General features: G+C 71.9%; 55 protein-coding genes (1 of these 55 only partly in view). 22 read left to right on the top strand and 33 right to left on the bottom strand.

All coding sequences use genetic code 11. The features are described from left to right. The 4 genes from JOD95_RS12955 to JOD95_RS12940 form a co-directional block, all read right to left on the bottom strand. Positions 1 to 431: the 5' end (the start) of an ABC transporter ATP-binding protein gene (locus JOD95_RS12955; RefSeq protein ID WP_209685340.1), read on the bottom strand. 1,393 nt of this gene lie to the left of the window's left edge; only the first 431 of its 1,824 coding nucleotides appear in the window; its start codon is at positions 429 to 431; its stop codon lies off the left edge, out of view. A 599-nt stretch (positions 432 to 1,030) separates the two neighbouring features. Further along, positions 1,031 to 2,689 (bottom strand): bifunctional phosphoribosylaminoimidazolecarboxamide formyltransferase/IMP cyclohydrolase, encoded by a 1,659-nt coding sequence (purH, locus tag JOD95_RS12950; RefSeq protein ID WP_209685338.1) that lies wholly within the window; start codon positions 2,687 to 2,689, stop codon positions 1,031 to 1,033. Continuing rightward, complete coding sequence (gene purN, locus JOD95_RS12945; RefSeq protein WP_209685336.1) at positions 2,686 to 3,279, bottom strand: phosphoribosylglycinamide formyltransferase; 594 nt, start codon at positions 3,277 to 3,279, stop codon at positions 2,686 to 2,688. The genes purH and purN overlap by 4 nt, the downstream gene beginning before the upstream one ends. 10 nt (positions 3,280 to 3,289) lie before the next feature. Beyond that, positions 3,290 to 4,126, bottom strand: a complete 837-nt coding sequence (locus JOD95_RS12940; protein WP_066656850.1) for a helix-turn-helix transcriptional regulator — start codon at positions 4,124 to 4,126, stop codon at positions 3,290 to 3,292. 100 nt (positions 4,127 to 4,226) lie between these two features. On the opposite strand from JOD95_RS12940, the gene JOD95_RS12935 reads away from it, so the two are divergent. Beyond that, complete coding sequence (locus JOD95_RS12935; protein ID WP_209685335.1) at positions 4,227 to 5,195, top strand: SDR family NAD(P)-dependent oxidoreductase; 969 nt, start codon at positions 4,227 to 4,229, stop codon at positions 5,193 to 5,195. Between the two features lie 29 nt (positions 5,196 to 5,224). Here JOD95_RS12935 and JOD95_RS12930 read toward each other — a convergent pair whose 3' ends face one another. The 3 genes from JOD95_RS12930 to sucC form a co-directional block, all read right to left on the bottom strand. Continuing rightward, on the bottom strand, positions 5,225 to 7,249 hold the full coding sequence (locus tag JOD95_RS12930) for a DUF6350 family protein (protein WP_209685333.1): 2,025 nt from the start codon (positions 7,247 to 7,249) through the stop codon (positions 5,225 to 5,227). A 140-nt stretch (positions 7,250 to 7,389) separates the two neighbouring features. Further along, positions 7,390 to 8,283, bottom strand: coding sequence for a succinate--CoA ligase subunit alpha (gene sucD, locus JOD95_RS12925; protein WP_066656854.1), 894 nt, complete (start codon positions 8,281 to 8,283; stop codon positions 7,390 to 7,392). 14 nt (positions 8,284 to 8,297) lie between these two features. After that, complete coding sequence (gene sucC, locus JOD95_RS12920) at positions 8,298 to 9,467, bottom strand: ADP-forming succinate--CoA ligase subunit beta (RefSeq protein ID WP_066656857.1); 1,170 nt, start codon at positions 9,465 to 9,467, stop codon at positions 8,298 to 8,300. Between the two features lie 296 nt (positions 9,468 to 9,763). Here sucC and JOD95_RS16980 point away from each other — a divergent pair, with 296 nt between their 5' ends. The 10 genes from JOD95_RS16980 to JOD95_RS12870 all read left to right on the top strand — a co-directional run bounded on the left by JOD95_RS16980 (position 9,764) and on the right by JOD95_RS12870 (position 18,061). After that, positions 9,764 to 11,395, top strand: coding sequence for an ATP-dependent DNA helicase RecQ (locus JOD95_RS16980; RefSeq protein WP_066656860.1), 1,632 nt, complete (start codon positions 9,764 to 9,766; stop codon positions 11,393 to 11,395). Positions 11,396 to 11,665: 270 nt separating this feature from the next. After that, complete coding sequence (locus JOD95_RS12910; RefSeq protein WP_066656863.1) at positions 11,666 to 11,959, top strand: hypothetical protein; 294 nt, start codon at positions 11,666 to 11,668, stop codon at positions 11,957 to 11,959. A 50-nt stretch (positions 11,960 to 12,009) separates the two neighbouring features. Beyond that, the gene (locus JOD95_RS12905; protein WP_209685331.1) at positions 12,010 to 12,372 is read left to right on the top strand and encodes a hypothetical protein; all 363 of its coding nucleotides are present in this window, start codon (positions 12,010 to 12,012) and stop codon (positions 12,370 to 12,372) included. Further along, positions 12,369 to 13,250 carry an oxygenase MpaB family protein gene (locus JOD95_RS12900; RefSeq protein ID WP_209685330.1) on the top strand — a complete coding sequence of 294 codons (882 nt, stop codon included), beginning with the start codon at positions 12,369 to 12,371 and terminating at the stop codon, positions 13,248 to 13,250. Before JOD95_RS12905 ends, JOD95_RS12900 begins: the two co-directional genes overlap by 4 nt. A gap of 49 nt (positions 13,251 to 13,299) precedes the next feature. Beyond that, a complete protein-coding gene (locus tag JOD95_RS12895; protein ID WP_066656877.1) occupies positions 13,300 to 14,130 on the top strand; it encodes a hypothetical protein in 831 nt (276 codons plus the stop codon). After that, the gene (locus tag JOD95_RS12890) at positions 14,127 to 15,680 is read left to right on the top strand and encodes a nicotinate phosphoribosyltransferase (RefSeq protein ID WP_066656882.1); all 1,554 of its coding nucleotides are present in this window, start codon (positions 14,127 to 14,129) and stop codon (positions 15,678 to 15,680) included. The genes JOD95_RS12895 and JOD95_RS12890 overlap by 4 nt, the downstream gene beginning before the upstream one ends. Continuing rightward, positions 15,677 to 16,330 carry an NUDIX hydrolase gene (locus JOD95_RS12885; RefSeq protein WP_209685328.1) on the top strand — a complete coding sequence of 218 codons (654 nt, stop codon included), beginning with the start codon at positions 15,677 to 15,679 and terminating at the stop codon, positions 16,328 to 16,330. The genes JOD95_RS12890 and JOD95_RS12885 overlap by 4 nt, the downstream gene beginning before the upstream one ends. An 18-nt stretch (positions 16,331 to 16,348) precedes the next feature. Next, on the top strand, positions 16,349 to 16,984 hold the full coding sequence (locus JOD95_RS12880; protein ID WP_209685326.1) for a pyridoxal 5'-phosphate synthase: 636 nt from the start codon (positions 16,349 to 16,351) through the stop codon (positions 16,982 to 16,984). 188 nt (positions 16,985 to 17,172) lie between these two features. Further along, positions 17,173 to 17,625 carry a GNAT family N-acetyltransferase gene (locus JOD95_RS12875; RefSeq protein ID WP_307810443.1) on the top strand — a complete coding sequence of 151 codons (453 nt, stop codon included), beginning with the start codon at positions 17,173 to 17,175 and terminating at the stop codon, positions 17,623 to 17,625. Positions 17,626 to 17,788: 163 nt separating this feature from the next. After that, the gene (locus JOD95_RS12870) at positions 17,789 to 18,061 is read left to right on the top strand and encodes a hypothetical protein (RefSeq protein ID WP_209685324.1); all 273 of its coding nucleotides are present in this window, start codon (positions 17,789 to 17,791) and stop codon (positions 18,059 to 18,061) included. Between the two features lie 58 nt (positions 18,062 to 18,119). On the opposite strand, the gene JOD95_RS12865 is transcribed toward JOD95_RS12870, so the two are convergent. Then, on the bottom strand, positions 18,120 to 20,585 hold the full coding sequence (locus tag JOD95_RS12865; protein ID WP_209685322.1) for an ATP-dependent helicase: 2,466 nt from the start codon (positions 20,583 to 20,585) through the stop codon (positions 18,120 to 18,122). 119 nt (positions 20,586 to 20,704) lie between these two features. Between JOD95_RS12865 and JOD95_RS12860 the strand changes: the two genes are divergently transcribed. Beyond that, positions 20,705 to 21,238 (top strand): hypothetical protein, encoded by a 534-nt coding sequence (locus JOD95_RS12860; protein WP_209685320.1) that lies wholly within the window; start codon positions 20,705 to 20,707, stop codon positions 21,236 to 21,238. Here JOD95_RS12860 and JOD95_RS12855 read toward each other — a convergent pair. Next, the gene (locus JOD95_RS12855; RefSeq protein ID WP_209685318.1) at positions 21,212 to 22,225 is read right to left on the bottom strand and encodes a glycerophosphodiester phosphodiesterase family protein; all 1,014 of its coding nucleotides are present in this window, start codon (positions 22,223 to 22,225) and stop codon (positions 21,212 to 21,214) included. The genes JOD95_RS12860 and JOD95_RS12855 overlap by 27 nt on opposite strands. Before the next feature lie 113 nt (positions 22,226 to 22,338). Here JOD95_RS12855 and JOD95_RS12850 point away from each other — a divergent pair, with 113 nt between their 5' ends. Then, positions 22,339 to 23,325, top strand: a complete 987-nt coding sequence (locus tag JOD95_RS12850; protein WP_209685317.1) for a DUF817 domain-containing protein — start codon at positions 22,339 to 22,341, stop codon at positions 23,323 to 23,325. Between the two features lie 113 nt (positions 23,326 to 23,438). Then, positions 23,439 to 24,308 carry a Bax inhibitor-1/YccA family protein gene (locus JOD95_RS12845; RefSeq protein WP_209685315.1) on the top strand — a complete coding sequence of 290 codons (870 nt, stop codon included), beginning with the start codon at positions 23,439 to 23,441 and terminating at the stop codon, positions 24,306 to 24,308. A 275-nt stretch (positions 24,309 to 24,583) separates the two neighbouring features. Here JOD95_RS12845 and guaA read toward each other — a convergent pair whose 3' ends face one another. Genes guaA through JOD95_RS12820 form a run of 5 tightly spaced genes read right to left on the bottom strand, consistent with a single transcriptional unit; the run spans position 24,584 to position 29,489 of the window. Then, entirely contained in the window at positions 24,584 to 26,164 is a 1,581-nt protein-coding gene (gene guaA, locus JOD95_RS12840) for a glutamine-hydrolyzing GMP synthase (RefSeq protein ID WP_209685313.1), read from the bottom strand. After that, entirely contained in the window at positions 26,161 to 26,607 is a 447-nt protein-coding gene (locus tag JOD95_RS12835; RefSeq protein ID WP_066656914.1) for a DUF3817 domain-containing protein, read from the bottom strand. Before JOD95_RS12835 ends, guaA begins: the two co-directional genes overlap by 4 nt. Positions 26,608 to 26,616: 9 nt before the next feature. Then, positions 26,617 to 27,426, bottom strand: a complete 810-nt coding sequence (locus JOD95_RS12830) for an SURF1 family cytochrome oxidase biogenesis protein (RefSeq protein ID WP_066656915.1) — start codon at positions 27,424 to 27,426, stop codon at positions 26,617 to 26,619. A gap of 5 nt (positions 27,427 to 27,431) precedes the next feature. Continuing rightward, positions 27,432 to 28,955, bottom strand: coding sequence for a cation:proton antiporter (locus tag JOD95_RS12825; RefSeq protein ID WP_209685311.1), 1,524 nt, complete (start codon positions 28,953 to 28,955; stop codon positions 27,432 to 27,434). Between the two features lie 3 nt (positions 28,956 to 28,958). Then, the gene (locus tag JOD95_RS12820; RefSeq protein WP_058728934.1) at positions 28,959 to 29,489 is read right to left on the bottom strand and encodes a cation:proton antiporter regulatory subunit; all 531 of its coding nucleotides are present in this window, start codon (positions 29,487 to 29,489) and stop codon (positions 28,959 to 28,961) included. A 112-nt stretch (positions 29,490 to 29,601) separates the two neighbouring features. Between JOD95_RS12820 and JOD95_RS12815 the strand changes: the two genes are divergently transcribed. Further along, positions 29,602 to 30,123 (top strand): hypothetical protein, encoded by a 522-nt coding sequence (locus tag JOD95_RS12815; protein ID WP_209685309.1) that lies wholly within the window; start codon positions 29,602 to 29,604, stop codon positions 30,121 to 30,123. 102 nt (positions 30,124 to 30,225) lie between these two features. Here the strand turns inward: JOD95_RS12815 and JOD95_RS12810 are convergent, their stop codons facing one another. The 7 genes from JOD95_RS12810 to JOD95_RS12780 all read right to left on the bottom strand — a co-directional run bounded on the left by JOD95_RS12810 (position 30,226) and on the right by JOD95_RS12780 (position 38,268). After that, positions 30,226 to 31,986: a glycerol-3-phosphate dehydrogenase/oxidase gene (locus JOD95_RS12810; RefSeq protein WP_245172357.1), complete on the bottom strand. Its 1,761-nt coding sequence runs from the start codon at positions 31,984 to 31,986 to the stop codon at positions 30,226 to 30,228. 258 nt (positions 31,987 to 32,244) lie between these two features. After that, on the bottom strand, positions 32,245 to 33,366 hold the full coding sequence (locus JOD95_RS12805) for a GuaB3 family IMP dehydrogenase-related protein (protein WP_066656924.1): 1,122 nt from the start codon (positions 33,364 to 33,366) through the stop codon (positions 32,245 to 32,247). Positions 33,367 to 33,475: 109 nt separating this feature from the next. After that, entirely contained in the window at positions 33,476 to 33,661 is a 186-nt protein-coding gene (locus JOD95_RS12800; RefSeq protein WP_144411388.1) for a hypothetical protein, read from the bottom strand. Between the two features lie 425 nt (positions 33,662 to 34,086). After that, positions 34,087 to 34,920, bottom strand: a complete 834-nt coding sequence (locus JOD95_RS12795; RefSeq protein ID WP_245172344.1) for an ABC transporter ATP-binding protein — start codon at positions 34,918 to 34,920, stop codon at positions 34,087 to 34,089. After that, a complete protein-coding gene (locus JOD95_RS12790) occupies positions 34,917 to 35,846 on the bottom strand; it encodes an ABC transporter ATP-binding protein (protein WP_066656931.1) in 930 nt (309 codons plus the stop codon). Before JOD95_RS12790 ends, JOD95_RS12795 begins: the two co-directional genes overlap by 4 nt. Further along, entirely contained in the window at positions 35,839 to 36,825 is a 987-nt protein-coding gene (locus JOD95_RS12785; protein WP_066656933.1) for a branched-chain amino acid ABC transporter permease, read from the bottom strand. Before JOD95_RS12785 ends, JOD95_RS12790 begins: the two co-directional genes overlap by 8 nt. Positions 36,826 to 36,837: 12 nt before the next feature. Next, the gene (locus JOD95_RS12780) at positions 36,838 to 38,268 is read right to left on the bottom strand and encodes a branched-chain amino acid ABC transporter permease (protein WP_251155212.1); all 1,431 of its coding nucleotides are present in this window, start codon (positions 38,266 to 38,268) and stop codon (positions 36,838 to 36,840) included. 318 nt (positions 38,269 to 38,586) lie between these two features. Between JOD95_RS12780 and guaB the strand changes: the two genes are divergently transcribed. Together guaB and JOD95_RS12770 are read left to right on the top strand one after the other, a co-directional pair. Further along, the gene (gene guaB / locus JOD95_RS12775; protein ID WP_209685306.1) at positions 38,587 to 40,089 is read left to right on the top strand and encodes an IMP dehydrogenase; all 1,503 of its coding nucleotides are present in this window, start codon (positions 38,587 to 38,589) and stop codon (positions 40,087 to 40,089) included. 144 nt (positions 40,090 to 40,233) lie between these two features. Beyond that, positions 40,234 to 41,103, top strand: coding sequence for a hypothetical protein (locus JOD95_RS12770; protein ID WP_209685304.1), 870 nt, complete (start codon positions 40,234 to 40,236; stop codon positions 41,101 to 41,103). A 104-nt stretch (positions 41,104 to 41,207) separates the two neighbouring features. Here the strand turns inward: JOD95_RS12770 and JOD95_RS12765 are convergent, their stop codons facing one another. Further along, positions 41,208 to 42,026 carry an SDR family oxidoreductase gene (locus JOD95_RS12765; protein WP_209685302.1) on the bottom strand — a complete coding sequence of 273 codons (819 nt, stop codon included), beginning with the start codon at positions 42,024 to 42,026 and terminating at the stop codon, positions 41,208 to 41,210. A gap of 334 nt (positions 42,027 to 42,360) precedes the next feature. Here JOD95_RS12765 and JOD95_RS12760 point away from each other — a divergent pair, with 334 nt between their 5' ends. Further along, positions 42,361 to 43,695, top strand: a complete 1,335-nt coding sequence (locus tag JOD95_RS12760; protein ID WP_066656937.1) for an ABC transporter substrate-binding protein — start codon at positions 42,361 to 42,363, stop codon at positions 43,693 to 43,695. 186 nt (positions 43,696 to 43,881) lie between these two features. Here the strand turns inward: JOD95_RS12760 and rarD are convergent, their stop codons facing one another. Both rarD and groES read right to left on the bottom strand, forming a co-directional pair. Further along, entirely contained in the window at positions 43,882 to 44,844 is a 963-nt protein-coding gene (rarD, locus tag JOD95_RS12755) for an EamA family transporter RarD (protein ID WP_066656944.1), read from the bottom strand. A gap of 161 nt (positions 44,845 to 45,005) precedes the next feature. Beyond that, positions 45,006 to 45,302 carry a co-chaperone GroES gene (gene groES, locus JOD95_RS12750; protein ID WP_056121496.1) on the bottom strand — a complete coding sequence of 99 codons (297 nt, stop codon included), beginning with the start codon at positions 45,300 to 45,302 and terminating at the stop codon, positions 45,006 to 45,008. A 160-nt stretch (positions 45,303 to 45,462) separates the two neighbouring features. On the opposite strand from groES, the gene JOD95_RS12745 reads away from it, so the two are divergent. Further along, entirely contained in the window at positions 45,463 to 46,680 is a 1,218-nt protein-coding gene (locus tag JOD95_RS12745) for an SAM-dependent methyltransferase (RefSeq protein ID WP_209685300.1), read from the top strand. A 168-nt stretch (positions 46,681 to 46,848) separates the two neighbouring features. Here the strand turns inward: JOD95_RS12745 and JOD95_RS12740 are convergent, their stop codons facing one another. From JOD95_RS12740 to tsaB, 4 genes are all read right to left on the bottom strand, one after another. Further along, positions 46,849 to 47,625: a DUF4190 domain-containing protein gene (locus JOD95_RS12740; protein WP_209685298.1), complete on the bottom strand. Its 777-nt coding sequence runs from the start codon at positions 47,623 to 47,625 to the stop codon at positions 46,849 to 46,851. 104 nt (positions 47,626 to 47,729) lie between these two features. Next, positions 47,730 to 48,785, bottom strand: a complete 1,056-nt coding sequence (gene tsaD / locus JOD95_RS12735) for a tRNA (adenosine(37)-N6)-threonylcarbamoyltransferase complex transferase subunit TsaD (RefSeq protein ID WP_200884118.1) — start codon at positions 48,783 to 48,785, stop codon at positions 47,730 to 47,732. Further along, positions 48,772 to 49,314, bottom strand: a complete 543-nt coding sequence (gene rimI / locus JOD95_RS12730) for a ribosomal protein S18-alanine N-acetyltransferase (protein ID WP_235426394.1) — start codon at positions 49,312 to 49,314, stop codon at positions 48,772 to 48,774. The genes tsaD and rimI overlap by 14 nt, the downstream gene beginning before the upstream one ends. Continuing rightward, a complete protein-coding gene (gene tsaB / locus JOD95_RS12725) occupies positions 49,311 to 49,934 on the bottom strand; it encodes a tRNA (adenosine(37)-N6)-threonylcarbamoyltransferase complex dimerization subunit type 1 TsaB (RefSeq protein WP_209685296.1) in 624 nt (207 codons plus the stop codon). Before tsaB ends, rimI begins: the two co-directional genes overlap by 4 nt. Before the next feature lie 81 nt (positions 49,935 to 50,015). Here tsaB and JOD95_RS12720 point away from each other — a divergent pair, with 81 nt between their 5' ends. Next, positions 50,016 to 50,195 carry a hypothetical protein gene (locus JOD95_RS12720; protein WP_066656960.1) on the top strand — a complete coding sequence of 60 codons (180 nt, stop codon included), beginning with the start codon at positions 50,016 to 50,018 and terminating at the stop codon, positions 50,193 to 50,195. 12 nt (positions 50,196 to 50,207) lie between these two features. Here JOD95_RS12720 and tsaE read toward each other — a convergent pair whose 3' ends face one another. Genes tsaE through glmS form a run of 5 tightly spaced genes read right to left on the bottom strand, consistent with a single transcriptional unit; the run spans position 50,208 to position 55,205 of the window. Next, positions 50,208 to 50,720 (bottom strand): tRNA (adenosine(37)-N6)-threonylcarbamoyltransferase complex ATPase subunit type 1 TsaE, encoded by a 513-nt coding sequence (tsaE, locus tag JOD95_RS12715; protein WP_251160912.1) that lies wholly within the window; start codon positions 50,718 to 50,720, stop codon positions 50,208 to 50,210. After that, a complete protein-coding gene (alr, locus tag JOD95_RS12710; protein ID WP_209685294.1) occupies positions 50,717 to 51,877 on the bottom strand; it encodes an alanine racemase in 1,161 nt (386 codons plus the stop codon). The genes tsaE and alr (JOD95_RS12710) overlap by 4 nt, the downstream gene beginning before the upstream one ends. Next, positions 51,874 to 52,977 (bottom strand): alanine racemase, encoded by a 1,104-nt coding sequence (alr, locus tag JOD95_RS12705; RefSeq protein WP_209685292.1) that lies wholly within the window; start codon positions 52,975 to 52,977, stop codon positions 51,874 to 51,876. Before alr (JOD95_RS12705) ends, alr (JOD95_RS12710) begins: the two co-directional genes overlap by 4 nt. Next, positions 52,974 to 53,348, bottom strand: coding sequence for a holo-ACP synthase (locus JOD95_RS12700; RefSeq protein ID WP_209685290.1), 375 nt, complete (start codon positions 53,346 to 53,348; stop codon positions 52,974 to 52,976). The genes alr (JOD95_RS12705) and JOD95_RS12700 overlap by 4 nt, the downstream gene beginning before the upstream one ends. 9 nt (positions 53,349 to 53,357) lie before the next feature. Then, positions 53,358 to 55,205 carry a glutamine--fructose-6-phosphate transaminase (isomerizing) gene (glmS, locus tag JOD95_RS12695; RefSeq protein ID WP_209685288.1) on the bottom strand — a complete coding sequence of 616 codons (1,848 nt, stop codon included), beginning with the start codon at positions 55,203 to 55,205 and terminating at the stop codon, positions 53,358 to 53,360. Between the two features lie 70 nt (positions 55,206 to 55,275). Here glmS and JOD95_RS12690 point away from each other — a divergent pair, with 70 nt between their 5' ends. Beyond that, a complete protein-coding gene (locus JOD95_RS12690) occupies positions 55,276 to 55,761 on the top strand; it encodes a glutathione peroxidase (RefSeq protein WP_209685286.1) in 486 nt (161 codons plus the stop codon). A gap of 123 nt (positions 55,762 to 55,884) precedes the next feature. Next, positions 55,885 to 56,829, top strand: coding sequence for a type I pantothenate kinase (coaA, locus tag JOD95_RS12685; protein ID WP_066656980.1), 945 nt, complete (start codon positions 55,885 to 55,887; stop codon positions 56,827 to 56,829). Positions 56,830 to 57,069: the final 240 nt, after the last annotated feature.

The raw sequence follows: 57,069 nt of genomic DNA, 5'->3' as shown, positions 1-57,069 counted from the left end.
CGGATGAGCGACAGGTCGGACACCGAACGGGACAGCAGCTGCCCGGACTCCCAGCGGTCGTGGAAGGCCACCGGCAGGTCCTGGAGCTTGGCGTAGAGCGCGTTGCGCATGCTCGTCTCGATGCGCGTCGACGGGCGCATCACGAGCCGTCGGCGGGTTGCGATGAAGAAGGCCTCGAGGGCGCCGAGTGCGAGCACGCCGAGTCCGGCGGGCCAGATGAGCGCGGCGTCGCGCGAGGACAGCGGTCCGTCGACGAGCCACTGGAGCACGTACGGGATCACCAGGGCGACGAGCGAGGCGCCCATCGCCGCGGCCATGCCGCCGAACAGTCGCCAGCGGTACGGCCTGACGTAGGGCCAGATGCGCCCGATGGCGCGCAGGGTCGAGGGGCGGTCGGTGGAGGGGGTCGCCTGGTCGGGCGTTGTGGACATGCGGTTGCGTCCTCGTGCGTCGTGCGGCGTCCGCTCGGTCGGGTCGTCCGGCCCGCCGACGGGTCGCGTCGGTGGGTGGCGGTCCGGCCGGGAGGCGCGGCGTGGCAGTGCGGTGGTCGTCGGCCGGGCGCGTGGTCGCGCGCCGTCGCCGCCACTCGCGTGACGTCGACCGGGCCGGAGGGCACCGGGGACACGGGTCCCCGGGTTCTCAGCAGGTGGTCCGCGCTCGCCGACGGTGTCGTCGGGCGCGAGGCCGTGGGAGGGGCCTGGCTAGACGGCGGCCGCGCCCGGGTACCGGAGCGGCGGTGCCGTCCGGGTCCGGGGTCGCGGGGCGGGAGTGGTCCCCACGAGGGACACGAGACCCGTCCGGGCAGCCGTCGCCACTGTTCCGGTCGTCGCGTCCATCGTCACTCCAGTCGTCGTCTTCGTCACCGTTGTGTCCGCGGGCACGGCCGATCCGGTTGCGATCGTCCGATGCGGTGCGGAGCCTTACAGACTATTCACAGTCGCACGTGTTGCGCAATGGTCTCGGCGTTGTTGGACGCCGTCGATCCGAGCGCGTGTCGGTGTCCGGTGACCGGTGTTCGGTGTTCGGTGACTCAGTGGAAGAAGTGACGCTCGCCGGTGAAGTACATGGTCACGCCGGCCGCCTGCGCCGCCGCGATGACCTCGTCGTCACGGACGCTGCCGCCCGGCTGCGCGACGGCACGGACGCCGGCGTCGAGCAGGACCTGCAGGCCGTCGGCGAACGGGAAGAACGCGTCCGACGCCGCGACGCTGCCACGGGCACGCTCCCCGGCGCGGTCCACCGCGAGGTGGCAGGAGTCCACCCGGTTGACCTGGCCCATGCCGACGCCGACGCTCGCGCCCTGGTCGGCGAGCAGGATCGCGTTCGACTTCACGGCGCGGCTGGCCTTCCACGCGAACGCGAGGTCGGCGAGGGTCGCGTCGTCGGCCGGCTCCCCGGACACCAGGGTCCAGGTCGACTGGTCGAAGGCGGTGAAGCGGTCGGCGTCCTGCACGAGGAAGCCGCCGGAGACCTGCTTGACCTCACGGGGCGCGAGCGCGAAGTCCGCCGGCAGGGTGAGGAGCCGGATGTTCTTCTTCTGCGAGAGGATCTCGAGCGCCTCGGGGTCGAAGGCCGGGGCCACGACGACCTCGGTGAAGATGTCGCGCACGGTCTCGGCCATCTGCTTCGTGACCGGGCGGTTCGCGGCGATGACCCCGCCGAACGCCGACAGCGGGTCGCAGGCGTGCGCGGCGGCGTGCGCCGAGGCGATCGGGTCGACCGCGTCGGCCGGGGCGGTGGCGATGCCGCACGGGTTGGCGTGCTTGATGATCGCGACGGCGGGGGTGTCGAAGTCGTACGCGGCCCGGACGGCGGCGTCGGCGTCGACGTAGTTGTTGTACGACATCTCCTTGCCGTGCAGCTGCGTCGCCTGGGCGATGCCCGCTCCGCCGGAGGTCGTGTAGAGCGCGGCGGCCTGGTGCGCGTTCTCGCCGTAGCGGAGCGTCGCGGTCAGCCCGGCCTCGAGCCGGAGCGTCTCGTCGAACGAGCCCGGCGTCTCGAGGTCGCCCGCCACCGTGGGCGCGGCGGCCTGGGCGGCGACGTGTGCCGCGTCCTGCCCGACGACGTCGGTCGCGAAGTACGACGCGACGGCGGCGTCGTAGGACGCCGTGTGGGCGAAGGCCTGGGCGGCGAGGCGCTTCCGGAGTTCGAGCGTGGTGCCCCCGGCGCGGACGGCCTCGACGACCTCGGCGTAGGACGACGGCGACACGACGATCGCGACGTTCGGGTGGTTCTTCGCCGAGGCGCGGACCATCGCCGGTCCGCCGATGTCGACGTTCTCCACCACGGTCGCGGCCTCGGCACCCGAGGCGACGGTCTCGACGAACGGGTACAGGTTGACGACCACGAGCTCGAACGGCGCGATGCCGAGCTCGGCGAGCTGCTGCTCGTGCGACTCGAGGCGCAGGTCGGCGAGGAGCCCCGCGTGCACGGCAGGGTGCAGGGTCTTGACGCGGCCGTCGAGCGACTCCGGGAACCCGGTCACGCTCGACACGTCGGTGACGGCGTACCCGGCGTCGCGGATCGTCTGCGCCGTGCTGCCCGTCGAGACGAGCTCCACACCCGCGTCGGCCAGGGCGCCGGCGAGTTCGAGCAGGCCGGACTTGTCGCTCACCGAGATGAGCGCGCGCCGCACGGGGACGACGTCGCGGTGGCGGTAGAGGCTGGGGTCGGCGGCGTGCACGCTCATGCGCTCGGGGGGCCCTTCAGGTCGGTGGTGCCGTTGGCGATGTCGAGGATGGTCTGGATGAGCAGGCGGCGCTCGACCGGCTTGATGCGGTCGTGCAGCGTCGATTCGGAGTCGTCCGGCAGCACCGGGATCCGCTCCTGCGCCAGGATCGGGCCGGTGTCCACGCCGTCGTCGACCTGGATCACGCTGGCGCCGGTCTGCTCGACGCCGGCGGCCAGGGCGTCACGGACCCCGTGTGCGCCGGGGAACTCGGGCAGGTACGCGGGGTGGGTGTTGATGATCGCGGGGGCGAACTCGGACACGACGGCGTGCGGGAGCAGGCGCATCAGGCCGGAGAGCACGAGGAGGTCCGGCGACCACGGCCGGATCTGGGCGGCGAGCTCGGCGCCCCACTCGTCGCGCGAGGCGAAGCGGGAGAACGGCACCGAGAAGGTCGGGACCCCGAACTCCTCGCCCAGCGCCAGGCCCTCGGCATCGCGGTCGGCCCCGATCGCGACCACGCGGGCGGGGTACTCGGCGTCGGTCGTCGCCTCGAGCAGGGCTCGGAGGTTCGAGCCGGTACCGGAGATCAGGACGACCAGTTCGAGCACGGTGACCAGCCTAGCGGCGGACGACCGCCCCGCCGATCGCCAGCAGCGGGAGCGCCTGCGCTGTCGCGGACCCCGGGGCGCAGCCGTAGACGACCAGCTGCAGCCCCGGCGACCCCTGCACGGCGAAGGTGTGCGCGTCGAACTCCAGCCCACCGACCTCCCCGTGCACGAACCGCTTGGTCGTCACGGCCTTCCGCTGCACCCGCTGCGCACTCCAGCGTTCCTCGAACTCGTCGCTGCGTCCGCGCACCTCCGCCACGACCGCCAGGAGGCCGGGGTCGGCTCCGTGCTCGGCGGTCGCGGCGCGCAGACTGGCGACGGTCGAGTCCGCGGTCCTCGACCAGTCCACGTGGAAGTCGCGAGCAACCGGATCGGTGAAGGTCATCCGGACGAGGTTGTCGAACCGGGCGAACGGTGCGTGGACGCCGCGGGCGAGGGCATTCGCTGCGAGGACGTCGTGGGCCGGGTCGATCACGAACGCCGGGTGCGCGGACCACGAGTCGAGGAGCTGACCGAGAGCCGGTGAGACCGAGCCGGGTGCGCGGGACCGCCGCGGCGGCGGGACGAGCCCGGCGAGGGTGAAGAGGTGGTCGCGCTCGTCGCCCTCCAGCTCGAGCCCGTCGGCGATGCCGTCGAGCACCGCCGACCCGGGGCTGATCTCGCGCCCCTGTTCGAGGCGCGTGTAGTAGTCGACGCTGAGGCCTCCCAGCACCGCCACCTCCTCTCGCCGGAGGCCGGCCACGCGGCGGAGCCCGCCGGAGGGCAGGCCGAGCGCCTCCGGGGAGAGACGACCGCGGATCGCCCGCAGGTACGCGCCCAGGGCAAGGTCGGCAGAGGACGACGGCACGCTGACAGGGTAGTTCCGACGGCGACCGCCTCCCTGGTCGTGGCACACCCCGGAACGACCCGGCACGGGAAGCCCTGCACACGAGACGGACGCTGGCTCCGTGAACGACGACACTCCCACCACCCCCCACCCCTACCTCGGCCTCTGGGTCACGGAAGACGGCCGCGTCCGTCACGAGCTCCGCACCGGAGGCCGGTACGTCGAGGCCCGCGGTGACCGCGAGGCCGCGTACACCGGCGGCTACGAGGTCGCCGGAGCCCACGTCGAGTACCGGGACGACACCGGCTTCACCGCGGACGGCGACTTCCGCGACGACGTCCTGCACCACGGCGGCATGGTGCTGCGACGCCGGAAGATCGTGCTCGTCACAGGTGCCTCCAGCGGTATCGGCAGGGCGACCGCGCTCCGGCTCGCCTCGGCCGGTCACCCCGTCGTCCTGGGGGCTCGCCGGGTCGACCGTCTCGAATCCCTCGTGACGGAGATCGAGGGCGCGGGCGGCCAGGCCCTGGCGGTACCGACGGACGTCACCGACCTCGCCTCCACACAAGCGTTCGCCGACGCGGCCACCGCACGGTTCGGGCGCATCGACGTGGTGGTCGCGAACGCCGGCGTGATGCCGCTCTCGCCCCTGTCCTCCGGGCTCGTCGAGCAGTGGGACCAGATGATCGACGTCAACGTGCGCGGGCTCCTGCACAGCATCGCGGCGACCCTCCCGACGATGCTCGCGCAGGGCGCCGGCCACTTCGTGACGATGGCGTCGATCGGTGCCCACAGCGTCACGCCGACAGCGGCCGTCTACTGCGGCACGAAGTACGCGGCACGGGCGATCACCGAGGGCCTCCGCCTGGAGTCGCCCCGAGGAATCCGGGTGACGACGATCTCACCGGGCGTGACCGAGTCGGAGCTGGCCTCTACGATCACCGACGCGACGGCCGCCGCCGCGATGGATGCCTACCGCGCCGACTCCGTCTCCGCCGACGCCATCGCCCGCGCCGTGGAGTACGCCGTGGCCGAGCGCCCCGACGTGGACGTCAACGAGATCGTCGTGCGGCCCGCGGCGCAGCGCTGACCGGTCCGACGGCGCGCGGCCGAGGAGCGCTAGGCGTCGTGCTTCGGACGGCGCCACCAGGGCAGCTCGTCCTCGGCGATCTGGTCGGTCTGGTCCCAGCGGGTGCCACCGGACGCGGGCGCTGCCGGTGCGCTCGTCGCCGGGGTGGGCTCGTCGGCGTCGTCACGGCCGGCGACGAACTCCTCGGTGCTCCACGGGAAGGCGGGCTGCTGCTCGGTGCCGGGCGCGTGCGGGAGCGTCTCGTCAGCCGGTCGCGGTCCGTCGTCCCTCGTGCCGCCCGCGCCGGTCCCGCCCACGCGGCCGCGGAGGACGCCGGCACGGTCGCGCAGGTCGCCGGCACGCGCGCGGACGTCGTCGGCGGCGCCACGGAGCCGGTCCCGCAGTCCGCTGATGCCGCTGCGGGCGGGGGCGGCCGGCGCGGGAGCGACCCGCTCGGCGGCGACCGCGTCGGTCCGCGCCCAGTCCGGCAGCGGCACGTCGTCCGGTTCCGCGACGGGTGTGCGACGGGCGACGACGGGCTCGTGCTCGTGCTCGTGCTCGGGCTCGGGCTTCTGCGACGCGACGGGCTCGCGCCCGCCGTCGTGCGCTGCGTCGGTGTCGGTGTCGGCGATCGGCTCCGTCGGGTGGTCGTCCGATGCGGCCGCGGCAGCACCCGACGACGGCACGGCAGCACGGGTCGACGAGTCGTGGGCCTCCTCGACGGTGAACCGGTGGGACGCGGAGGCGCGCCCGGCACCGGCCTCGTCGAGTGCGGCGACGAGCGAGCCGGCGCGGGCGTCGTCGGCAGCGTCCTCGTCGGCCTCGATCCAGCGCTCGCGGCCTCGGGAGCGCTCGGGCAGCCGCACGAGGTCGCTCCCCACGGCGAGCGCCACCGCCGCCGGCACGCCGACCTCGAGGGCCGCGAACACGCCGACGAGCAGGCCGTCCGGCCCGGCCTGGGTGAGTCGGCCCGGGCCGAGGGACCCCGACGTGAGCGCCGTGGCCACCCCGGTCAGCACGCCCGCCACGACACCGGTGGCCGCTCCGGCAAGCGCTCGGCGGAGCGGGCTGTCCGACGAGCCGAGCGCGCGCACGAGCCCGGGCCGCATCAGTCCGGCCACGACGAACCCGGCGACGACGGGCACGAGCACCCCGAGCAGGCCGAAGGTGTGGCCGGAGGCGGGCAGGGCGCCGAAGACCGGGATCCCGGGGATGGGGCCGAGGACCGTGCCGATCGGCGAGACGTTCGACCCGGTGCCGATGGCGAACCCGGGACCGACGAGCCACGCGACGGCCCACCCGACCAGGTCGGGCAGGAACGCGAGCTGGCCGACGGTGAGCGCGATGCCGCCGATGACCCCGGCATGCGAACGCTCGTACAGGGCGATGACCTCGGCGAACGAGGTGACGAGCAGGAGGGCGACGACCACCCCGGCGGCCGCGACCACGACGGCGGTCACCGCGGTGCCAGCTCGGAGGGCGAAGCCGGCGGTGGTGCGCCACAGCACGGGCACCCGGCCGACCTGGTCGAGCAACCGGGCGGTCAGCGGGTCCGCCGGCAGCCCGCGGCGGATGCGGCACACCTCGGCGGTCACGAGTGCGGGGACGGCGAACCAGAGCGCCGGGAACACGATCGCCTGCCAGACGACCGGGTCGGTCGCGGCGGAGGTGGACGAGAACGCGATGGCCAGTCCGAGCAGGGCCACGCCGGCGGTCCCGACGAGCAGGCCCGTCGTGCGGTGCTCCGTCTCGGCGAACCGCCGACCGGCCCGCCCCCCGAGCCAGGCGGTCACGACCGCGAAGCCGAGGGCCGCGAGCGTCACGTGGATGGGGTCGCCCGCACCCTCGATGCCGGACGCGCCGGCCGTGGCCGTCCCGAGGTGGAACGTGACGTCCACGCCGTGTCCGACGAGCCAGACGCTGCCCGCGGCCTTCCAGAAGACGTCCCAGTCGACCTGCAGCCCGTACTCGAAGCCCCAGAGCAGCGTCAGCGGCACGAGGGCGATCCCGACGCCGACGCCGACCGTCACGATCGCCTCGACGGCGGCCAACAGTGCGGTTCCCAGGCGGTTCATCGTGGTCAGGGTACGTGCCGTCCCGCGGTCACCGAGCGAGCCGCGCGGCACCTGTGGAGACTGGCCGACCGTCCACAGCAGGACGGGAGGCACGGTGCCCACCGGCACCGTGCCTCCCGTCCGTCGGGTCGTGCGGACCGCTACGCCGTCGCGGCGGCGACCACCTCGCGCAGCAGCGCGGCCGTCTCGGACGGCGTCTTGCCGACCTTGACGCCGGCGGCCTCGAGCGCCTGCTTCTTCGCCTCGGCGGTCCCGGCGGAACCGGAGACGATCGCGCCGGCGTGGCCCATGGTCTTGCCCTCGGGCGCGGTGAAGCCCGCGACGTAGCCGACGACCGGCTTCGTGACGTGCGCCTTGATGTAGTCGGCCGCGCGCTCCTCGGCGTCGCCGCCGATCTCGCCGATCATGACGATCGCCGTCGTCTCCGGGTCGGCCTCGAACGCGGCGAGCGCGTCGATGTGCGTCGTGCCGATGACCGGGTCGCCGCCGATGCCGATGGCGGTCGAGAAGCCCAGGTCACGCAGCTCGTACATCATCTGGTAGGTCAGGGTGCCGGACTTCGACACGAGACCGATCGGGCCCTTGCCGGTGATCGTCGCCGGGGTGATGCCGACGAGCGACTCCCCCGGGGTGATGATGCCGGGGCAGTTCGGGCCGATGATCCGGGTCTTCCCGCCCAGCGCCTTCGCGTGCGCCCAGAACTCCGCGGAGTCCTGCACGGGGATGCCCTCGGTGATGACGACGACGAGCGGGACCTCGGCGTCGATGGCCTCCATGACCGCGTCCTTCGCGAACGCCGGCGGGACGAAGACGATCGAGACGTCGGCACCGGTGGTGTCGACGGCTTCACGCACCGAGCCGAACACGGGGAGCTCGACGTCGCCGTGCGTGACGGTGGTGCCGGCCTTGCGGGCGTTCACGCCGCCGACGACCTGCGTGCCGGCCTTGAGCATGAGCGCGGTGTGCTTCGTGCCCTCGCCGCCGGTGATGCCCTGGACGATGACCTTCGAGTCCTTGTTGAGGAAGATCGACATTGCTCTGGTGCTCCTTACGCCGCGGCCGCGGCGAGCTCGGCGGCCTGCTCGGCCGCATCGTCCATGGTCTCGGCGACGGTGACGAGCGGGTGCGCCGCCTCCGCCAGGATCCGGCGACCCTCGTCCACGTTGTTGCCGTCCAGGCGCACGACGAGCGGCTTGGTCGCCGAGTCGCCGAGGATGCCGAGTGCGGCGACGATGCCGTTCGCGACGGCGTCGCAGGCGGTGATGCCGCCGAAGACGTTCACGAACACGCTCTTCACCTGCGGGTCGCCGAGGATGACGTCGAGGCCGTTCGCCATGACCTCGGCCGAGGCGCCACCGCCGATGTCGAGGAAGTTCGCGGGCTTCACGCCACCGTGGCGCTCACCGGCGTACGCGACGACGTCGAGCGTCGACATGACGAGCCCTGCGCCGTTGCCGATGACGCCGACCTCGCCGTCGAGCTTCACGTAGTTCAGGCCGTGCTGCTTCGCCTTGGCCTCGAGCGGGTCCTCGCTCGCGGTGTCCTCGAGCTGCGCGTGACCCTCGTGGCGGAAGTCGGCGTTGTCGTCGAGCGACACCTTGCCGTCGAGGGCGAGGATCTGCCCGTCGCCGGTGCGGACCAGCGGGTTCACCTCGACGAGGGTGGCGTCCTCGCCGGCGAACACGTCGTAGAGCTTCACGAAGACGTCCGCGACCTGGTCCTGGAGCTCGGACGGGAAGTTCGCCTGGCGCGCGATGTCGAGCGCGGCTTCCTTGTTGATGCCCGTGAGCGGGTTCACCTCGACGCGCGCGAGCGCCTCGGGCTTCTCGACCGCGAGCTGCTCGATCTCCATGCCGCCCTCGACGCTGACGAGCGACAGGTACGAGCGGTTCGCCCGGTCGAGCAGCACCGAGAAGTAGAACTCCTCGGCGATGTCCGCACCCTGGGCGACCATCACGCGCTGCACGGTGTGGCCCTTGATGTCGAGGCCGAGGATCGCCTCGGCGTGCTCGTACGCCTCGTCCGGGGTCTTCGCGACCTTGACGCCGCCGGCCTTGCCGCGACCGCCGACCTTCACCTGCGCCTTGACGACGACCACGCCGCCGATCCGCTCGGCGGCCGCCCTCGCCTCTTCCGGGGTGTCGGCGGTGATGCCCTGCAGCACAGGGACGCCGTAGGACTCGAAGAGGTCCCTGGCCTGGTACTCGAAAAGATCCACGCTGTTCTTCTTCCCGCACGGTTCGTGCGATCGGCATCGGTCATCGGGTCGCGCACTCAACGTCGAGGGTCGCTCGATGTCGAGACAACGGCCGCGACCACCCTAGCGCCGCCACATGGACGGAGAGCACGTCCGTCCGGACACCGGTCGCGCCCGCTCGGCCGCGGGATGCGTCGGCACCGCGGAGCGCCGGCCGGGAGGCACGCCCCACCCCCGTCACCTCCCTCGCGCCCCCCGGTGGCCGGGGGACGCAGTCGCCGGATGGTCGGCCAGGCGGCACGGGGCACGGTCGACGGGTGCAGAAGGAACTCCGTACCCGCGCCGCCGACGTCTTCGGCTGGGACCTCCACCCCGAGCAGGAACAGGTCGTCGACGCCGTCCTCGACGGTCGCGACGCCCTGGCGCTCATGCCCACCGGCTCGGGGAAGTCCGCGATCTACCAGGTCGCCGCGCTCGCCCTGGACGGCCCGGTCGTCGTCGTCTCGCCGCTCGTGGCCCTGCAGGAGGACCAGGTCGTCGGCATCGAGGACCACCCGGACGCCCCGCGCGCGGTGACCATCAACGCCACCAGGGGCAGCCGGCAGCTCGAGGACGCGTGGGACGCCGTGGCGTCCGGCGAGGCCCGCTACGTGTTCCTGGCCCCCGAGCAACTGGCGAAGGACGAGGTCGTCGAGCGGCTGCGCGACGCCGGCGTCGCGCTCGTCACCGTCGACGAGGCGCACTGCGTGTCGAGCTGGGGGCACGACTTCCGCCCGGACTACCTGGTGCTCGGCGAGGTCGTGGAGCGCCTCGGGCGCCCGCCGGTGCTCGCGATGACCGCGACCGGGTCGACGCCCGTCCGCGCCGAGATCGTCGAGCGGCTCGGCATGCGGGACCCGTTGGTCGTCGCCACCGGCTTCGACCGGCCGAACCTGCGCTTCGAGGTCGCCCGGCACGCCGACGACGAGTCGAAGCGCGAGGCCGTCGTGGAGCAGGTCGTCGGACTCGAGGGGGTCGGCATCGTCTACGTCGCCACCCGCGCCGAGACCCTGGTGTACGCGGACGAACTCGTGGAGAGTGGTCGCCGGGCGAAGGCGTACCACGCGGGCCTCCGCGTGCGGGACCGCGAGCGGGTCCACCACGAGTTCCTCGACGGCGAGCTCGACGTCGTCGTCGCCACCAGCGCGTTCGGCATGGGGATCGACAAGCCGGACGTGCGCTTCGTCGTGCACGCCGACGTCCCCGAGTCGGTCGACGCCTACTACCAGGAGGTGGGCCGTGCCGGCCGTGACGGCGACGTCGGCCTCGCCACGATGCACTACCGCGCCGAGGACCTCGGCCTCCGACGCTTCTTCGCGTCCGGCTCGCCGCGCCCGGCCACCCTCCGTGCCGTGTTCGACGCCGTCCCCGCCGAGGGATCGGTGGCCCGTTCCGAGCTCGCCGAACGCTCCGGGCTCGCCGCTCGCACCGCGGGCCGTGCGGCCAACGCCCTCGTCGACGCGGGCGCGCTCGACGACGGTGAGGACGGTCTCACCCGTCGACCGGACGGCCCCCGCGACGCCGAGGCGGCAGCGGGGCTCGCGAAGGCGCAGGCGAAGGAGCGCGAGGAGATCGAGGAGTCGCGCATCGCGATGATGCGCCGGTTCGCCGAGACCTCGGGCTGCCGCCGGCAGTTCCTGCTCGGGTACTTCGGTGACGAGCTCGCCGAGCCGTGCGGCAACTGCGACACGTGCACGGCCGGGACCGCCCAGGACGCGGACGCCCACGGTGCCGACGGTGCGAACGACGACGCCTGGCCCCCGGAGTCGCCCGTCGAGCACGCGCAGTGGGGTCGAGGGACGGTGATGAGCACGGAGGACGACCGGTTGACGGTGTTCTTCGAGTCCGCCGGCTACAAGACCCTCGGGCTGGCCGACGTCGAGGAACGGCACCTGCTCGAACGCGTCTGACGCGCCGGCGTCGGACCCGGGGTGGGGAAGGCGCGGTCGCTCGACCACCCGTCGGCGACCGCGCTCCACTCCCCCGAGCACGGCGAGTGTGACCCGCGATCGTGGACCGCAGGTGACGCCGAGGTGAACGGGACGCGAAACCGGACGAGGGGTGCGCAGACCGGACGACCACAGACCGGACGACCGGTCAGGCGGACGGCGTACACAGGAAGGCCCGACGGCCCCGGCGACCCGCTCCGGAGCCCGACCCTCCCACGGAAGGACTGCACCATGAGCGACCCCGGCATCAGCCCCGTCGACGACTTCGACGCCCAGGAGCGCCGCACCGACGACCTGGACCGCGAGCACGTGGGTCCGTACGAGGTCGACGAGTCCGAGGAGTCCCTCGAGACCGTCACGAACGACGCCGTCGCCGGCGAGACCGTCGAGCCCCAGCCGGGCGACGGAACCGACGACGGCCCCACCGGTGGCGCTCCGCGCGAGGGCTCGCCCGACCTGTGGGAGCACGACGACGACACCGAGCGTCCGGACCTCGGCGGCGACCTCGGCACGAAGCCGCTCTGAGCACGACACCCGCACGACCCCCACGGAGCACGGCCCAGTACGATCGGGCCGTGCTCCGTGGCGTCCGCGACCGTGTCCGTGCGACGCCCGCGCTGGCCCGGCTCCTCTCGCTGGCGTCCCTGCTGCTCGTCGCCGCGGCGGCGCACTCGGGTGCCCGGAGCGGCGGGGTCGCCTGGCTTCCGCTGCTCGTCGCGGGTGTCGTGCTCGCCCTGGTCACCGGCGCGACGGCGCACCGGTGGCCCCTGCCGGCCATCTGGCTGGTCGTGACACTGCTGGCGGCCGCGGGCGGCACGCTCGTGAGCGTCGCGTGGCTGGTCGGCGCACTGATCGGCGGCGCAGTGGCCCTGGCCGCAGCCCTGTTCCTCGACACCGCAGCGCTGCGGCGGGCACGGCGATCCGGGACACGCCCGTGACGCGACGGCCGGGAGGCTCGTCCCACCCCCGCCCCGCCGGCCACGGCGACCGGACGGCGGACGGACGCGGTGCGACGGGCGGACCACGGGCCTCCCGTCCGGCACACGGTCACGTCGCCGACCGCGACCTGCGTCGGTGGCTGGCGGACAGCACACCCGTCGCGGCCGGTGGCCGCGCCATCCTGCTGCAGATCGCGGACCCGGTCGTCGCAGCCGGGGTCCGACGGCACTCCGACTTCGCCCGCCGACCGCAGCAGCGGCTGGCCCACACCCTGATGTTCGTCTACGCCGTCGTGATCGGGACCGAGACCGACGCTGCCGTGGCGACCGCGTTCGTCGACCGGGCGCACCGACCGGTCGAGGGCGCCGACGACGTCGACCGGCAGCGGTGGGTGGCGGCGACCCTGTTCGACTCCGCACGACGGGCACACGAGCTGTTCGGCGACCCGCTGTCGCCCGACGACGCCGAGCGTGTCCTGGCGGCCTACGCCCCGATCGCGACGTCCCTGCGCGTGCCCGCCGACGGTTGGTTTGCTTCGGTGGCCTCCTTCGACGTGTACTGGGGTGCGACCCTGCCCTCCCTGCACGTCACCGACGACGCGCGCGGGATCGTGCGCGACCTCCTGCACCCCCGCTTCGCACCGCTGTGGGTCCGCACCGCGATGCCGCTCGTCCGCATCGTCACCGTCGGCATGCTGCCGGACGCCCTGCGGACCGCGTACGGCTTCGCGTGGGGGCCGCGCGAGCAGCGGCGCTTCCGGCGGACCGTCGCGCTCGTCCGGCGCGTGCGGAGCCTCGTGCCGGGGTGGGCGCTCCGACTCCCGGGGCCACTGCTGCTGCGGGCCATGCACCGGATCGCCGCGCGGTACGCCCACTGATGGCGACAAGTTCTTGTCATGGCGACAAGAACAGTGGTACGGTCGGACCATGGCAGTCGAACTCAGCACCTGGGACGCCCAGGGCACACCGACGACACCGACGTTCTCCACGATGCGGTTCCCCGCGGGCGAGGCACACGTCAAGGTCCGGGACGACGCCGACGCGGGGGCGACCACCGAGATCGCGACCCTGCGCGGCACCGGCGGCGACGACCTGGTGATGCTCGGCATGTGGGCGGACGCGGTCCGACAGCGCGGGGCACGCTCGGTGGCGCTCGTCCCGTACCTGCCCGGAGCGCGGCAGGACCGCGGACTCCCCTTCGGCGCGAAGGTCTACGCGGACGTCCTGAACGGCTTCGCCATCGACCAGGTGATCGCCTTCGACCCCCACTCGCCCGTGATCGTCGGGCTGGTCGAGCGCCTCACCGTGGTGCCGAGCGAGCGGGTCGTGCACGACGCGGTCCTCGCCGGGTCCGACTACAGCGGCATCATCGCCCCGGACAAGGGCGCGGTCGCCCGGGCGGCGCTCGTCGCCGAGGCAGCCGGTCTCCCCCTGTTCCGCGCCGAGAAGCACCGCAACCCGGACACCGGCAAGCTCGACGGGTTCTCGTGCGAGCCGCTCCCCGAGACCGGTCGGCTGCTCGTCGTCGACGACATCTGCGACGGCGGCGGCACCTTCGCGGGCCTCGCCGGCTCGACCGGCCTGCCTGCGGAGCGCCTGGGCCTCTGGGTCTCGCACGGCGTCTTCTCCGGACGGGCCCCGCAGCTCGCCGAGCACTTCGGCGAGATCGTCACCACCGACAGCTACCCCGCACAGCAGGACGTCCCGGGCCTCCGCACCGTCCCGCTCAGCCCGTACCTCACGAAGGAGATCCGATGACGACCACGACGGGCCTCGAGCCCCGCACCACCACCGCGAGTCCGATCGCCCCGCTGCTGGCGGTCGACGGGTACAAGCACTCGCACCGGCAGGTCTACCCCGAGGGCACGACCCGGATCCTGATCAACTGGACGAACCGCTCGAACGCGCACATGCCCGAGTCGACCCACGCGGTGGTCTTCGGGCTGCAGGCGTTCGTGCAGCGGTACCTGGTCGAGGCGTGGGCGCCGTTCTTCGCCGCCGACGAGGACGAGGTCGCGCGGTTGTTCGAGCAGGCGCTGCAGGGCTACTTCGGCCCGAACCACATCGGTGTCGACCACGTCCGCGCCCTGCACCGCCTCGGGTACCTCCCGCTCGAGATCCGGGCGCTCCCCGAGGGCACCCTCGCCCCGATCGGCGTCGCGACGCTGACGGTCGAGAACACCCTCGACGACTTCTTCTGGCTGCCGAACTACATCGAGACCGCCCTGTCGGCGTCGATCTGGCACCCCTCGACCGTCGCGACGAAGGCGCTCGAGTACCGCGACCTCATGGAGGAGTGGGCCGAGCGCACCGGCGCCGACCCGGCGAGCATCGACTTCGCCGCCCACGACTTCTCGTTCCGCGGGCAGACGAGCATCGAGTCCGCCGCCGCGGGCGGTGCCGGACACCTGCTGTCGTTCCTCGGCACCGACTCGATGCCGTCGCTCGACTTCATCGACCGCTACTACCCGGGCGACAACGGCTGGGTGGCGGCCAGCGTCCCCGCCACCGAGCACAGCGTGATGTGCGTCCGCGGCGCCGACGGCGAGCTCGAGACGTTCGCGCAGATCCTCGACGTGTACCCGACCGGCATCGTCTCGGCGGTGAGCGACGGCTTCGACCTGTTCAAGGTGATCACCGAGACGCTCCCGCAGCTCGAGGACCGCATCACGGCCCGCGACGGCAAGCTCGTCATCCGCCCGGACTCCGGCGACCCGGTCGACATCGTCACCGGCACCGTGCACGGCGTCGACCAGGCAGCGCTGACCGACCCGTCGCGCAGCCACGAGGAGAAGGGCGTCGTCGAGCTCCTCGACGAGCTGTTCGGGCACACCGTCAACGAGCGGGGCTTCAAGGTGCTCGACCAGCACATCGGCGTCATCTACGGCGACAGCATCACGCTCGACCGTGCCCGTCGCATCTACGAGCGCCTCGCCGCGAAGGGCTACGCGAGCGACAACGTCGTGCTCGGCATCGGGTCGTACACGTACCAGTACATGACGCGCGACAACCTCGGCAGCGCCGTGAAGGCCACGTGGGCCCTCGTCGACGGGCAGCCGGTCGACATCCAGAAGGACCCGAAGACCGGCAGCGGCAAGAAGAGCGCGAAGGGCCGCATCGCCCTGCACCGCGACGACACCGGCGAGATCCGCCAGACCGACGAGGCCACCGCCGAGGACGAGGCGACCAGCCTGCTCCAGCCCGTCTGGGTCGACGGCCGCTTCCGGGTGCACCAGTCGTTCGCCGACGTGCGCGAGACGCTCCGCACCGAACGCGCCGCCCGCGCGGCCCGCCGGGCATCGGTGTGACCGACGCCCACACGGCGACCCGCGACCAGCCGCTCATCGCGATCGACGTCGTCCCGGTGTCGTTCACGGTGACGGAGGGTCTGCGGGTCGCCACCGCGCGCCGGGCGTACGACCCGTACGCCGGTCGGGAGGCACTGCCCGGCGTGCTCCTGGACGCTGCGGAACGCCTCGCCGACGGTGCACGGCGCGCCCTGCGCACCAAGGCCGCCATCGGCACCGGGGCGGTGCGGCACCTCGCACAGGTCGGTGCGTTCGACGGCCCGTCCCGCGACCCGCGGGAGACCGCGATCAGCATCGCGTTCGCGGCGGTCGTGGCACCCGCGGTGGACGGCGGGCCCGTGGTGTGGAGGTCGACCGACGGGGGCGACCTGGGCCTCCCGTTCGACCACGACACGATCGTGCGGGCCGCCCTCGACCAGGTGCGCACCCGGCTCTGGCGGGACGTCCCGATGACACGCGCCCTGCTCGGTGACGTCTTCCCGACGAGTGCGGCGGCAGTACTCCACGCGGCGCTCCACGGGACCGCCCCGGATGCCGGCAACCTCAACCGTGCACTCCGGACGAACCCCGCGCTCGTCCGAGCCGATGCCTCCCCGACGTCCACCGGCCGGGGCGGTCGTCCCCCGGCGACCTGGACGTGGACCGACTGAGCACGGTTGGGTGGGGGCATGTCCAGTTCGCTCTCCGGTGACGACTCCCTGCACCTGCCCGAGTTCGACGCGCCTCCCGCGTCCCCGTTCGACGTCGCCCGAGCCTGGCTCGACGGCGCCGCGGAGCGCGAGGTGTCCGAGCCGATGTCGATGACCCTCGCGACCGCCGGCGCCGACGGGCGGGTGTCCGCCCGCACCGTCGACGTGAAGCGGCTCGACGACCGCGGGCTGGTGTTCGGCACCTCGACCCTGAGCCCGAAGGGACGGCAGCTGGCGGACAACCCGCACGCGGCGCTGCAGGTGTACTGGCGCGAGAGCATGCAGCAGCTGCGCTTCGAGGGCCGGGCCGTGCAGCTGTCCGACGAGGAGTCCGACGCGCTGTTCGCCGACCGCTCGCCGAAGTCACGCGCCGCCACCGCGATCGCCGACCAGTCGGACGTGCTCGAACCGCGCACGCTGCAGGACCTGATCGACGACGCGAACGTGCTGCTCGACGAGAGCGACGACGACGTGCCGCGCCCCGAGGGCTGGGTGGCGTGGCGGCTCGAGCCCGACGTGGTGGAGTTCTGGCAGGGCAGCCGCGACCGGATGCACCGGCGGCTGCAGTACGTCCGCGCCGGCGACGGCTGGGACGTGGCGCGGCTGCAGCCGTAGCGCGGGAGGGTCGGCGCGGTCGGCCGCGGGCGCGGCTGGCGCGGCGGGGCCGGCGGCGCCCCGCACAACCGGGAGCACCTCGCGCCACGGAACCCCACGGCGCGACGTGCTCCGCGTTGTGCAGCGGCACGTCGAACCAGGACTCCGACATCGAACCAGCCGCCGGTGCTGGTTCGACGTCGGCCGACGTGCGAGACGCCGACGCGATCGCCGCCGTGCACGTGCAGGCGTGGCGCGAGGCCTACGCCCACCTCCTGCCGGCGGAGTTCCTCGCGGCCCTCGACGTCGATGCCCGCGCGGCACGATGGCGCGGGATCATCGCCGAGCCCGGTGTCGACGTGCTCGTCGCCACCGTCGGCGACGCGATCGTCGGCTGGGCGTCCGCGGGGCCCGGTCGCGGCGAGGCCCCACGGGACCGCGAGCTCGAGGGCATCTACGTCCTCGCCGCGCAGCACGGAGCGGGCGTCGGACAGGCGTTGCTCGACGCCGCGATCGGCGCCGCGCCCGCGTTCCTCTGGGGCGCCGACGGCAACCCGCGTGCCGAAGCCTTCTACCGGCGGAACGGCTTCGAGCGGGACGGCACCGTCAAGCACGAACCGATCGGCCCGCACGGGCTCGATGCGGTCCGGATGGTGCGCTGAGCACCGCCCTCGACCGCGGCGCGGCTCGATCAGCACGCGGGCTGAGCGCCGAGTGGTCATCGTCCAGAGATCACCTGCGAGTGTGGGATCTGGCACATCACATGCTGTTCCCTGGACTCAGGAGCGCCGGACCAGCCGCCGCTCCCCGATCCCAGGAGGAACCATGACCACCTCGAAGCACCTGCTCGCCACCGCCGTCGCCACCTGCGCGCTGGGCGCAGCCCTCGTCTGCGGGACGTCCGTCGCGAACGCCGCGCCCGCGACACCGACCGACCCCGCTGCGAGCACGACGAGCGCCCCGGCTGCCGCCGCACAGGACCCCGGAGCGGGCGGCATCGCGGTCTCGCGCAACGCCGACGGCACGGAGGACGTCCGACCCATGACCGACGAGGAGCGCTCGGAGATGGACGGAAAGTGGTCCCCCGTGGATCGCTGAGCTGACCGGGTGCCGGTCGACCCGCCGGGGTCGACCGGCACCACCGCGCCCGCTGCCGTCAGAGCTTCTCGATCGGCGCGATCTTGATGAGCAACTTCTTGCGACCCGCGGCATCGAAGGCGATCTCGGCGATGCGCTTTGCGCCCTGCCCGGTCACCGCGGACACCGTGCCCTCGCCGAAGTCGACGTGCTTGATGCGGTCTCCGGCGACGAGTTCCATGTCACCGTTGTCCCGGACCTGCCCGGACACCCGGTTCGCCCACTCGGTCTTCGGACGGGTCTTCGCCGCCGCGGCCGCACGGTCGTAGGAACCGCCGCCGAAGCCGCCACCGCCGCGGTAGCCACCGCCGCCCCCGCCGGCACCGCCGAAGCCACCCGGACCGCCACCGCGACGGGCGTTCAGCGCGCGCGGTTCGGTCCCCCCACGGCTGTTCGCCATGCCGGGCGACTGCTTCCACTCGATCAGTCCCTCGGGGATCTCCTGCAGGAAGCGGGACGGCATCGCCACGTTGACGTCGCCGAACTGCGCGCGGGTCATCGCCAGCGACAGGAAGAGCGCCTTCTTCGCTCGGGTGATGCCGACGTAGAAGAGCCGGCGTTCCTCGGCGGGGCCGCCCGGCTCGTTCGCCGACATCCGGTGCGGCAGCAGGTCCTCCTCGACGCCGGTGAGGAACACCGCGTCGTACTCCAGGCCCTTCGCCGTGTGCAGCGTCATGAGCGACACGGTGCCGGACGAGTCGTCGAGCTCGTCGGCCGCTGCGACCAGGGACACCTCGGTCAGGAAGTCGGACAGGGTGCCCTCGGGGTTGTTCTTCTGGAACTCCCGCGTCACCGCCACGAGCTCGTCGATGTTGTCCGCGCGCGCCGCGTCCTGCGCGTCGGGCGACTTCCGCAGGTTCTCGAGCAACCCGGAGCCGTCGAGCAGCTGCGTGAGCGTGTCGACCACCGGCTGGGTCGCGGCACGCGAAGCGACGTCGTCGAGCAGCGCTGCGAACGACGTGATCGCGGTCCGCACCTTCGGACCGAACCCGAGCTCGTCGGCGTGCCGCAGGGCGTCACGCATCGAGGTCTCGTGCTCGTCGGCGTAGCGCTGCAGCGCCGTCTCCGTCACGGCACCGATGCCGCGCTTGGGCACGTTGAGGATGCGCCGGAGCGACAGCGGATCAGCCGGGTTGGCGACGGTGACCAGGTACGCCATGGCGTCCTTGATCTCGGCACGCTCGTAGAACTTCGTGCCGCCGAGCACCCGGTACGGGATCGCCGAGCGGATGAAGATCTCCTCGAGCGCACGCGTCTGCGAGTTGGTCCGGTAGAACACGGCCATGTCCCGGTACGACGTGCCCTCGTCGTGCAGGCGCTGGATCTCGTCGGCGACGAACTGCGCCTCGTCGTGGCCGGTGTACCCGGTGAAGCCGACGATCTTGTCGCCGGCCCCGACGTCGGTGAACAAGTTCTTCGCCTGGCGGTCGAAGTTGTTCGCGATGACGGCGTTCGCAGCGTCGAGGATCGTCTGCGTCGACCGGTAGTTCTGCTCGAGCAGGATCACCTTCGAGTTCGGGAAGTCCCGCTCGAACTCGACGATGTTCCGGATGTCCGCGCCGCGGAAGGCGTAGATCGACTGGTCCGAGTCACCGACGACGGTGAGCGATGCCGGGGCGATCGACCCGTCGGCCTCGCGCATCCGGGCGACGTGCTGTCCGGTGTCCTCGAGCTTGTCGACCTGCTCGACGGGCACCGGGCGGGTGAGCTCGCGGATCAGGGCGTACTGCGCGTGGTTGGTGTCCTGGTACTCGTCGACCAGGACGAACCGGAAGCGGCGCTGGTAGAGCGCGGCGACCTCGGGGAACGCGCGGAACAGGAAGACGGTCTGCCCGATCAGGTCGTCGAAGTCGAAGGCGTTCGCCCGACGGAGCTCGTTCGTGTAGCGCCGGAACACCTCCGTGAACATGACCTCCTGCGGGTCGTTCACGTTGATGTTCCGGGCGTAGGTGTCGACGTCCTGCAGCTCGTTCTTGAGCTTCGAGATCTTCGACGCCGCGGCGCCGACGGTCAGCCCGAGGGAGTCCGCCTCGAGCTCCTTGATGATCCGCTTGAGGAGCGCACGGGAGTCCGCGGAGTCGTAGATCGTGAACGACTGCGGGAATCCGAAGCGCTCGGCCTCGCGCCGGAGGATCCGTACGCACGCCGAGTGGAACGTCGAGATCCACATGCCCTCGGCGGCCTGCCCGACCAGGGCCTGCACGCGCTCGCGCATCTCGGCGGCGGCCTTGTTCGTGAACGTGATGGCGAGGATCTGCGACGGCCAGGCCTCGCGGTTCGCCAGCAGCAGGGCGATGCGGCGGGTGAGCACGCTCGTCTTGCCCGATCCGGCACCGGCCACGATGAGCAGGGACTCGCCGCGGTACTCGACGGCTTCCTTCTGCTGGGGGTTGAGACCCGCCGTGAAGGGGTCGTCGTACCCGCCGGGGCGGTTGCCCGCGCCCGGCTCGGGGGACTGGTCGAAGGGGTCGAGCACGATCGTCATGACCGGGTCAGTCTAGGCGCGCCCTCCGACAGGCGCAGCGGCTGCGGTCCGTGGGCCGCGGGACACACTGCGACGCACCAGGACCGGGATCGGGTCCGACGGCGGACAGGCTGTCGGGCATGAGGACGTGGACCGCAGGTGACGCCGTCGAGCTCGTCGAGCGGAGCTGGGTCTGGATGTCGTTCGTCACGACGCCGGTGACGATCACGGTCGGGGCCGGCTGGTCCTTCCTCGCCGACGGCGGCATCGGGAGCCCCGAGGGCCCGCCCGCTCTCGCCCTCACGATCGTCCTCCTCGCCGTCGTCGCGGGGCTCGTGACGATCGGGGGCGGGGCCGTGGCGCTCCCCTGCACGTACGCACTCGGGTGGGCGCTCGCCCGGATCTCCGCCCGCCGCGGCGTGCACGTCGTCGCGCACGCACTGCTCGCCGGCGGCCTGGCGGCGCTCTGTGTCTGGGTGCTCGAGACGTACTGGTCCCACGCGTGGGCACCCCTCCCGGCCTTCCGCCTGCTCATCTCGGTCTCGGCTGCGGCCGCTGCTGCGATCGCCACCTGGCGGACCGCCCGCGCGACCGCGGCGGTGCGGCGACGACGACTCCGCGGCGTGCGGACGCGGGGAGCTGACGGATCAGTCGGTGGCGCTGTCGACGAGTGACCGCGCCCGCACCGCCAGGTCCGGGTGGTCCGCGAACACCCCGTCCACCCCGGTCCGCACGACCGAGGTGAACCACCGCTCCCATTCGCCGTGCGCTGCCACGTCGCCCCCGCGCCGCAGTGGCGCCGGCAGGAACCGGTTCTCCGGCCGGAGCGTCCACGTGTAGACGGCGAGCCCCGCAGCGTGCGCGCGCTCGACGATGACGCTCCGGACCGGGCGCGGGTCGTCGACGGCGACGCTGTCGACCCCCGCCATCAGGGTCTTCAGGTCGACGCTGACGCCGTGGAACTCCGCGGCGAACCCGGCCAGCGCGGCGTCCGTGCGCTCCGACGCCCACGAGGGAGCCGCCGATCCGTGGGCGGCGACCTCGTCCGCGGCACTGCCACGGGCCTCCTGGAGGTACACGAGCCGACCACCCGTCCCCCGTGCGCCGAGCTGACGGAGCACCGTCTTCTCGAACGACTCGATCGTCAGCCGGTCGTCGCCGCGCCACCCGGCGTCCCCGAGCGTGTCGTCGAGCAGCTGCGCCATCGGGAAGCCGGCCTGCTCGAAGAAGTGCGCGTGCTTGACCTCGGCGACGAGCCCGACCGGTCGGGGCGCCGCGTCGAGGATCGCGAGCAGGTCCTCGAGTCGCAGGACGCCGTCCTCGCCGTCGCGCGCGGCCGAGGCCGGACGCAGCCGGGGAAGGCGCTCCCGGACCCGGAGCGTCCGCAGCTCGTCCCACGTGAAGTCCTCGGTGAACCAGCCCGTCACGCTCTGGCCGTCGACGGTCTTCGTCGTCCGCAGGTGTGCGAACTCGGGGTTGTCGGCGACGTCCGTCGTGCCGGACACCTCGTTCTCGTGCCGCAGCACGAGCACGCCGTCCTTCGTCGGCACGAGGTCCGGCTCGATCGCGTCGGCACCGAGGCCGACGGCCAGTTCGTAGGCACTCCGGGAGTGCTCCGGTCGGTGGCCGGAGGCACCACGGTGGGCGATCACACGGGTCATGCGCCGAACCGTAGCCGCTCGACCCTGCCCGCAGGTGTCCTCACGGTGTGCCTGTGGACACATCCGTTCAGCCGTCGCCCCTCGTTCCCAGGCCGCCCGCGGAGGGTCGCTCCGTGACCGTCCGACACCTCTCCACCGCCGTCGAGGCCCGCATCGACCGCGCGGCCCGCCGCCTGCTCGACGCCGGGCACCAGCCGCACCGCCCGGGCCGTCTCGCCCTCACCGAGTTCCTGGTGTTCGGCGCGAAGCAGGCGTGGGCGTGCACGTTCGGGGCGCTGCTCCTCGCGACGATGGTCGTGGTGCACCTGACCGTGCCTCCCGGGGCCCGGAACGACGTCCTCACGATGTCCGCGGCGACGATCCAGGTCGCGATGCTCGTGTTCGGCCTCGAGACGGTCCGGGAGCTCCGGGTGGTGCTGGTCTTCCACGTGGTCGGCACGGTTATGGAGGTCTTCAAGACCCACGTCGGGTCGTGGGAGTACGCGGGCGACGGCTGGCTCGTGGTGGCGGGCGTGCCGCTCTTCTCCGGGTTCATGTACGGCGCGGTCGGGTCGTACATGGTCCGGGTCGTGCGGCTGTTCGACCTGCGCTTCGACCGGTACCCGCGGCAGTGGTCGCTCGTGCTCGTCGCGGCGGGCATCTACGCGAACTTCTTCGGGCACCACTTCGTGTGGGACGCGCGGTACGTGCTGCTCGCCCTGGTCGTGGCCCTGTTCGCACGCACCACGATGCACGTCCGCGTGCACCGCGCGACGCTGCGGATGCCGGTCCTGCTCGCGATGGCCCTCGTCGCGCTGTTCATCTGGCTGGCGGAGAACGTCGCGACCTGGGCCGGCGCCTGGTCCTACCCGGCGCAGGCGGGGGCCTGGCAGCCGGTCGCGCCGACGAAGGTCGTCGCCTGGCTGCTGCTCATGGTCGTCTCGGTCGCGCTGGTCTCGTGGCTGTACCCGCAGGTCCGGTCGGCTCCGGCGGTCGCCGACCGACGGCGTGCGGGCACCGACCGGCCGGGAGGCGCGGCCCGACACCGCCCCGCAGGCGCCCGTCCGGCGGTCGGCCGGCTCACGACGAGCTCGGGGCAGCCACGCAGACCGCGACCGTAGGCTCCCGGTGTCGGGACCACCGGGTCCCGCTTCCGCTCGCCGCGAATCCTCAGCCTTCCGCGACGGGGCGCCCCTAGGCTGAGAGGACGTAAATCTCCGAGGAAGAGGACACCATGGCCTTCAAGCCCGGTTTCGACCAGTCCCCCGCCTTCAACGACCAGGGCCGTGGCGCCTGGGGCGCAGGCGCTGGTCAGCAGCAGGCGGGCTGGGGACGCACCCCACAGCAGGGACAGTACCCGCAGCAGGGCGGCATGACGCCCGAGCAGCTGCAGTACATGTACGACCGCCCGACGGCGAGCCCGGTCGACACCGACCGCATGTCGTACGAGGACACCATCGTCAAGACGCTGCTCGCGTTCGGCGTGCTCCTCGTCGGCGCCGTCGCCGGCTGGAACCTGCCGCCGATCGTCTGGATCGTCGGCGCGATCGTCGGGTTCGTGCTCGCGCTCGTCAACACGTTCAAGAAGAAGCCGTCGCCGGGGCTCGTCCTGGCGTACGCGTTCTTCGAGGGCCTGTTCGTCGGCGGCATCTCGGCGATGTTCAACAGCCAGTTCGACGGCATCGTCACGCAGGCTGTGTTCGGCACCCTCGGTGTCTTCGCGGTGACGCTGCTGCTCTTCACGTCCGGCAAGGTGCGTGCGACGCCGAAGGCGACCCGGTTCTTCCTCGTCGCGATGGTCGGCTACCTGGTCTTCTCGCTCGTGAACCTCGTGCTCATGTGGACCGGCGTGACGAACTCCGCGTTCGGTCTCCGGAGCTTCGAGATCTTCGGCATCCCGCTGGGCGTCATCATCGGCATCTTCGTGGTGCTCATGGCGGCGTACTCGCTGGTGCTCGACTTCGACCAGATCAAGACCGGCGTCCAGCGCGGCGCTCCCCGCATCTACGCCTGGACCGCGGCGTTCGGCCTCATCGTCACCCTGGTGTGGCTGTACATCGAGATCCTGCGCATCCTCGCGATCCTGGCGAGCAACCGCGAGTAGCTCGCACCTGATCGACACGAAGGGCCCCGGCACACGCCGGGGCCCTTCGTCGTGTGCCGGGAGGGAGGCGCCCGCCCCGACATGTTCTCGTCGCATGACCTGCCGCTCACCTCTCGCACGAGCGGCATGTCGTGCGACCGGAACGTCCGCTGGCGGCACGTCGTGCGACCGGTGCGGACCAACCGGGGCGACCCGGACGGGCTGAAAGCGGCACGGACACGCGGCGAGGGCCCGGCACGCAGTGCGTACCGGGCCCTCGGGGCGTCAGGGAGTGGTCACTCCCACTCGATCGTCCCCGGCGGCTTCGACGTGACGTCGAGCACGACGCGGTTCACGTCGGGGACCTCGTTCGTGATGCGGTTCGAGATCTTCGCCAGGGTGTCGTACGGCAGGCGCGTCCAGTCGGCGGTCATGGCGTCCTCCGACGAGACCGGACGGAGCACGATCGGGTGGCCGTAGGTACGACCGTCACCCTGGACGCCCACGGAACGGACGTCGGCGAGCAGGACGACCGGGCACTGCCAGATCTCCTCGTCGAGGCCGGCCGCGGTGAGCTCCTCGCGCGCGATCTTGTCCGCGGCCCGGAGCAGCTCGAGGCGGTCCTTCGTGACCTCGCCGACGATGCGGATGCCGAGCCCGGGGCCGGGGAACGGCTGGCGGCCGACGATGACCTCGGGCAGCCCGAGCTCGCGGCCGACGGCTCGCACCTCGTCCTTGAACAGGGTGCGCAGCGGCTCGACGAGCTCGAACGTCATGTCCTCGGGCAGGCCGCCGACGTTGTGGTGCGACTTGATGTTCGCGGTACCGGAGCCGCCGCCGGACTCGACCACGTCGGGGTAGAGCGTGCCCTGGACGAGGAACTTGACCTCTCCGGCATCGTCGTCGCCGCGCGCCTCGAGCACGAGGGCCTCGGCCGCCGCCTCGAACGTGCGGATGAACTCGCGCCCGATGATCTTGCGCTTCTGCTCGGGGTCGCTGACGCCGGCGAGGGCGTCGAGGAACTGCTGCTCCGCGTCGACCGTGACCAGGCGGACACCGGTCGAGGCGACGTAGTCCTCCTCCACCTGCTTGCGCTCGTCGGCGCGCAGGAGCCCGTGGTCCACGAAGACGCAGGTGAGCTGGTCACCGACGGCCCTGTGCACCAGGGCTGCGGCGACGGCGGAGTCGACACCGCCCGAGAGCCCGGCGATGACGCGTGCCGAGCCCACCTGCGAGCGGATCCGCTCGACCTGCTCCTCGATGACGTTCGCCGAGTTCCAGTCACCCGGCAGCCCCGCGGCGCGGTGCAGGAAGTTCTCGAGCACGGCCTGGCCGTACGCGGAGTGCTTCACCTCGGGGTGCCACTGCACGCCGTAGAGCTTGCGATCGTCGGAGGCGAACGCGGCGACCGGGGTCGAGGCGCTCGACGCGAGGACCGCGAAGCCCTCCGGGGCCTTCGCCACGGAGTCGCCGTGCGACATCCACGTGACCTGGGACTCGGGCTGGTCACCGAGCAGCACGCTGTCGGTGCCCGACACGGTCACGTCGGTGGCGCCGTACTCGCGGAGGCCGGTGTGCGCGACCTCGCCGCCGAGCGACTTCGCCATGGCCTGGAAGCCGTAGCAGATGCCGAGCACGGGGACGCCGAGGTCGAGGATCTCGCCGTCGAGGGACGGCGCACCGTCCTCGTACACGGACGACGGACCACCGGAGAGCACGATGGCCGCCGGGTCCTTCTCGCGGACCTCGTCCGCCGTGATCGAGTGCGGGACGATCTCGCTGTAGACGTTCGCCTCACGCACGCGCCGTGCGATCAGCTGGGCGTACTGCGCGCCGAAGTCGACGACCAGGACGGGGTGCTGTTCGGTCTCGCTCACCGAGCGGCCTCCTTCTCACGCTGCTGGGCAGCGGTCAGCTCGTGGTAGGTGTCCATGGCCTTCTGCTGCATGCGGTGCTCCACCACGAAGGACATGAACGGGATGATGCCGCCGAGGGCGATGAGCAGGAAGCGCGACGGCCTCCAGCGCATGATGCTCCACAGGCGGAAGTCCGTGAACAGGTACAGCACGTAGAGCCAGCCGTGCGCGATGAGGATCGCGATCGACAGGTTGAACGTGCCGGGTGCTTCGCCCGCGGTGCCGTTCGGCACGAAGAACGGGCCGTTGCCGAGCTGCATCTCGAGCTGCAGCGGCGTGTACTTGATGACGACCTCGATCACGAGCGCGAGCAGCAGCACGCCGGTGATGTACGCGGAGACGCGGTACCACTTCACCGCGCCCGGGATCTTCGGGATGTCACGCGTGCGGACGGTCAGGGCCATGGGTCGATCCTACCGGTGCGACCGGGCGGGCTCGGCGGGCTCCCCCGGGCTCCCGGCGGCGTCGGTGTCCGCGGCCGCGGCCTCGCGGGCGTCCTCCTGCTCGCGCTCCCAGGCGTCCTTCACGAACCGGTACCAGAGGAACACGGCGAACCCGGCGAACACGACCCACTCGATCGCGTAGAAGAGGTTGAGCCAGTCGAAGCGGACCTCGCGCGTCGGAGCACGGTCGGCGATGGTGCCGAGGTCGGCGGCCTTCGCGGTGGTGCCGTCGGCGACGACGTACCCGATGTACATCCGGTCGTCGAAGGCCTTCCAGGTGTTCACGAACCGGGCCGGGGCCACGGCCGAGTACTCACCCTTGCTGTAGGCGTCCTGGTCCGGGGACTCTGCCGGGTAGTAGCGCCCCTGCACCGTGAGCTCCTGGCCGTCGGTGAGGCGCTCGCCCCCCGCCTCGGCCTGTCGCCGCTGGTCGGACCAGCCGATCACGACCGGCAGGCTCGCACCGGTCTCCGTGTCGACGAGGTGTCCGATCGCCTGGTAGGTGCCGCCGCCGGACCGCCCGGTCAGGATCGTCGTGTCACCCGCGACGAACGTGCCCGTGACGGAGATGCGCTGCCCGGCGATGGACTCCGACGCCGCACGGCCGGGCTCGGTGACGTCCTCGAGGGCCTTGCGGGTCTCGGTCGTCGCCGGCAGGGGCTTGCCGTTCGCGATGCTCCGCTCGAGCTGCCACTTGCCGAGGCCCGCGAAGGTCCCGGCGAGCACGAGCGCCAGCAGGAGCAGTGCGATCCACCTCGGTCGTCGGGCTACGGCCCACATCTGTATCAGTACTCCGGATCGCGCTGGCGGACCGGGCGCTTCGGGCGCTCGGCAGGGATGTCCACCGGCGACGTCACGGGTTCGCTCGTCGTCGGCTCCGGTGACCCATTCTCGCGCTCTTCCCTGCCCGCAGCCTCCACGAGGGCGAACTCCTCGGCGAACTGGCGGTCCCGCTCGGCACGACGCGCGGCTGCCGCCGCGTCCTGGTCGGCGACGCCGGCCTCGGCGGCGGTGTCGATCGCCTCGTCGAGGGCCGGTCCGGCCGGGATCCCGACACCGGCAGCGCCGGCAGCGCCGTCCGTTCCCGATCGGCCCGTGCCGCGGCCGAGCCGGTCGCGCAGGCGCTGGCGCAGCCGCGCCACCCGGGCGGGACGCACCACGAGGCGGCCGATCCGGTCCGAGTTGACGGCGAGCAGCGGACCCAGGACGGCCATCACGAGGACGTAGAGGCCCGCGAAGGCGGTGATGCGCGCCTCCAGGCCGGCGGCAGCCGACAGCGTCGCGAGGATCAGCGCGAACTCGCCGCGGTTGACCAGGATCACCGCGGTGTTGATCCCCTGCTGGACGTTGAAGCCGTTCATGCGGGCGACGAGCTGCCCGGCGACGGCGTTCAGCACGATGGTCATGCCGATCGCGCCGAGGACGGGCCAGAGCACCTCGCCGAAGGTCGACAGGTCGAGTCCGAGGCCGAAGTTCACGAAGAAGAACGCCGCGAACACGTCGCGCATCGGGAGCGCCAGCTGCTCGATGCGGTCCCGGTACCGGGTCGCACCGCAGAGCAGGCCGATCACGAACGCACCGATGGCGTCGGTCACGCCGAGCAGGTCACCGATGCCGCCGAACATCACCGCCAGCCCGAAGAACAGCACCGTGAACAGCTCGTCGTCGCGGGTGGCGAAGATCTTCGACACCCACTTGCCGGCGAACCGGGCGAGCGTGAACATGACGATGAGGAAGCCGAACGCGAGCGCGAGCTTGCCGACCACGGCCCAGAGGTTCGTGTCGCCGGAGAGCACCACGGAGACGATCGCCAGGTAGATGGCGATGAAGACGTCCTCGATGACGGTGACGCCCAGGATCATCGGGGTCTCGTCGTTCGCCAGGCGCCGCAGCTCGATGAGCAGCTTCGTGACGATCGCACTCGACGACGTGGCCGTCATGCCCGCGATGATCAGGGCCTCTCGCGTGCCCCAGCCGAGCGAGAACCCGAAGGCGAACCCGACGCCCATGTTGATGGCGACGTACGTGCCGCCGGAGACCAGGAGCTTCCCGGCGTTGCCGTAGAACTCCTCCTGGTCGAACTCCAGCCCGAGGTTGAAGAGCAGGAGGATGAGCCCGAAGGTCGCGATGAGCTCGATCGTGTGCGACTCGACGTTGAGGCCGATCCACGGGGTGTGCGGGCTCGCGATGAGCCCGACCACCATGTAGATCGGGATGGCGGGCAGACCGATCGTCTTGCCCAGGCGCCCGAGCACGTAGGCGATGACGAAGAGCACACCGATGGTGAGCAGTTCGCCGCCGAGGTGCACGGGTCAGCTCCCGGGCGGCGCCTCGGCGGCAGCCGCCGCCAGCTGTCCGCTGCGGTAGAAGGAGAACGCCTTGGCGACCTTCTCGGGAGCGCCGGCGACGACGATGGTGTCACCGGGGAACACGACGAAGTCCGGCGAGGGAGCGGGGTTGGCGCTGTCGCCGCGGACCACGGCGACGACGGTCAGGCCGATGAAGCCCGAGTCGTGCAGGTCGCCGAGGGGCTTGCCGGCGATGGCGTCCTCGTAGTCGACGCTGAACCAGTCGATCGACAGGCCGGGGATCTCGTCGAGCTTGTCGAGGCCCTCGGTGATCCGGGTACCGCCGAGCAGTTCGGCGAGGGTGTGCGCCTCGTCCTCGCTCAGGCGGAGCGAGACCTTCTCCGACTTGTCCGCGCCGTCGGAGACGTCGGCGAACGAGATGAGGTCGGAGTGCCCCGACCGGTGCGTGATGACACCGCACTTGCCACCGTCGTCGGTGTAGAAGCTGTGCAGCACGCCGACTCCGGGGAGTTTGACGCGATGGACGTCGACCATGATGGCTCCCTTGGTGAGTACCCCGATGATAACCACCGGGTGCGGCGGCCCATTCCACGGGTCATCCGGTCGGTGGACGCGTGCCGGTCCGGCCCGTCGCTAGCCTCGCCGCATGGGGAACACCGGGGGCCGTGCCCGCATCGTCGTCGCCGTCGTCGGGGTGGTGGTCGTCGCGGCCTACGCGGCGCTGCTGGCTGTGAACGCACTCGTGCTGGATCCGCTCGGCGCGGTGCCGGGGCGCTCGCTCGCGCAGATCTACGCGCGGGTGGACGTGGGCAACGACGTGGCGCAGGACGTCGTCGGCGTGCTCGTGGTCGCAGGGATCGGTGTGGGGCTGGCGCTCACCGCCGCGGTCGTCGGACTCGCGTCGCGGCTGCCGGCGACGACGATCGCGGTGCTGCACCTCGGCGTCCTCGCTGCGGGCGCCCTCGCGACGTTCCAGTCGGGCTTCTGGCTCGGCATGGACGTCGCTGACTCGTGGCCGACCGACGGCGCCGCGCACACGATCTGGTCCGGCGTGCTGTACCTGACGAGCACGGCGGCGGTCATCGCGATCCCGGCCGTGCTCGTCGGCACCGCCGTCCGGACCCGCACCCGCAACACGCAACGTCGGCGACAGCTCGCAGCGGAGTAGCGCTGCGCGGAACCGCCGAGGTTGCGTTTCGCGGGAGGGACGCGGCGAGGCGACGGACGGGAGGCGCATGGCGGGGCCGCCACGCGCCTCCCGTCCGGTGACCTACCGCGGTTCGCTCGTCTTCTCGCCCTCGACCTGCTCGTCCGTCGCCTTCGCGCCGTCGGCACCGCTCGACCGGCCACCGCCGACCACCACGTCGTCCTCGTCGAAGCCGAACGCGATGTCCGGCGCCTCGAGGCGCACCCGGTCGGCCGACTCGTCGTCGGGCTGCAGCTGCGACTCCCGCTCGGCGGCGACGCGCTTCAGGTAGTTCGACACCTCGTGCTCGGTCGTCTCCTGGTCCCACCCGAGCACGCCGGCCATGAGCTTCGCGGCGACCGGGGCCGCCTCTTCTCCGCGGTCCCACGCCTCGATCGAGATGCGGGTGCGGCGAGCGAGGACGTCCTCCAGGTGCAGGGCGCCCTCGTGCGAGGCCGCGTAGACGACCTCGGCACCGATGTAGTCGTCCGCCTGCGGCAGCGGCTCGGCGAGCGACGGGTCCTGCTCGACGAGCTGCAGCACCTCGGTGGCCTGGGTTCCGTACCGGTTGAGCAGGTGCTCGATCCGGACCTTGTGCACGCCGAACTGCCGCGCGGTGCGCCCGCGACGGTTCCAGGCCGCCGGGTAGCCCTCGGCACCGACCAGCGGGATGTCCTCGGTCGTCGACGCCGGGATCTTGCCGTCCATCGCCGCGACCGCCTCGTCGATGGCGTCCTTGCCCATCACGCGGTAGGTCGTCCACTTGCCGCCCGCGACCACGACCAGGCCCGGAGCGGTGTGCGCGACGACGTGCTCACGGCTGAGCTGCGACGTCTGGTCCGACTCGCCCGCGAGCAGCGGTCGGAGGCCGGCGTAGACGCCCTCGACGTCCTCGCGGGTGAGCGGCACCGCGAGGACCTTGTTCACGTGCTCGAGGATGTAGTCGATGTCCGCCGCGGTCGCCGCCGGGTGGGCCTTGTCGAGGTTCCAGTCGGTGTCCGTCGTGCCGACGAGCCAGTGCCGGCCCCACGGGATGACGAACAGCACGCTCTTCTCGGTGCGGAGGATCATGCCGGTGTTCGACTGGAAGCGGTCGCGCGGGATCACGAGGTGCACGCCCTTCGACGCCCGCACCTTGAACTGCCCGCGGGTGCCGACCATCGCCTGGGTGTCGTCGGTCCAGACGCCCGTCGCGTTCACGACCTGCTTCGCCCGGATGTCGAACTTCTCGCCCGTCTGGATGTCGTGCGCGTGCGCCCCGACCACCCGCTCCCCGACCTTGATGAACCCCTCGATGCGGACCCGGCTCGCCGCGTGCGCGCCGTACGACGCTGCGGTGCGCACGAGCGACGCGACGTAGCGGGCGTCGTCGACCTGGGCGTCGTAGTAGGTCATGCCGCCGACGAAGGCGTCCTTCTTCAGGCCAGGCATGTTCTTGAGGACCTGCTTGCGACTGAGGTGCCGGTGGTGCGGGACCCCGGGCGGACGACCGCCGGACCAGCTGAACACGTCGTACATCGCCATGCCGATGCCGATGTAGAAGCGCTCCCACACGCGGTGGTTGAGCGGGTAGAGGAACCGCACGGGCTTCACCAGGTGCGGGGCGATGCGCTGCAGCAGCAGGCCGCGTTCGATCAGGGCCTCGCGGACGAGCGCGAAGTTCAGCTGCTCGAGGTAGCGGATGCCGCCGTGCACGAGCTTCGACGAGCGGCTCGACGTCCCCGAGCCCCAGTCGCGGGCCTCGACGATGCCGACGCTCAGGCCGCGGGTGACGGCGTCGAGCGCGCTGCCACCGCCGACGATGCCGCCGCCGACCACCAGGACGTCGAGCTCCCGGGTCTTCATCGCCTCGATCGCGGCGGCGCGCTCCTCCGGACCGAGCTTGGCCGCCGGGTCGAAGCCGACGCTCGCGCTCGGTGCCGTGGCACGCCGGGCGTCCTCGACGGTGCTCTCGGCACCTGCGCTCGTCGCGTCCGTGCTGGTCTGCGTGGTGCTGCTGGCTGGCTTGGCCATCGTCGCCTCCGTGCGGGTTGCGCGCACGGAGCCGGCCTCCGCGCACGGGAGCGCCGAGGCGTCACCCGTGCGGGAGCACGGGTGCCACCGTCACTGCTGGTGGTACGGCGCCACGACCACTTCTACTCGCTGGAACTCCTTGACGTCGGAGTATCCGGTCGTGGCCATCGACCGACGCAGCGCACCGACCAGGTTCGCGCGGCCGTCCCACGACGGCGTCGGCCCGTTCAGCACGTTCTCGAGCGGGGCGATCTGCCCGACCTCGACCCGACGACCGCGGGGCAGCTCGGCGTGGTGTGCCTCGGCACCCCAGTGGAAGCCACCACCAGGGGCCTCGGTCGCGCGGGCCAGTGCGGTGCCGAGCATGACGGCGTCCGCGCCGACCGCGATCGCCTTGACGATGTCGCCGGCGGTGTCGAGCCCGCCGTCCGCGATGACGTGCACGTAGCGGCCGCCGGACTCGTCCATGTAGTCGCGTCGGGCACCGGCGACGTCGGCCACCGCGGTCGCCATCGGCGCGTGGATGCCGAGGGCGGCGCGGGTCGTCGAGGCCGCTCCGCCGCCGAAGCCGACGAGCACGCCCGCGGCACCGGTGCGCATGAGGTGCAGCGCCGACGTGTACGTCGAGGCACCGCCCACGATGACCGGCACGTCGAGCTCGTAGATGAACTTCTTGAGGTTGAGCGGCTCCTGGTTCTGGGAGACGTGCTCCGCCGAGACCGTCGTGCCGCGGATGACGAACAGGTCGACACCGGCGTCGACGACGGTCTGCGAGAACTCCTGCGTGCGCTGCGGGCTGAGCGAACCGGCGACCGGCACCCCGGCGGCACGGATCTCGGCCAGGCGCGCGGTGATCAGCTCGGCCTTGACCGGCTCGGAGTAGATCTCCTGCATGCGCTTCGTGACGTTGCCGTCCGTGAGGGTCTTGATCTCCTCGTAGTACGGCGTCGGGTCCTCGTACCGGGTCCACAGGCCCTCGAGGTCGAGCACGCCGAGGATGCCGAGCTCGCCCATCTGGATGACCGTCGCGGGCGAGGACACCGAGTCCATCGGCGCCGAGAGGATCGGCGACGCGAAGGTGAACGCGTCGATCGACCACTGCACGCTCACGTCGTGCGGGTCGCGGGTGCGCCGCGAGGGGACCACCGCGATGTCGTCGAACGCGTACGCCCGACGGCCGCGCTTGCCTGCACCGATCTCGACTTCAGTCACCGGGCAAGCCTAGCGGGCGGGGTCCCGGAGTGGGACGGGTGGACGGTGCAGGGCGACGCCGTACAGGTGGGGGCACTGCTGCTGGTGCGGGTGCGGGTGCGGGTGCGGCTCAGCGTCGCGGTCGTGTCCGTCGCTTCCGCAGGGCCCGGAGGACCAGGCCGAGCAGGAGCGCGAGCACGACGAGGACCGCGAGCAGGGCGGCGGCGACCTTGACCAGCAGTGCGGCGCCCACGAAGAGCACGGCGAAGACGACCCAGACGAGGGCGTCGAGCACGAGGGGGCCGGGGGTCCGCACGTGCGTCACGCTAGCCGACGGACGGGGAGCCGGCGTGCGCGGGCCGGGCCGGCGGGGCGGGGGTGGGTCGCGCCTCCCGGCCGAGCCGGACGCAGGTGGCGGCGGCGAGACGCCGGACGCGAGACGCCTCGGTCGACGCGAGACGCCGGACGCCGGCGTCGACGCGAGACGCACCCCGATCCGGCGGCGTCTCGGTGGGTCCGCGGCGTCTCGCTGACACGCCGGCGTCTCGGCGCGACGACCACGACGACCGCGACGACCACCACGACCACCACGACCACCACGACCGCGACGACCACGGCGCCGCCCCGGGCCTGACGACGCCCGGGACGTGAGGACGGGGCCGCGCGGCGCATCAGCAGCCTGCGCGGCCCCGTCGGGGTGCGGGTACCACCCCCACAGCAGTACCCGCGGGTCGACCCCGCTCAGCGAGCGGAGTCGACGTCCTTGGCGAGCGTCCCCAGGTAGAGCTCGATGACCTTCGGGTCGTCGGCGAGCTCACGCCCGGTGCCCGAGTACGCGTTCCTCCCCTGGTCGAGCACGTACCCACGATCGCAGATCTGCAGACAGCGTCGCGCGTTCTGCTCGACCATGATGATCGACACCCCGGCCTTGTTGATCCGGCGCGTGCGGATGAACGTCTCGTCCTGGCGCACCGGCGACAGGCCCGCGGAGGGCTCGTCGAGCAGCAGCACCTTCGGGTCCATCATCAGCGCGCGGGCCATCGCGACCGACTGCCGCTCACCACCCGACAGCGAGCCCGCCCGCTGGGTCCGCCGCTGGCCGAGGACCGGGAACAGGTCGTAGATGACCTCGAGCCGCTCGGCGAACTTCTTCGGGCGCAGGTACAGGCCCATCTGCAGGTTCTCCTCGATCGAGAGCGAGGGGAACACGTTGTTCGTCTGCGGGACGAAGCCGACGCCGGCCTGGACGAGCTTGTTCGCCTTGAGGTTCGTGATGTCCTCGCCCTGCAGGGAGACCGAGCCCTCGCGGATCGACACCAGGCCGAACAGTGCCTTGAGGAGCGTCGACTTGCCGGCACCGTTCGGACCGATGATGCCGATGAGCTCGCCCGGGTAGCAGTCGAGGTCGCAGCCGTTGAGGATGTTCACGCCCGGCAGGTACCCCGCGACGAGGTTCTTCGCGGTCAGGACGGGCTCGCCGCGGTCGATCGTCGCGGTTGCGCTCGTCGCGCTCGTCGCACCCGTCGTCGGACTGGAGGCGCGGCCCGCGTCAGCTGCGTTCGTTGCGTCGGTCATCGGGTCGCCTCCTGCTCGTCCTGCTTGCGGTCGTCCGCCTTCGGGTGGTCGTCCGCTGCTTCCTCTTCGGCCACCTCGTCGGCCAGCTCCTCGTAGGTCTCCTCGGTGAGGAGCGAGTCGTCGCCCAGGTCGGTGTCGTGGTGCGCACCGAGGTACGCGTCGATGACGGCGCGGTCGTCCATCACCGTGTCGGCCGGGCCCTCGGCGACGACCTTGCCCTCGGCCATCACGACCACCCAGTCGGAGATGTGCCGGACCATGTGCATGTCGTGCTCCACGAAGAGCACGGTCATGCCGTCGTCGCGCAGCGACTGGATGTGTCCGAGCAGCGACTGGGTGAGCGCGGGGTTCACGCCCGCCATCGGCTCGTCGAGCATGATCATCGTCGGGTCGGACATCAGTGCGCGGGCCATCTCGAGGAGCTTCCGCTGCCCGCCCGACAGGGAACCTGCGTAGTCGTCCTGCTTCTCGAGGAGCTTGAAGCGGGCGAGCAGGTCCTCGGCCTTGGCGGTGATCTCGCGCTCGCGCTTCCGCCACAGCGCCGGGACGAGGCCGACGAAGAAGTTCTCGCCCGGCTGGTCGCGGGCGCCGAGCAGCATGTTCTGCATCACGGTGAGGCGGCTCAGCGCCTTCGTGAGCTGGAACGTGCGGACCATGCCCTTGTTGGCGATGTGCGTCGCGCTCGTCTTCTGCAGCGTGTCGCCGTTGAAGCGGGTCGTCGCGCCGGGGCTCGGCTTGTCGAAGCCGGTCAGCAGGTTGAAGAACGTCGTCTTGCCGGCGCCGTTCGGGCCGATCAGGGCGGTGATGGTGCCGCGCTGCACCTCGAGGTGGTCGACGTCGACCGCGGTCATGCCGCCGAAGTGCCGGGTGACGCCGTCGACCGTCAGGATCGGGTCGGACTTCGTGTGGGTGTAGGTCTCAGACACTGAACGACAGCTCCTTCTTGTTGCCCAGGAGTCCCTGTGGCCGGAACACGATGAGGAGCATGAGCGCGACGCCGACGAGCACGTAGGAGAACTGCTCCGCCTGCTGCGCGTTCATGATCGAGTCGGGGATGAAGTCCCCGGCGAGGGTGCGGACGAAGAGCCGCACGACGAAGAACAGGATCGCCCCGAGCACCGGACCGAACACGGTCGCGGCACCGCCGAGGATCAGCGCGGTCCAGATGAAGAACGTCATGGAACGGCCCATCGCGTCCGGCTGCACGGAACTCGGCAGCACGTAGATCACCCCGGCGAGCGCACCGAGCGCGCCGCCGAACACGAGCGCCTGCATCTTGTACGAGTAGACGTTCTTGCCGAGGGACCGCACGGCGTCCTCGTCCTCGCGGATGGCCTTCACGACGCGACCCCACGGGCTGCGCATGAGCAGGAAGAGCACGAGGGTGAAGAGCGCCACGAGGCCCCAGGCCGCGATGCGGATCCACCAACCGTTGACGCCGTTGTTCGAGTACGTGAACCACAGGATGCTCGTGGTGCCGTCGGGCAGCGGGCTGAGGGCGTTGAACGGGTCGCGGTAGCTCGACCCGGCGATGCCGTTCGAGCCGCCGGTGGTGTTCGTCAGCAGGCTGGAGCGTCCGACCATGCGGATGATCTCGGCGCCGGAGATCGTCACGATCGCCAGGTAGTCGCCGCGCAACCGCAGGGTCGGGATGCCGAGGATGACCGCGAACACGATCGCGACCGCCAGGGCGACGAGCACCGCCATGACGAAGGGCAGGCCGTTCGTGATCGAGATCGCGAAGCCGTAGGCGCCGAGCAGCAGGAACGCCGCCTGGCCCATGTTGATCAGTCCGGTCAGACCGAAGTGCACGTTGAGGCCGATCGCGGCCAGGGCGAACGCCGCCGTGGTGGGGGCGAGGGCCTCCTGCGTCAGCGAGGACAGCAGGTTCAGGATGTAGTCCATGTCGGTGCTCCCTTAGCCGATGCGCTCGGCGCGACCGAAGATGCCCTGCGGCCGGAACAGCAGGATGAGGATGAGGATCACGAGGGCCGTGGCGTACTTGAAGTCACCCGGCAGCACGAGGTTCGTGAGCTCGACGACGATGCCGATGATCATCGAGCCGACGAGGGCGCCGTACGCGGTGCCGAGACCGCCGAGCGTGACGGACGCGAACATGAGCAGCAGCAGCTGGAGGCCGGTCTGCCAGTTCACGCCGTTGAGCACCAGGCCGAGCATCACGCCGGACAGGCCCGCGAGGCCGGCGGCGAGCGTCCACACGAAGCGGATGACGCGGTCGACGTCGATGCCGGACGCCGCGGCGAGCGCCGGGTTGTCCGACACGGCGCGGGTGGCACGGCCGAAGCGGGTCTTGGCCAGGAACAGGCCGGTGCCGACGAGGACGACGAGCGCGATGCCCATCGCGACGTAGGACTGCACGGTCAGCGTGAGACCGGCGAAGGTCACCGTCTCGGGGTTGCCCTGCTGGATGCGGACGGTCGAGGCGCCGAAGAAGTACTGGAAGGCGTACTGCGCGGCGATCGACAGACCGATCGTGACGATCATGAGCTGGGTGAGGCTGATCCGACGGCGGCGCAGTGGCCTCCAGATCGCGGCGTCCTGCAGGTACCCGGTCGCCGCACAGAGCAGCGTGACGACGATGCCGGTCACCCAGATGTTCCAGCCGAGCTGGTTCGCGAAGACGTAGGCGAGGAGACCGCCGAGGGTCACCTGCTCACCGTGCGAGAAGCTCGACAGGCCGGTGGTGCCGTAGATGAGCGACAGGCCGACCGACGCGAGGGCGATGAGGAGCCCGAGCCGGATGCCCGACGCGAGCTGCTGCCAGGCGCGTGCGGCGCTGACGCTGCTCGTGTCGTCGCTGGTGGTGGCGCCCTGCTGGTCGGACAGCTGGAAGATCTGGCCGACGTTGGCGTTGAGCGTGGCGTTCACCTTGCGCTCGGCGTCGGCGGCGTTCGTCAGGTACTGCCCCTTCGGCAGCGAGTCCTGGTCGACGCTGACGGTGTACTGCCCCGCCGTGGTCACGGACACCGACCAGCGCCCGGCGTCGTCGGTGGTCGCGGTCTGCGCGAACCCGCCGGCCCCGGCGACGTCGACGTCGACCCCGGTCGCGGGCTTCCGCTCGGAGTCGAGGATGGTGCCCCGGATGCAGCCGTTCGTGGGGCTGACCGTGCAGGGGCCGGAGCTCGCCGGTGCGCCGGTGCTCGGGCTGCTGCTGGCGGAGGGACTGCTCGTCGCCGCGTCGGCTGCGGGCGACACTGCCCAGTCGACCGCGAAGGTGGCGAGGAAAGCGAGGAAGAGTACTGCGGCGAGGACCAGGCGGTTGCGACCTGGTGCCCCACGGCGGAATCGGCGCATGAGCGCTGACCCCGGCGGAGTGATGGAACCCACGGATGAGCCTCTCGTTCGGATAGTCGAGGACCATAGGGATTTTTTGTGTCCCCCGTGTTTCCAGCACGTCTCCTGCACAAATCGTGCTGCATTCGTGACCGAGACCCCGTCGATCCGCGGAAATCCGCCCGTCCAGCCGGTACAGGACTCTCAGGAACGGGTCGTCGGACCGCTGTCGGCCCGCGCGCGGCGCCCGCCGTGCCCGGACGGTCGGGGGACGACGGAATGGCGGGAGTGTCCCGCGCGTTACCATGGCCCATCGGGAACCCGACGACGCGCCCCGGTGCCACCACTTCACCTCGCCCACGAAGGGGAACCATGGACCAGCCGGATCCGTTCGGATTCATCGGACTCACGTACGACGACGTCATGCTCCTGCCCGGGCACACCGACGTCATCCCGAGCGAGGCGTCCACGACGTCCCGGCTCACGAAGCGCATCGACGTGCACGTCCCGCTGCTGTCGGCTGCGATGGACACCGTGACCGAGGCGCGCATGGCGATCGCGATGGCCCGTCAGGGCGGCATCGGCATCCTCCACCGCAACATGTCCATCGCGGACCAGGCCGCGTACGTCGACAAGGTCAAGCGGTCCGAGTCCGGCATGATCACCAACCCCGTGACGACGACCCCGGACGCGACCGTGGCCGAGGTCGACGCCGTCTGCGGGCAGTTCCGCGTCTCCGGGCTGCCGGTCGTCGAGTCGGACGGCACCCTCGTCGGCATCATCACGAACCGTGACATGCGCTTCGTCGCACCGTTCGAGACGGCGACCACCCTCGTCCGCGACGTCATGACCAAGGCGCCCCTCATCACCGCGCCCGAGGGCATCGACCCCGAGGACGCGGTCGCGATCTTCGCGCAGCACAAGATCGAGAAGCTCCCGCTCGTCGACGCCGACGGCAAGCTCCGCGGCCTCATCACCGTCAAGGACTTCGACAAGAGCGAGAAGTACCCGGACGCCACGAAGGACGACGAGGGCCGCCTGCGCGTCGGCGCCGCGATCGGCTTCTTCGGCGACGCCTGGCAGCGCGCCGAGGCCCTGCGCGACGCGGGCGTGGACGTGCTCGTCGTCGACACCGCCAACGGCGAGAGCGAGGGCGTGCTCGACATGGTCCGCCGCCTGAAGGCCGACCCGTCGTTCGCCGGCATCGACGTCATCGGTGGCAACGTGGCGACCCGACAGGGCGCGCAGGCGCTCATCGACGCCGGCGTGGACGCCGTCAAGGTCGGCGTCGGGCCGGGCTCGATCTGCACCACCCGCGTGGTCGCCGGCGTCGGCGTCCCGCAGGTCACCGCCGTGTACGAGGCGTCGCTCGCCGCGCGTGAGGCCGGCGTGCCGGTCATCGCCGACGGCGGTCTGCAGTACTCGGGCGACATCGCGAAGGCCCTGGTCGCCGGTGCTGACACCGTCATGCTCGGGTCGCTCCTCGCGGGCACCGACGAGAGCCCGGGCGAGCTCGTCTTCGTCGGCGGCAAGCAGTACAAGGCGTACCGCGGGATGGGCTCCCTCGGCGCACTGCAGACCCGCGGCGAGAAGACCTCGTACTCGAAGGACCGCTACTTCCAGGCCGACGTCCCCTCGGACGAGAAGCTCATCCCCGAGGGCATCGAGGGCCAGGTCCCCTACCGCGGCTCGGTGGCGAACGCCGTCTACCAGCTCGTCGGCGGACTGCGGCAGTCGATGTTCTACGTCGGTGGCCGCACGGTGCCGGAGCTCAAGGCCCGCGGCAAGTTCATCCGCATCACCGCGGCCGGGCTCAAGGAGTCCCACCCGCACGACATCAAAATGGTCGTCGAGGCCCCGAACTACCGCGGCTGACCCTTCCGCAAGACGCAACGTCGGCGGTTCCTCGCAGCGCTACACCGCTGCGAGGAACCGCCGACGTTGCGTTTCGCAGAGGGGTTGTCCACAGATCCGGACGACGGCGCTCGATCCCCCCTGTGATCGTCGAGGCTCGGGCGCATGCACGAGCCACTGCCCCTCGTCCTCCTGACGTCCGACGACCGTGCCGCACAGCAGGCCGTCCGGCACGGTGAACTCGTCCGGGTCACCCACGGCGTCGCGGTCGACGCCCGGGGCTGGCGAGCGGCCACCGTGCCCGAACGGCAGCAGGTCGAACTCGAGGCCGTCATCACGACGGTGGGCGAGTGGCGCGTGCTCTCGCACCGCTCGGCAGCGCTGCTCTGGGGGCTCCCCGACGTCGACCGTCCGGACCGGCGGGTCCACGTCACCGATCCCCTGCTCGGGACGACGCACTCGGGGCGTCGGGTCGTCCGGCACGCAGCCGCGCTCGAGGACGACGAGGTGACGGACGTTGACGGGCGCCGCGTGACCACTCCGCTGCGGACGGTCGTCGACGTCCTGCGGAGCACCTCCTACGAGAACGGGGTCGCGGTGCTCGACCACGTGCTGCGTGAACACCTGCTCGACGCCGACGAGATCCGCCGGGCGTTCGCCGCGTGGCCGACGCCGCGGGGCATGACCAGGGCGCGGCGAGCGCTGCGGTTCGCCGATCCCCGTGCCGAGTCGCCGGGCGAATCGGTCAGCCGGGTCCGGCTGGACGAGGACGGCTTCCCACCGCCCGTCCTGCAGCAGGCGTTCGGCCGGTTCCGGGTCGACTTCTGGTGGCCGCGCGCCGGGATCGTCGGCGAGTTCGACGGACTCGAGAAGTACGACGGCCAGGACGCCGTCCGCCGTGAGAAGGCCCGCGAGCAGGTACTCCTGCTCCGACCGGAGGTCCGTCGCGTCGTGCGGTGGGGGTGGTCGGAGGTGCGCACCCCGGGACGCTTGCAGACCGTCTTGCGCACCGCGGGCCTCCCGACCGGCGCATGACGGCAGTCCCCGCAAGACGCAACCTCGACGGCTGCTCGCAGCGGCACAGCGCTGCGAGCAGACGCCGAGGTTGCGTTTCGCGGAGAGCCGCCGCCCCCGCCGCCCTACGCGCTCCGCCAGTCGTCGGAGGTGATGTGGCTGCCGCCGTGGGGGCCCATCTGGAGCATGCCGCCGTCGACGGGCAGGGACACCCCCGTGATGTACGACGATGCCGGCGACGCCAGGAACGCCACCGCGGCTGCGATCTCCCACGCGTTGCCCGGCCGGCCGAGCGGGACCCCCGGCCGGGAGATCGTGTGCGGGTCCTCGTCCTCGGCACCGGTCATCCGGGTCGCGATCTCGCCCGGCGCGACGGCGTTGGCCGTGATCCCGGACGGAGCGAGCTCGATCGCGATCGTCTTCAGGAGCCCACCGAGCCCGTGCTTCGCTGCGTCGTACGCGCTCGACCCGTACCGGGGCTGGTGCTCGTGGACGCTCGTGATGCCGATGATCCGCCCGCCGGTGCCCTGTCGGACCATGTGCCGCGCTGCTGCCTGGATCGTGACGAACGCCCCGTCGAGGTCGGTGGCGACGGTGTGCCGCCACTGCTCGAGCGTGATGTCCAGGAACGGCGCGTTGTCGCCCGTGCCCGCATCGGCGACGATCACGTCCACGCCGCCGAGCTGCGCCACGAGGCGGTCGATCACGGCGCCCGCCTGGTCGAGCTGCGTCACGTCGATCTGTTCGACGAAGCCCTGCCGTCCGGCCTGTCGGACCTCGGCGGCGGTCTCCTCGGCGCGCTCGGGCTCGGACAGGTAGGTGATGCCGACGTCCATGCCGGCGGCCGCGAGCGCCACCGCGGTGGCCTTGCCGATGCCGGACTCGGCGCCGGTGACGATCGCGCGCGTGGGACGGAAGGTGGTGGTGGAAGCTGCGTCGCTCATGGGCCGGACCGTACGCGCGACCGCCGCAGTGCTCCCCCGGGTCCGCGCCCCCTGCACAGAACGACGCGGACGAGCCCCGCGCGGGAGCGCTCCAGCCGATCCCGAACGGCCCGCACGGGCCTCGGCGAGCGCGAGGACCGTCCGGACGGACTCCTCATCAGGGATTCCCGTGCACCTCCTCAGTTTCGTCACGGGTGTGTAACGAAACGTCCAGGTGATGATCTCGGACACACACGCGAAACACTTCGGCCCTAGTTTTCTCGGCAACCCACGTGGAGGAGACCGCGCTCGACCCGATGCGGTTGGGCCTCCGCGCAGAGAAAGGGCTCCACGGATGACCAGAACCACCCGTGCCACCACGGCACTGGCAGTGGCGGGAGCGGCAGCGCTCCTCCTCGCCGCGTGTTCCACCAGCGGCAGCGCCGAGACCACTTCCTCCGCCTCCGCCGGCGGTGCGAAGAAGGACCCGGCGGCGAGCTGCAAGGCCCCCGACACCCCCGGTACCGACGCGCTGAAGATCGGCACGATCCTCCCGCTGACGGGCACCCTGTCGTACCTCAACCCGCCCGCCGAGTCCGGCGTCGGCCTCGCGGTCGAGGACATCAACTCGGCCGGTGGCGTGCTCGACAAGGACGTCAGCATCGACCCCGCGACCGATTCGGGCGACAGCAACGACATGACCGTGTCGAGCTCGGCCGCGACGAAGCTCGTCAACGCCAAGGTGCCGGTCGTCATCGGCGCCGAGTCGTCGAGCGTCACGCTCAACGTCATCGACCAGCTGACGAGCAACTGCATCGTGCAGATCTCGCCGGCGAACACCGCGACCGACCTGTCCGGGTACTCGTCGCACTACTACCGGACCGCGCCGCCGGACTCGGTGCAGGGCTCGGCCCTCGGCCAGCTCGTCACGGGTGACGGCAACGCCAAGGTCGCGTTCCTGGTCTTCAACGACACCTACGGCACGGGTCTCCGCGACACCGTGCAGCAGGCGATCGAGGACTCGGGCGGCCAGGTCGTCTACGGCGGCAAGGGCAAGGGTCAGGAGTTCCCGCCCGGACAGACGACGTTCTCGTCCGAGGTCACCGCTGCGCTCGCCGCGAAGCCGGACGCCATCGTGGTGCTCGCCTTCGACGAGACGAAGTCGATCATCCCGGAGCTCAAGTCGCAGAACGCCGACATGTCGAAGATCTACATGTCCGACGGCAACACCGCGGACTACTCGAAGGACTTCGACCCGGGCACCCTCGAGGGCGCGCAGGGCACCATCCCCGGCGCCAGCCCGAAGGACGAGCTGAAGCAGCGCCTGTCGGACTTCTACAAGCAGTCCTCGGGCAAGGAGCTGGCTGACTACTCGTACGCTGCCGAGTCCTACGACGCCACGACCCTCGCTGCGCTGGCCGCGGTGAAGGGCAAGGGCACCGACTCGGGCACCATCCAGGCCAACATGGCCGCGGTGTCCGGTGCGGACGGCGGCACGAAGTGCGAGACGTTCAAGGCGTGCAAGGACCTGCTCGACAAGGGTGAGGACATCCAGTACACCGGCCCGTCCGGCATCGGTCCGTTCGACAGCAAGAACGACCCGTCGAGCGCCTACATCGGCATCTACAAGTTCGACGGCGACAACAAGCCCGTGTACCAGACCGCCATCCAGGGCTCGGTCTCGAAGTAACACGCAGCACGCGACGTCGGCCCCGGACCTCATGCAGGTCCGGGGCCGACGTCGTCCCCGCGAGACTCGCGTCCGCGGACAGTTCCGCGGGCGCGGGGCTGCGGAACTGTCCGGATGGCCGAGTCTCGTGTCAGCGCACCGGTCCGCAGATGATGCGACCCGGACGGGAGGCGCGGCTCGCGCCCGTCAGGCCGGCTCGGCCGCCGCAGGGGCGAGCGTCCGCCGCCGCGCGGCCCGGGCCGCCACGAAGCTGTCGACCGTCAGGACCACGAGCGCGACCCAGACGATCCCGAAGCCGATCCACCGCGCGGGCGGCATCGCCTCGTGCTGCACGACCACCCCGACCAGGAGCTGCATCACCGGCGCGAGGTACTGCGTCAGGCCGAGCGTCGACAGGGACACCCGCCGGGCGGACGACGCGAAGAGCAGCAGCGGCACCGCGGTCGCGGGCCCGGTGAGCACCGTGACGAGGACGTGCGGCCACCCCTCGCTCGTGAACGTCACCCCGCCGCCGAGACCCGTGACGCCGAGCACGACGAGCGCCCCCACGGCGATCGGGACCAGCCAGACGGTCTCGATCGTCAGGCCGCTCAGCGCGTCGACGGTGCCCCCGACCCGCTTCTTCACCAGGCCGTAGCACCCGAACGAGAACGCCAGCGCGAGCGAGATCCACGGCACCTGCCCGTAGCCGACCGCGATGACGACGACCGCGACGACGCTGATGCCGACGGCCGCCCACTGCGCCGCACGCAGGCGCTCGCGGAGGACGACCACGCCGAGGGCGATCGTGACGAGCGGGTTGATGAAGTACCCGAGCGCCGCCTCGACCGTGTGGCCCGTCGTCGTCGCGGCGACGTACACGGTCCAGTTCACCAGGATGAGCACGGCCGCGAGTCCCATCACGAGCATCACCCGGCGCTGGGCGAGCAGGGAGCGGGTGCGCAGCCACGACCGGGTGACGGCGATCGCCACCGCGCAGAAGACCAGGCCGAAGACGATCCGCCAGGCGACGATCTCGAACGCGCCGGCGGGGGCCATCGCGGCGAAGAGCAGGGGCATCAGGCCCCAGAGTCCGTACGCGACGATCGCCTGCACGACGCCGACGGATGCCTCGCTGCGTGCCGGACGCGCCGGGGTCGCTTCACTCACGGAACCATCCTAGGAAGGGGCGCGGACGCTGCGGGCGGACAGCGCGCCTCCAGGCCGACCACCGGGACGGGCCGGGAGCGCCGCAGCGACACGCGCCCGGACGCACGAACGCCCCGCCGGCTGCGAGCCGGACGGGGCGTTCGTGACGAGAGCTGCTGGTCTCAGTGCTCGATGACCGCGAGGACGTCGCGCGCCGAGAGGACGAGCAGGTCCTCGCCGGAGTACTTGACCTCGGTGCCGCCGTACTTCGAGTAGATGACCTTGTCGCCGACGGCGACGTCGAGCGGCACGCGGTTGCCGTTGTCGTCGATGCGACCCGGACCCACGGCGACGACCTCGCCCTCCTGGGGCTTCTCCTTCGCGGTGTCCGGGATGACGAGACCGGAAGCGGTGGTCTGCTCCGCCTCGACCTGGCGGATGACGATGCGATCCTCGAGCGGCTTGATGGTGACGGCCACGGTGACCTCTTCTTTCTCGGTACTGACTCGGTACAGATGGGAACCGGTTGGCACTACGCACAGGAGAGTGCCAACCACAACTCTAGGGACAGTCTGGCACTCGGTCAATCCGAGTGCCAGCACGTGTCGGGCCTCCCCGGCGACCTGGGAGGATCGACGGGTGGAAGCCGCCGACCTCGCCCAGCTGCTGACCCCCGAGGGGATGGCCCTGCTCGACCGTACCCCCGGCGTCTCGGACGGGGGCGAGATCGTCCGGGTGGTCTCCCGGCTCCGTGGCGAGGGACACGACCCGGGGCTCGTGGCAGCCGTGCTGACCCAGGCGAAGCTCCGCCAGAAGGCCCGCGCGAAGTTCGGGGACTTCGCCGCGCGGATGCTCTTCACCGAGGCCGGCCTCGAACAGGCCACCCGGCTGCAGGTCGCCGCGCAGCACGCCGGTCGCTTCGCCGCCGCCGGACTGACCCGGGTCGCGGACCTCGGCTGCGGGATCGGTGGCGACGCCATGGCGATGGCCGCGCTCGACCTCGACGTCACCGCCGTCGACCGCGACGAGGTGACCGCGGCGGTCGCGACGCACAACCTCGCGCTCTGGCCGAACGCCCGGGTCGAGCTCGGCGACGCGGCCGCCTTCGACCTGTCCCGGGTCGACGGCGTCTGGATGGACCCCGCGCGACGCACGGCCGGGCACGCGAACACGAGGCGCCTGGCCGACCCGGACGACTGGTCGCCGTCGCTCGACACCGTGTTCGCCGCCGCGACGACGACCCCGACGGGCGTGAAGCTCGGCCCGGGCATCGACCGCGACCTGATCCCGGACACGCTCGAGGCGCAGTGGGTGTCCGTCGACCGCGAGGTCGTCGAGCTCGTCCTGTGGTCCGGGCCCCTCGCCCGTGACGGCGTCCGGCGCGCGGCCACCGTCATCGGCGGTCACGGCATCGCCGAGCTCACCGGCCCGGCGGACGCCGAGGACGTCGAGGTCGGTCCCGCCGGCGCCTACCTGTACGAGCCGGACGGCGCCGTCATCCGTGCGCGGTTGATCGGTGACCTGGCGCGGTCGATCGACGGGCGGATGCTCTCCGAGGGCATCGCGTACGTCACGTCGGACCGTGCCGTGACGACGCCGTTCGCGCAGGGGTTCCGGGTGCTCGACACGATGCCCCTCGACGTGAAGCAGCTGTCGGCACGCCTGGCGGCGGAGGACGTCGGCACCGTCGAGATCAAGAAGCGCGGCGTCGACGTCGACCCGGCGCAGTTCCGGAAGCGGTTGCGGCTGCGGGGGCGGCGGTCGGTGACGCTCGTGCTCACCCGTCTGGAGGGACGGCACACCGCGCTCCTGTGCGAGCGCCTCACCGACGTGGCCGGCTCGGCCGCGGGGCGGTAGCGGGGCGGTAGCGGGGCACGAGGCTGCGCGGGCGGTCGGCGAGAGGCGCTCTCGCTGTCGCTGTCGCTGTCGCTGTCGTGTTCACGTCCGCGACAGCGACAGACCCCCGCCGAACATCGGCGGGGGTCTGTCGATCTCGCGGAACGGAGCCGTGCAGCCCGGCGCGGGTCAGCGGATGAAGGCGCCCGAGTCGTAGCCGTACGGGTCGGAGGACGAGTGGCTCGACGCGATCGCGATGATGAAGATCACCGCGAAGAGCACGTAGAGCCCGGTCAGCGCCCACCCGCCGATGACCCCGGCGAGGGCCAGTCCACGGCCACCCTCACCCGTCTGCTTGATCTTCCCGAGGGCGATGTGCCCCATGATCGCGCCGGCGGGGCTCGTGAGGATCACGATCGGCCAGATGACGACCCCGGCGAACGCGAACACGATCGACAGGATCGCCAGGGTGTTCGTCTTCGGGCGCTGGGCGTACGGCTGGTACCCGCTCGTGGCGTACGGCGACGCGTAGGGGTTCCCGCCCTGCTGCGGCGCGTAGGGGTTCTGCTGGGGGCTCGAGGCCGCGTACGGGTTGCCCTGGTGCGACTGCTGCGCGTACGGGTTGCCCTGCTGCGACTGCTGCGCGTACGGGTTGCCCTGGTGCGACTGCTGCGCGTAGGGGTTGCCCTGCTGCGACTGCGGTGCGTACGGGTTGTGCTGGGGCCCCGAGGCCGCGTGCGGGTTGCCCTGCTGGGACTGCTGCGCGTACGGGTTGCCCGACGGCTGCTGGCCCTGACCGTACGGGGCGCCCGACGCCTGCTGGCCCTGACCGTACGGGGTGCCCTGCGACGGCTGCGCGGAGGGGTTCGCGGGCTGCTGGCTGCCCGACTGCCCGTCCTGCTGCTGCCGGCCGTCGTCTCCCCCGCTCGACTCGCCCGGCTTCGGCCACTGGTTCTGATCGGACACCGTCCACCCCTCCCGGCACCCGGTCGGTCGGTGCCTGCTGAGCATCCTCCCACACGGGCCGGGAGCCGGTTCAGGCGTCGGCGTGCGCCACCCGGCCGCGCGACTCAGACCTGGACGGTCGTCACCGGCAGCGTGGAGTCCGCCGCGATGCCGAGGTCGCTCGGCGCGTGCCCCTCTGCCACCAGGCGCGCACCGACCGCGGCGATCATGGCCCCGTTGTCGGTGCAGAGGTCGAACGGTGGGATCCGCAGCGCGACCCCGGCGGCGGCGCAGCGTTCCTCGGCGACGGCGCGCAACCGTGCGTTCGCGACGACCCCACCCCCGAGCAGCAGGCGGTCGACACCGGTGTCCCGGCACGCGGCGAGCGCCTTCGTGAGGAGCACGTCGACGACGGCCTCGCGGAACGACGCCGCGACGTCGGCGACGGGGACCTCGCGGCCCTCGTCCCGGCACTTCTCGACCCACCGCGCGACGGCGGTCTTCAGCCCGGAGAACGAGAAGTCGTACCGGTGCTGCGCCATGTCCTTCGGCAGCGTCAGGCCGCGCGGGAACCGGATCGCGGTCGGGTCACCCTCCGCTGCCGCCCGGTCGATCTGCGGCCCGCCCGGGTAGGGCAGTCCGAGCAGGCGTGCGACCTTGTCGAACGCCTCGCCGGCCGCGTCGTCGATCGTCTCGCCGAGCAGTTCGACGTCGCCGACCAGGTCCCGCACGAGCAGCAGCGACGTGTGGCCGCCGGACACGAGCAGCGCCACGGTCGGCAGCTCGATCGCGCTGCCGTCCGCACGCAGGACGTCCGCACCGACGTGCCCGACCAGGTGGTTCACGCCGTACAGCGGCTTGCCCGTCGCGACCGCCAGTGCCTTGGCTGCGCCCACCCCGACCATCAGGGCACCGGCGAGCCCCGGGCCGGCGGTCACGGCGACGGCGTCGAGCTCGTCGAGCGTGACACCCGCGCGGTCGAGGGCCTCGTGCAGGGTCGGGGTCATGGCCTCGAGGTGCGCCCGTGCGGCCACCTCGGGCACGACGCCGCCGTAGCGGGCGTGCTCGTCCATGCTCGACGCGATGACGTTGGCGAGCAGGGTGGTCCCGCGGACGATGCCCACGCCGGTCTCGTCACAGCTCGTCTCGATGCCGAGCACCAGGGGTTCAGTCGCGCTCACCGAGGGTCTCCTGTCCGATCGGTCCGACACCGGTGGACGCACCGGGGGTGACGGGGAGCTCCGCCCGCATCACCCACGCGTCGACACCGTCGGGCTGGTAGTAGCGGGGCCGCACGGCGATGCGCTCGAACCCGGCAGCGGTGTACATCGCCTGCGCCACGGGGTTGTCGGCGCGCACCTCGAGGAACACCTCGTGCACCTCACGCCGTCGGGCCTCGTCGAGGAGCTCCGTGAAGAGCACCTTCCCGATGCCCCGGCCCCGCTGCTCGGCAGCGACCGCGATGGTCTGCACGTCAGCGACGGGGTTGCCCGCGAGCGAGGACAGCCCGGCGTAGCCGACGACCGTCGGGGCGCCGTCCTCGGTCGTCTCGACCACGACGTAGTACCCGTGCGGGGACCACAGCTCCCCCGCCATCTGCGACGAGGTCCAGGCGTCCGTCGGGAACGACGTGTGCTCGAGGAACATGACGTCGTCGAGGTCCTGCGGGACCGCACGGCGCAGCCGCAGGCCGGCGGGCAGTCCGGTCACCGGACGACCCGCTTCGGGGCCCCCGGCACGGTGACGTCGGGGTCACGCAGGTAGAGGGGGGTGTCGTCGGCGAAGGGCGCGCCGGAGGCGAGCCGGTCTGCTGCCAGCGACCCGAGCCTCCCGGCCGGGACGGTCGTGACGGTCTCGCGGGGCCAGTCGACGGCCTCCGGACGGGAGGCGCGGATCGCCTCGTCCAGGTCCGCCGGCTTCGCGAGTCCGGGACCGGCGACCCGCGTGCCGGTCTCGTCGTGGGCGCTCCAGTAGACCTCGCGGCGGCGCGCGTCCGTCAGGACGACGACGGGGTGCCGCTGCCGGTCGGCCGCGATCGCGTCGTGGCTGACGAGCGGGAGGAGGGGGACGCCGCGGGCGGCGGCGAAGGTGCGCGCGGCGGCGATCCCGACGCGCAGGCCGGTGAAGGGGCCGGGGCCCGTGCCGGCGACCACCCCGGTGACGTCGGCACCGGTGACGCCGGTCTCGGCGAGCACCTCGGCGAGGAACGGGCCGATCACCTCGGCGTGCCGGCGGGAGTCGTCGGTGCTGCGCTCGGCGAGCACACGACCGCTGGCCGGGTCGACGACGGCGACCGAGGTGCCGGCGGACGTGTCGATGGCGAGGAGCACGCGTCCATCGTAGGCGCGATCGGGACGGCGGACGGTGGCGTAGTGTCCGGTGATGTTCCACCAGCACGAGGGAGGTCACCGATGCCCTGGACACCGCGCACGGCAGCGCACCGCGATCCCGAGCAGTGGCGCCGTCGGGGCCTGCTGCCGCCCGCGGACGTCGACGCGCTCGTGCACGCCCGACTCGGGTGGTTGCCGGTCGACGACCCGGCCTACGCCGACTTCTTCATCGACCCGACCACCTCGGTGCGGTCGGGCTGAACCGGCGATCCGTCAGAGCGTGACGTCCGCCCAGCGCGGCCCGGTCGCGGTGACGATCACCCGTCGGGGCTCGTCGGGAACGTCGTCGGGGTCGAGGTCGTCGGCGTCGCCGTCGGGCGCGTCCGCTCCCGTCGCTCGGACGATCTCCACGTCGAGGATGCTGTCCGCGATGCCGTCGACGAAGCCCCGGCCCCACTCGACCACCACGATCGAGGCGTCCCAGTCGAGGTCGAGGTCGTCGAGCTCCACGGGGTCGCTCAACCGGTAGGCGTCGACGTGGACCAGGTCCGGGCCGGTCGTCGTCGGGTGGGTCCGGGCGAGGACGAAGGTGGGGCTCGACACCTGCCCCCGCGCGCCGAGCGCGGCCCCGAGGCCACGCGTGAGCGTCGTCTTGCCCGCACCGAGCGGCCCGGTCAGCACGACGAGGTCGCCGGCACGCAGGACACGTGCGAGCCGCGCACCGAGCACACCCATCTCGTCGGTCGTCGACACCGTCGTGTCGAGCAGCACCCGGGCGTCCGTCACGGCTGCTCCCGGAGGTAGTCGCCGACCCGGCCCTCGACCTGGTGCCCGGCGACCTCGCGCGGGACACGGGCCCCGATCCGGCAGGTCACCTCTTCCCCGATGGTGCCGAGCGCCTCGCCCCACTCGAGGACGGTCATCTCGCCGTGCTCCCCCGTGCCGAACAGCACGACCTCGTCGCCGACGCGGACCTCGTCGTCGCCGACGTCGACCAGGAACTGGTCCATCGCGACGCGACCGGCGACCGGGTACCGCTTCCCGCCGATCGTCACCTCGACGCGGCCCTGCGCGCGACGCGGCACCCCGTCCGCGTAGCCCACGGGCACGAGCGCCAGGGTGGTCTCCGACGTGGTGCGGTACGTGTAGTCGTAGGAGACGCCGGTGTCGACCGGGACACGTTTCGTCTTCGCGACCGAGGCCGTGAGCGTCATCACCGGCTCGAGCCCGAGGTCGGCGGCGGACACGCCCTCGGCACCCGGGATGCCGAGGAGGTTCGCGCCCATCCGCACCATGTCCTTGCGGAACTCCTTCCGCTCGAGCCCGGCGAGCGAGGCCGCGACGTGCTCCATCGGCAGGTCGAGCCCGAGGTCCTCCGCGGTCTCGACGGCCCGGTCGAACACGGCGACCGCGGCGCTGTCGTCCTCGTCCGACGACTCCGCGAGGTGCGTGTACGCCGCGACGACCTCGATCCGGCCGGCGCGCTGCGCGTCGACCGCGAGTGCCACCAGCTCCGGCCAGGCGTCCGCGGTCGCGCCGTCGCGGTGCAGGCCGGAGTCGACGCCGAGGTGGACCCGTGCCGGGCGCTGGTCGACGGCGTCGACGACGCGCTGCAGCTCGGCGACGTTCGAGACGCCGAGGTCGATCGCCGAGTCGACGGCGTCGCGGAAGTCGAGCGCCGGGTCGTGCTGCCAGGTGAACAGGTGCACGTCCTCGCCGACGCCGATCGCCCGGAGGCGCAGCGCGGCCGGCACGGTCAGCACGCCGATCCAGTGGATGCCGGCGTCGACGGCCGCGAGCGCGATCGGCTCGAGACCGTGCCCGTAGGCGTCGGCCTTCATGATCGCCATGACCTCGACCGGGTGCATCCACTCGCGCACGAGGTCGAGGTTCGACCGGTAGGCGTCGAGGTCGATCCGGGCCCGACGAAGGGGGGCGTTCACGTCGTCCTCCGTTCCACGCTGCGGCCGACCCTGGCGACCACCTCGTAGTTGATGGTGTCGATCGCCGCCGCCCAGTCCTCGACCGCGGGGTCGCCGTCCGCCGGGTCGCCCCAGAGCACGACCTCGTCGCCCACCCGGACGTCGGCGTCGCCGATGTCGATGTGCATGGCGTTCATCGCGACGCGGCCGACGACGGGGAACTCCCGGTCGCCGATGCGCACCGACACCCGGTTGCCGAGGTCGCGGTCGAAGCCGTCGGCGTACCCGAGGCCGATCACCGCGAGCCGGGTGTCCGTCGCTGCACGCCAGGTGTAGCCGTAGCTGACGCCGTCGCCCGCGGCCACCGGGACGGTCCGCAGCACCGCGGCGGTCACGCGCATCGCCGGCCGGAGCCCGAGGTCGGCCGAGGTGCGGTCGGCGAAGGGGCTGAGCCCGTAGAGCGCGAGCCCGACCCGTGCGGCGTCGTGGCGCGTCTCCGGCACCGCGATGCCCGCGGCGCTCGCGGCGAGGTGCACGATCTCCGGCACGATGCCGTTCGCCGCCAGGCCGTCGAGCGCCCGCTGGAGTGCGGCGTCCTGGTCGAGGTCGTCGGCACGCGACGCGTTCGACAGGTGCGACATGAGCCCCTCGACGCGGGTGCGCCCGCCGGCCCGGGCGATCCGCCCGGCGGTGTCGAAGAGCTCGGCCCACTCGGACTCGACCGCGCCGTTCCGGCTCAGCCCGGTGTCGACGCAGACGTGCACCGCGGGCACCTCGGAGTCGGCCGCGGCCGCGAGCTGGGACACGCTCGACACCGCCGGGGTGACGTCGTACTGCGCGGCGCGGCGGAAGTCCTCGTCCGGGGCGTGCAGCCACGCCAGGATCCGGACGCCCTCGTCGATGCCGGCGCGGCGGAGCGCGATGCCCTCCTCGACGTCGGCGACCCCGAGCCACTCGGCACCGGCGTCGACGAACGCCCGTGCGGCGTCGACCGCACCGTGCCCGTACGCGTTCGCCTTGACGACCGCGATGACACCCGCCGGCGCCACCTGCTCGGACACCGTGGCGTAGTTCGCGATGAGGGCCTCGCGGTCGACCGTGATCCCCGTGAACGCGCTCATGCGCCCCCTCCTTCGATGACGACGAACGCCGTCGCGATCCCGCCGTCGTGCGACAGCGACAGGTGGACGTCCGTCACACCCCGGTCCGCCGCCACCCGACGAGCGCCCTCGTGCAGCGTGAGCGACGGGTTCCGCTGGTCGTCCGACACGACCTCGAGGTCCTGCCAGCTGAGCCCGGCACTGGACCCGAACGCCTTGATGAGGGCTTCCTTCGCCGCGAACCGGGCCGCGAGCGACGACACCGGTCGGGGCTCCCCGTCGCGCAGCTGCTCGGCCGGGGTGAACAGCCGCGTCCGGAGCGCCGGGGTGCGTTCGAGCACACCCCGGAACCGCTCTGTGTCGACGACGTCGACCCCGATGCCGATGATCACGACGCGGGCCTACTCGACGGTGACCGACTTCGCCAGGTTGCGCGGCTGGTCGACGTCGAGCCCCTTGGCGGCGGCGAGCTCCATGCCGAACATGTGCAGCGGCGCGACGGCCAGCAGCGGCTCGAACAGCGGCGTGGCGAGCGGGATCCGCAGGACCTCGTCCGCGAAGGGCAGCACGGCGGCGTCTCCTTCTTCGGCGATGGCGATCACCCGGGCACCGCGGGCGCGGATCTCCTGGATGTTCGAGACCACCTTCGGGTGCAGCGAGCGCGGGTCGCGCGGCGACGGCACGATCACGAAGACGATCTGCCCCGGCTCGATGAGCGCGATCGGGCCGTGCTTGAGCTCGCCGGCGGCGAAGCCCTCGGCGTGGATGTACGCGAGCTCCTTGAGCTTGAGGGCGCCCTCGAGCGCGATCGGGTACCCGACGTGGCGGCCGAGGAACAGCACGCTCCGGGTGTCCGCCATCCACTTCGCCAGCTCGGCGACGCCGGACGCGTCGTCGATGGTCTGCTGGAGCTTCGGTGCGAGGCCCTCGAGCTCGCTGACCTGCTCGGCGATCTGCTCGGCCGTGAGCGTGCCCTTGAGCGTGGCGAGGTGCAGCCCGAGCAGGTACAGCGCGACGCCCTGGGCGATGAAGGCCTTGGTCGACGCGACGGCGACCTCGGGGCCGGCGTGCGTGTAGATCACCGCGTCGGACTCGCGCGGGATGGTGGCGCCCTGCGTGTTGCAGATCGAGAGCACCTGCGCACCCTGCTCGCGGGCGTACTTGACGGCCATGAGCGTGTCCATGGTCTCGCCCGACTGGCTGATCGAGACGACGAGCGTGCGGTCGCTCAGCACCGGGTCGCGGTAGCGGAACTCGTGGGCGAGCTCGACCTCGACGGGGACGCGTGCCCACTGCTCGATGGCGTACTTGCCGAGGATGCCGGCGTACGCCGCCGTGCCGCACGCGATCACGATGACACGGTCGACCTGCTGCAGCCGATCGGCGATCGGGTCGAGGTCGGTCAGCGTCACGGCACCGTCGTGCACGCGACCGAGGATCGTCTTGGCGACGGCCTCGGGCTCCTCGCTGATCTCCTTGGCCATGAAGGAGCTCCAGCCGCCCTTGTCCGCGGCGGAGGCGTCCCAGCTGACCTCGAACTCCTCGGGCGTCGCCGGCGAGCCGTCGAAGTGCACGACCTCGACGCCGTCGGGACGGATCGTCGCGATCTCGTCCTGGCCGATCGCGAGGGCACGCTGCGTGTAGGCGACGAAGGCCGCGACGTCGGAGCCCATGAAGTTCTCGCCGTCACCGAGGCCCACGACGAGCGGCGAGTTGCGGCGCGCACCGACGACGACGCCCGGCTGGTCGGCGTGCACGACGAGGAGCGTGAAGGCACCCTCGAGCCGCTGCACGACCTGCTGCATGGCGGCGGTCAGGTCCCCGGTCTCGCGGAACGCACGACCGACGAGGTGCGCGGCGACCTCGGAGTCGGTCTCGCTGGTGAACTCGACGCCCTCGGCGACGAGCTCCTGCTTCAGCTCGGAGAAGTTCTCGATGATGCCGTTGTGGATGAGCGCGAGCTTGCCGCCGTCCGCCAGGTGCGGGTGGGCGTTGCCGTCGGTCGGGCCGCCGTGGGTCGCCCAGCGGGTGTGCCCGATGCCGGTGGCGCCGTCGGCGATCGGGTGCGACTCGAGCTCCTCGACCAGGGCCTGCAGCTTGCCGGCCTTCTTCGCCGAGACGAGGTCACCCGGCCGGTCGACGACGGCGATGCCCGCCGAGTCGTAGCCGCGGTACTCGAGACGACGGAGACCACCGAGGAGGACCTCCTGGCTGCTCTTGCTGCCGACGTAGCCCACGATTCCACACATGCGCACGATCCTACGGTCTGGCTGGAGATCAACCCTGCAAGTCCGCAGGAGTGGGGATACCGTTCGGGACATGGGACGCTTCGACGACATCGAGATCACCACGCTGCACGGGGAGCACACCACCTTCGCGCAGTTCTCGGACCGGGCCGTCCTCGTCGTGAACGTCGCCTCGCGCTGCGGACTCGCGCCGCAGTACGAGCAGCTCGAGGCCCTGCAGAAGACGTACGGCGACCGCGGCTTCACGGTCCTCGGTTTCCCGAGCAACCAGTTCCTGCAGGAACTCGGCTCGTCGGAGGCGATCGACGAGTACTGCTCCACCACCTGGGGTGTGACCTTCCCGATGTCCGAGAAGGTGAAGGTGAACGGCAGGGGCGCCCACCCGCTCTACCAGGCGCTCAAGGAGACGCCCGACGCCTCTGGCAAGGCCGGCCGGGTGAGCTGGAACTTCGAGAAGTTCCTCGTCGCCCCCGACGGCTCCGTCACGCGCTTCCGTCCGACCACGAAGCCGGACGCCCCCGAGGTCGTCGCCGCCATCGAGGCGGCCCTGCCGGCCTGACGGTCACCGTCCGCACGACGGGTCGCGTCCTGCGGACACGCACCGGGCACCGGACGGGAGGCGCGGATCACCGCAGCCGGTCCACGCACGTCCGCCGCGCCTCCCGTCTGTACGCTCGTGCCCATGCCGATCACGGAAGCCACCGTCGCGCACCCGACCCCGTTCGTGGAGATCCCGCGCGACGAGTGGTCCCAGCTCGCACCGAAGGAGCACCTGTCGCTCACCGAGACCGAGATCGTGCAGCTGCGCGGCCTCGGCGACCGGCTCGACATGCAGGAGGTCCAGGAGGTCTACCTGCCGCTCTCCCGCCTGCTGACGCTGTACGCGGCCGGCGCCAGGGACCTGCACGCCGAGACGAGCCGCTTCCTCGGTGAGCGGGCCGGCCGGACGCCCTTCGTGATCGGTGTCGCCGGGTCGGTGGCGGTCGGCAAGTCGACCGTCGCGCGCCTGCTCCGCGAGCTGACGAAGCGCTGGCCGGACACCCCGCGGGTCGAACTCGTGACCACCGACGGCTTCCTGTACCCGAACGCCGAGCTCGAGCGCCGCGGGATCATGGACCGCAAGGGCTTCCCGGAGTCGTACGACCGTCGTGCGCTGCTGCGGTTCGTCAGCCAGGTGAAGAGCGGGGCGGCCGAGGTGCGTGCGCCGTTCTACTCGCACCTCGTCTACGACATCGTCCCCGACGCCGAGATCGTCGTGCGGCAGCCGGACGTCCTCATCGTCGAGGGCCTCAACGTGCTCGCGCCGCCGGTGCACGGGCGGCTCGCGCTGTCCGACCTGTTCGACTTCACGATCTACGTCGACGCGAAGACGAAGGACATCGAGTCCTGGTACGTCGACCGGTTCCTCGCCCTGCAGGAGGAGGCGTTCTCGAGCCCGGACTCGTTCTTCCACCGCTTCGCCTCGCTGTCGCGCGAGGACGCGGTCCGGACCGCGACCGAGGTCTGGCGGGCGATCAACGAGCCGAACCTGCTCGAGAACGTGCTGCCCACGCGCTCCCGGGCGACGCTCGTGCTCAAGAAGGGCGCGAACCACAAGGTCAACTCGGTGCTGCTCCGCAAGATCTGACGCGGGGCGGTGGGCGAGGCCGCCGTGCCGCCTCGGTCGTCCCGCGGCGCGACCTGCTCGCGAACAACCGGAAGCGGGGGGGGGGGGGGCGGGGGCGGGGGGGGGGGGGGGGGGCGGGGGGGGGGGGCGGGCGGGGGGGGGGGGGGGGGGGGGCGGGGGCGCGGGGGGGGGGGGGGGGGGCGGGGGGGTGGGGGGGGGGGGGGGGGGGGGGGTGGGGCGCGGGGGGGGGCGGGGCGGGGT

It is taken from the genome of Curtobacterium sp. 1310 (genome assembly GCF_017834105.1).
In the GTDB taxonomy this organism is placed as follows: domain Bacteria; phylum Actinomycetota; class Actinomycetes; order Actinomycetales; family Microbacteriaceae; genus Curtobacterium.
This window is presented reverse-complemented; position numbering and strand designations above follow the sequence as displayed.

Coding starts and splice junctions, on each gene's coding strand:
- purH (WP_209685338.1), bottom strand. CDS start 2,689: ATGAGCGTGCACGCCGCCGACCCCAGCCTCTACCGCCACCGCGACGTC.
- JOD95_RS12930 (WP_209685333.1), bottom strand. CDS start 7,249: ATGAACCGCCTGGGAACCGCACTGTTGGCCGCCGTCGAGGCGATCGTG.
- sucD (WP_066656854.1), bottom strand. CDS start 8,283: ATGTCGATCTTCCTCAACAAGGACTCGAAGGTCATCGTCCAGGGCATC.
- JOD95_RS12910 (WP_066656863.1), top strand. CDS start 11,666: ATGAGCGACCCCGGCATCAGCCCCGTCGACGACTTCGACGCCCAGGAG.
- JOD95_RS12895 (WP_066656877.1), top strand. CDS start 13,300: ATGGCAGTCGAACTCAGCACCTGGGACGCCCAGGGCACACCGACGACA.
- JOD95_RS12890 (WP_066656882.1), top strand. CDS start 14,127: ATGACGACCACGACGGGCCTCGAGCCCCGCACCACCACCGCGAGTCCG.
- JOD95_RS12880 (WP_209685326.1), top strand. CDS start 16,349: ATGTCCAGTTCGCTCTCCGGTGACGACTCCCTGCACCTGCCCGAGTTC.
- JOD95_RS12870 (WP_209685324.1), top strand. CDS start 17,789: ATGACCACCTCGAAGCACCTGCTCGCCACCGCCGTCGCCACCTGCGCG.
- JOD95_RS12865 (WP_209685322.1), bottom strand. CDS start 20,585: ATGACGATCGTGCTCGACCCCTTCGACCAGTCCCCCGAGCCGGGCGCG.
- JOD95_RS12860 (WP_209685320.1), top strand. CDS start 20,705: ATGAGGACGTGGACCGCAGGTGACGCCGTCGAGCTCGTCGAGCGGAGC.
- JOD95_RS12855 (WP_209685318.1), bottom strand. CDS start 22,225: ATGACCCGTGTGATCGCCCACCGTGGTGCCTCCGGCCACCGACCGGAG.
- JOD95_RS12845 (WP_209685315.1), top strand. CDS start 23,439: ATGGCCTTCAAGCCCGGTTTCGACCAGTCCCCCGCCTTCAACGACCAG.
- JOD95_RS12835 (WP_066656914.1), bottom strand. CDS start 26,607: ATGGCCCTGACCGTCCGCACGCGTGACATCCCGAAGATCCCGGGCGCG.
- JOD95_RS12830 (WP_066656915.1), bottom strand. CDS start 27,426: ATGTGGGCCGTAGCCCGACGACCGAGGTGGATCGCACTGCTCCTGCTG.
- JOD95_RS12820 (WP_058728934.1), bottom strand. CDS start 29,489: ATGGTCGACGTCCATCGCGTCAAACTCCCCGGAGTCGGCGTGCTGCAC.
- JOD95_RS12815 (WP_209685309.1), top strand. CDS start 29,602: ATGGGGAACACCGGGGGCCGTGCCCGCATCGTCGTCGCCGTCGTCGGG.
- JOD95_RS12810 (WP_245172357.1), bottom strand. CDS start 31,986: ATGAAGACCCGGGAGCTCGACGTCCTGGTGGTCGGCGGCGGCATCGTC.
- JOD95_RS12795 (WP_245172344.1), bottom strand. CDS start 34,920: ATGACCGACGCAACGAACGCAGCTGACGCGGGCCGCGCCTCCAGTCCG.
- JOD95_RS12785 (WP_066656933.1), bottom strand. CDS start 36,825: ATGGACTACATCCTGAACCTGCTGTCCTCGCTGACGCAGGAGGCCCTC.
- guaB (WP_209685306.1), top strand. CDS start 38,587: ATGGACCAGCCGGATCCGTTCGGATTCATCGGACTCACGTACGACGAC.
- JOD95_RS12770 (WP_209685304.1), top strand. CDS start 40,234: ATGCACGAGCCACTGCCCCTCGTCCTCCTGACGTCCGACGACCGTGCC.
- JOD95_RS12765 (WP_209685302.1), bottom strand. CDS start 42,026: ATGAGCGACGCAGCTTCCACCACCACCTTCCGTCCCACGCGCGCGATC.
- JOD95_RS12760 (WP_066656937.1), top strand. CDS start 42,361: ATGACCAGAACCACCCGTGCCACCACGGCACTGGCAGTGGCGGGAGCG.
- JOD95_RS12720 (WP_066656960.1), top strand. CDS start 50,016: ATGCCCTGGACACCGCGCACGGCAGCGCACCGCGATCCCGAGCAGTGG.
- alr (WP_209685292.1), bottom strand. CDS start 52,977: ATGAGCGCGTTCACGGGGATCACGGTCGACCGCGAGGCCCTCATCGCG.
- glmS (WP_209685288.1), bottom strand. CDS start 55,205: ATGTGTGGAATCGTGGGCTACGTCGGCAGCAAGAGCAGCCAGGAGGTC.
- JOD95_RS12690 (WP_209685286.1), top strand. CDS start 55,276: ATGGGACGCTTCGACGACATCGAGATCACCACGCTGCACGGGGAGCAC.
- coaA (WP_066656980.1), top strand. CDS start 55,885: ATGCCGATCACGGAAGCCACCGTCGCGCACCCGACCCCGTTCGTGGAG.